Genomic DNA, 47,635 nt, shown 5'->3' with positions numbered 1-47,635 from the left:
CAGACCCACAGCCCCACCCAGCCAATCATCAGCATCCTGAATCTCTGCACTTTGCCTCCGCTTCCTCGACTTGCACAAACCGTAAGCACTTATGAAATAATTGGCCGGCGACTAAGCATTCTTACCACACGTCGGGGGGGGACAGGAGGAGTAGTGTCGAATCTTTCCCGACAAGTGCGTCTGTCCCTGCGTCGCCTGCGCAGACATCCTGGGTTCACGGTGGGCGTCCTGGCTATCGTGGCCTTGGCTACCGGAGTCTGCGCCGCCATCCTGGCCATTGCCGACGCCACCCTTTTCAGAGCCTTGCCCTATCCCGACCCTGAGCGGCTGGTTTTTCTGCACGAAAACGTCAAGGGCAGCGGATTCAACGCCGCCTCTTATCCCAACCTGCAAGACTGGCGCGATCACAGCACCGCTTTCCAGGACATCGCCTTCTTCGCCGACTGGCGTCATGTCACGGTCAGCGGCGACTTCGAGCCGCTGCGCGCCCGCGCCAATTTCGTGACCTCGAACTACTTCGAGCTGCTGGGAGCGCAACCGGCCTATGGAGAGACATTCGACTCCTCCTCAGACCGATTTCCTGGAGCGCCCAAGCTGGCTGTGGTCAGCCACGGCTTCTGGCAGACGCGCCTGGGGGGACGTCCTCAGGCGGTGGACTCGGTTATCCATCTTAACGGAGAGCCCTTCACGGTCGTGGCAATCATGTCCCCGGCCTTCAGCGACCTGGCCGAGGTCAACCATCCCACCGACGTCTGGTTGCCGCTGGCCACCCACGCCGAGCTCTTCGGCATCCACACCCTGCAAAGGCGCACCGCGCGCTGGATCTTCGGCATCGGACGCCTCAAGCCCGGTGCCTCCATGGACGAGGCGCGCCAGGACCTGGCCCGCGTAGCGCAGCGGCTGGAGCAGGAATTCCCCGACAGCAACAAGGACTTCGGCGTCACGGTGGTGCCTCTGCGCCGATATTTTTTCGGCCTCTATAACGACTTGCTCACGCCGGTGAGAGCGCTCATGGCGGCCTCGCTGCTGGTTTTGCTGGTGGCCCTTTTCAACGTGCTTCATCTGGTCATGCTGCGGATCTCCCAGCAGGAATCGGAGCTGGCCTTGCGACTGGCCCTGGGTGCGGGCTTGAAACAGCTCTTCAGCCGCTCGCTGATCGAACTGGTGCTGCTCATGCTGGCGGGAGTAGCGGCGGGATTGCTGCTGGCGGTGCTGTGCGTCCGATTGCTGGCCTCCATCAGTCCCATCGAGTTCCCGGGCTTTGTCGACCTGCAGCCTTCGATGCGGGTCTTCTCGGGGGCGGCTTTGGCCGGCCTGGGAGCTGCCTTGGTGCTGGCGCTGACCTCGGTGCTGCTCTACCGCAGCAAAGATCTGAGCACCCGCCTGCTGTCAGGAAGCCGCGGGGGAGCGCCCTCTTATCGCCAGATCCTGCAAAAAGGCCTGGTGGTCAGCGAGATCGCTCTCACCGGGGTCTTGCTGATCGGCATGGGTCTGATGGGAAGGAGCCTGCTGCTTCTCAATTCTTCGCCGCTGGGCTTCCAGCCGCAAGACGTCATGACGCTGCGGGTTGAACTGAGAGGCTCTGATTACTCGGAGCCTTCCCAGCGGGCCAACTTCGCCAGGGAGCTGCAGCGCCGGACTCAGGCGCAAGCCGACGTCCGCTCGGCTTGGATCTGGTCGGCCTCCATGCCGGGGTACGCCTATCGGACCATCGACCTCTACGACGAAGCGCAGGCCGAGGCCGAGGAGCGCGAATTGGTTCGCGGCTTTCAGCATCACGTCTGGCCATCGGCTCTTCAACAAATGGGCATCCCCCTGCTGCGGGGCCGCTATCTGACCCCGCAGGACCGCCAGGACAGCCTGACGGTGGCGCTGGTCAGCCAATCGATGGCCGAGGACGCATGGCCTGGCCAGAGTCCGCTGGGGAAGCGGTTCAAGTGGCGCACCCGCTCAGAAATCGACTGGGTTACGGTGGTGGGCGTGGTAGGCGACGCCAAGATGAGGGGACGCCTCGATTCCAGCAATACCCGCGAGGTCTATTTTCCCTACCTGCAGACGCTTCCGCCCGAGGTGATCCTGATGGCCCACAGCCAGGCCGAGGCGGGCACCCTCTTGCCCCGGCTGCGCCAGGTTGTGCGCGACCTGGACGGCGATCTGCCGGTTTTCGAGCCTGTCCTCCTGTCGGACTTCATCGACCGCGAGCAGCGTACGCTGCGGGCCGCCGTGGTGCTCTTCGGGCTCTTCGCGGCCTTGGCCGCCGTGCTGGCCGCCATCGGGGTATTCGCCATCCTCTCCTACTGGACCAGCCTGCGCAGGCGCGAGATCGGCATCCGCCTGGCTTTGGGAGCCCATCCGCGTGAGTTGGTCCTGTGGGTTACCGCCAAAGGGGTGCGCTTGAGCCTGCTGGGCGCCCTCCTGGGCCTGGCCGGGGCCATGGCCGCCGCCCGTTGGCTTGAGAACATGGTCTTCGGGATCACAGCCCGCGACCCCCTCTCCTACCTGGTCGCGCTGGGCTTTTTGTGCCTCCTGGCCGGGCTGGCCTGCTGGCTGGCCGCCCGCCGAGCCCACAGCGTGGAACCCGCCGCAACACTCAAAGTGTAGCGAGCGACCTCATACCGCCGAGGGCAACTGAGCCTTCACCGCGGTCGCTGAAACTTGACCCGTGTGTCAACTTGTTGGCCACCTAGTGGCCCTAGCCGTGGCGGATGCGGGACGATGGGGGATAGGCTAGTATGACGTCCATGAGAAATCCCCGACTGTGGACGGCGCTCTTGTGGGTCCTGCTGGCGGTTTCCTGCTCATCGCAGCGGGCGCCGGAAGCGGACTTGATCTTGCACAACGGCGACTTTTGGACGGCCGACGATTCCAAGCCGCGGGCCCGGGCCGTGGCCATGCTGGACGGGCGCATCGTGGCGGTGGGGTCGGATGATGAGGTGATGGCTCATCGGGGCGACTCGACCCAGGTCGTCGACCTGGAGGGGGCCTTCGCCCTGCCGGCCTTCAACGACAACCACGTCCACTTCGCCTCGGCGGCGCGCTTCCAGGAATTCAACATCATGCGCACCTCGACCCAGGACGAGTTCGTCGAGAGGGTCGAGGAGGTGGTCTCCACCCTCGATCCCGACGAATGGATGATGGGCGGATACTGGGGGGCTTACGATCAATGGGCCGAGGGCAGCGCCGGGGGGAGTTCTCGTGAACCCTTCGCGCCCGACATGCGGCTGGTCGATGACATCAGCGCCCGCCACCCCATCTTCATCCGCAAGTTCGACAACAGCCAGTTCGCCGCCAACCGCAAGGCGCTGGAGATGGCCGGCCTCGATCCCGACCGTCCTCGGGCCGAGGGGGTGGAGTTTCTGCGCGACGCCCAAGGCTACACGGGAGTCTTCGAAGGCGAGGGAGCGGCGCGGCTCTTCCGAGACAAGATCCCCGCCGAGTTCAGCCGCAAGCGCCGCATCGCCCAGACCAAGAACGCCTTCCGCCAAATCGTCCGCCACGGGGTCAGCAACGTTTCCGACATGAGCGACGAGATCCAGCTCGAGATCTACCGCGAGTTGCGGGAAGCCGGTCAACTCGACGTGCGCATCCACTTCCGCTATCCGCTGGACGAATGGAAGAAGCTGGCCGACCAGGGCATTGAAATCGGCTCGGGCGACGAATGGATCCGCCTCGGATCGCTGAAAGGGCACATCGACGGCATCATGGGCACTTCCACGGCCCGTTTCTTCGAGCCTTACACCCACGACCCGGACAGCCGCGGACGCTGGCGCCGCCTGATGGTGGACGACCAGGGCAACTTCGTGGAAGGCAAGTTCCTGCAATACATGCTGGACGCCGACAAGGCCAACCTTCAACTCACCGTCCATGCCATCGGCGACGAAGCCAACCACCTGCTGCTCGACTACCTGGAGGAACTGCGCCGCCAGAACGGCCAGAAGGACCGCCGCTTCCGCCTGGTCCACGCCCAGGTCATCGCGCCGGACGACTTCCCTCGGTTAGGCGAACTGGGCGTGGTGGCCGAAGTCCAGCCCTTTCATCTCAGCGACGACATGCGCTGGATGGAGGAACGCATCGGACATGAACGCAGCAAAGGCGCCTACGCCTTCAAGACGATCCAGGAAAACGGCGGGCTGCTTTGCTTCGGCACCGATTGGCCGGGCACCTCGGCGGCTGAATATCCCATCGATCCTATGCTGGGCCTCTACGCCGCCGTCACCCGCCAGACCATCACCGGGCAGCCGCCGGGCGGATGGTTCCCCGAGGAGCGGATCTCGATGGAGGAGGCTCTCAAGGCCTACACCTACAACACCGCCTACGCCAACTTCGAAGAGGACGTGAAGGGTTCGCTGACGCCCGGAAAGGTGGCCGACATCGCCGTCCTCTCTCTGGATCTGCTGGAGATCGACCCCTCCAGGATCCTCGACACTGAAGTCCTCTACACCGTCATCGGAGGAAGGTTCGCCTACCGGCGCGACTGACACCCGCTCAAGACGCCTTGGCCTGCGGGCGCCGGTCGCGGGCTGGAAAGATCTTTTTCAGTTGCGCCTGGCGATACTCGAAGATGCTCTCCACGTCCCGGCGCACCAGCAGCTTGTCGACGATCCAGCCTCCCCAGAGGGCGTAGCGCACCCGGTCGCGGCAAACAGTGCCTCCATCTTTCTCCTCGAAGGTGTGCTCGTGGATCCACTGGCGGTAGGGTCCCCTGAGCTGCTCGTCCGTGAAGCGATGAGGAGGCTCCCAGGCAGTGATCTCGCTGCGCCAGCGCATGGGGATCTTGCGCACGCGCAGCTTGTAGTCGATCACCGTTCCCTCCCCCATCTTGATGGGAGTGGGCGTAAGAATTTCAAAATTCATGGTATCGGGAGTCAAGCGATGCAGATTGGCGGCGTCGGCGAAGAAGGGGAAGATCTCCTCGGGCTGGTAGGGCAGCCAGAGCTCTTTCTCGATTTTGAATTCTCTCATGCTTTCCTTTCCACTCGAGGACCCGTAGCAGCAGACGCGCTCTCGCGGAAAGGGTTTCGAACCCGCTTACGCAGATGAAGATTTGCCAAAGCGCGGCTTGCGTTAGAATAGAGCCGTTTTGAAGACGACACTGGAAGCACATCAGCAATGGACGCTGGAAGAGGCCCGCAAAGTCTACCGCATCGAGGACTGGGGGGCCGGCTTCTTCAGCATCAACGAGGCCGGCAACGTACAGGTAGACCCCCACCAGGACGGCCGCAAGATCGACCTCAAGGAACTGGTCGACGAGATCCAGCGCAAGGGCATGGCGCTGCCTGTGATGCTGCGTTTCTCCAACATCCTGCAAAAGCGCATCGAGGACATCCATCAGGCCTTCAGCCAGTCGTCCCAAGAATACGGCTACCAGGGACGCTATTTCACCGTCTACCCCATCAAGGTCAACCAGCAGCGTCAGGTGGTGCAGGAAATCGTCCGCTTCGGACGCTCTTTCGACATGGGCCTGGAGGCCGGTTCCAAGCCCGAACTGCATGCCGTCCTGGCCATGCAGGACAATCCCGACGGGCTGATCATCTGCAACGGCTACAAAGACGAAGCCTACATCCGCATGGCCCTGATCGGGCAAAAGCTGGACCGGCGCATCTTCATCGTGGTGGAAAAGCCCAGCGAACTGGAGACCATCTTGCGCTTGTCCTCAGACCTCGACATCCACCCTCAAATCGGGCTTCGGGTCAAGCTTTCCTCCTGCGGCAGCGGAATGTGGCAGTCCTCGGGAGGCGAACTCTCCAAGTTCGGCCTGACCGTGACCGAGATCCTGGACGCAGTCGAGCTGGCCGGCTCCAGAGGCATGCTGGACAGCATCAAGCTGCTTCACTTCCACCTGGGAAGCCAGATCACAGACATTTCCTCCATTGCCGAGAGCCTCAAGGAAGTTTCACGCTTTTACTCCGAACTGCATAAGGCGGGTTGTGAGATCGAGTTCGTGGACGTGGGCGGCGGTCTGGGAGTCGACTACGACGGATCGCGCTCCAGCGCCCCTTCTTCGGTCAACTACACCATCAAAGACTACGCCGATACCATCGTCTCGGCCCTGAGCGAGATCTGCCGCGAGCAGGATCTGCCTCATCCCAACATCGTCTCCGAGTCGGGACGGGCCTTGACGGCCCATCATTCCCTGCTCGTCATGGACGTGCTGGAAGCCACCTCGCCGCCCCTCTGGAAGCAGCAACCGCAGCTTTCACAGCGCGAAGACCCGGCTCTCTTCACCCTGCGGCGCATCCTGGGGGAACTGAGCGTCCACAATGCGCTGGAAAGCTGGCGCGAGGCCGTTCGGGTCAAGGAAGAGGTGCTGGAGCACTTCAAGAGCGGGCGCACGGGACTCTCGGAAAGGGCCAAGTGCGAACAGCTATTCTGGACCATCGCCCGGCGCGTCTACAGCCTGCTTCCCGATATCGAGGGCGGCGAAGAGGTGGCCGACTTGAAGGAGCGTCTTTCCGACAAGTACTTCTGCAACTTCTCGCTCTTTCAATCGCTGCCCGATTCCTGGGCCATCAATCAGATCTTTCCCTTGATGCCTATCCATCGCCTGAATGAGTGTCCCGACCGGGAGGCGACCCTGCAGGACATCACCTGCGATTCCGACGGCAAGGTCGAGCGCTTTATCGGCGATCCCGCCTGGCTGGGCGAACAGCTCGGCACCCCGACTCTGCCCGTGCACAGCTTTCCACCCGACGACCCTTACCTGATCGGAGTTTTCCTGATCGGAGCCTACCAGGAGATCCTGGGCGACCTGCACAACCTCTTCGGCGACACCAACGCCGTCCACGTCTCCCTCAACCAGGACGGCACTTACAGCTTCGAGGAATTCATCCACGGCGAGAACGTGCAGGAAGTGCTCGATTACGTGCAGTTCGAGGCCGCCGACCTGCTGGAGCGCATTTCCAAACTGCTGGGCATCGGCCTGGGCAAGGGCCTCATCGAGCCCGCCGAGGCGGAAGAAATGATGACCCTCTACCGGAAGGGATTGAGCGGCTATACCTACCTTGTAGGTGAAGAGGTCGAGTAGACCGGGCGCTCCTACCGCCAAAAGTTGCAATCCGGGCTGTTTTTGACAGCGCTCCCTGGTAGACTTCCGTTCGGAGGCAACGTGGAGGATTCGTCGCAGATACGATTCGGCTTTCGCTTCAAGAAGTTCTTGGCCGCGCTGCAGTACGTGGCCAGCCGCCGGGAATTGAGCACGCTCGAGGTGAGCAAGGTGCTCTTTTACGCCGACAAGCACCACCTGACCCGCTACGGACGTCCTGTTACCGGCGATGCCTACGTGGCCATGCTCAACGGTCCCGTGCCTTCTTCGGCTTACGATTGGCTCAAGAACGCGGCCAAGGCCTCGCGGCAGGGCCTGCGCATGGCCGGGGACGCCAACCTGCACCGCCTCTTGCAGGCCGTCGAGGTGCGTCCGGAAAGGACCTACGCTTTCTTCTCGGCCGCCCGCTTCGAGATGGAAGACTGGCTCTCCGACTCCGACCGCGAAGCTCTGGAGCGGGGGCTCAAGGAGTGCCAAGGGCTGAGCGTGGGCCAACTCATCGACAAGAGCCACAAGGAGGAGGCCTGGAAAAAAGCCGACCAGAACGGGCGAATGGACCTTCGCCTGCTCTTCGACCTCGACGACCCCGAGCAGCGCAACTTGCTGGAATTGCTATGTGAAGACCAAGAAGCGGAGGATTATCTCGATGGGATTACGGATGCGTGACCTTCAGTCTGAACTGCTGCGTACGCCGCAGGCTCTCAGGAGCGGCTCGGTGTGGCGTCTGCCGGAAGCCGTCAAGAAAGGCGCTTCTGTTTACAAGTACTGTATCCACCTGGGAATCTTCCAAGGGTATTGCCTTTATCTCCTCACCACCTCCCGCGGCGACAAGATACCGGCGGTTCTGCGCCATGAATGCCTGTGCATCAAGGCCCGTTCCTACCCCTTCTGGCCCCGCGATACCTGGATCGACTGCCGCGAGATCCGTCATCGCCGCCAACATGTCTTCCGGCGCCTGGTCGTCAAAGACCCGCGCAGCCGCTATTGCGGCCTCCTCACCGCCAAGCACCTGGCCGCCATCCGCAGCATCCTGGCCTCTTCGCGCTTCCTGCCCCGGCTGGAGCGGCGCATCGTCTTGCACTGCCTGGATCGTTGACCGTTGCCGAAGCGAGGGCCGAGAGTCTAAGATGAGGGCATGATCTACGTCGGCACGTCAGGGTTTGCCTACAAGGAATGGAAGGGCAGCTTTTATCCCGATGATCTGCCCCAGAAGGATTTCTTGCGCTACTACAGCCAACAGCTTACCACCACCGAGATCAACGCCACTTTCTACCGCTCTCCCTCCGCAAAGACCGTGGCCCAATGGAAGGAGCAGGTTCCCGATTCCTTCCGCTTCACCCTCAAGATGAACCGCCGGGTCACCCACAACAAGCGCCTTCAGGACGTAGAAGAAAACCTGCAATGGTTCCTCAAGGGAGCCGCCCCGCTGAAGGAGCAGTTGGGCTGCGTGCTGGTGCAGCTTCCTCCCTGGTTCAAGCGCGACGTGGACAGGCTGCGAGAGTTCATCGAGGTCGCTCCCAGCCAGTGGCGGATGGCCTTCGAGTTCCGTCACGAGACCTGGTACTGCGACGAGACCTACCAGGCATTGAGAGACGCCAACCAAACCCTGGCCGTAGTGGAAACCGACGACCAGGAGGCGGTGAGAGAGCTGACGGGCCCCATGGTCTACGTCAGGCTGAGGAGCAGCCAATACGCCCCCGGCCAGATGGAAGATTGGGCCGAGTGGCTGGGCGGACTCGACCGCGACGCTTTCGTCTACTTCAAGCACGAAGGCCAAGCTCCCGTGCTGGCGCACAAGCTTCTGCAAATGGTGTGAGCGTCCCTAGTCGCCCGGCCAGGGGAAGGACTCGTCGTAGAGGACTTCTTCGCCCAGAAAAGCGGTCAGCAGGCGGGCGGCCAGGTGAGCCGTCCGTCCGTGCTCGTCGAGGGTGGGATTGACCTCGACCAGATCGAACGAGCATACCCGTATTCCCACCTGGGGCAGCCAGTCGCGCAGCAGTTTGAGCACCAGATCAGCCTCGCGGAAGCTCATGCCGCCGGGGACGCGGGTCCCGGTTCCCGGCACCAGGACCGCCTCCAGGCAATCGATGTCGAAGGAAATATGCAGCTCTTCGATGCCTTGCGCCAGCATGTGCTTGACGGCCCGGTGCACGCACTCGGTGACGCCGTGGAACTCGAGCTGGCGCGAGGAGATGCAGCAGACCTTGTCGCGGTGGAGCCATTCCCGCTCCTCCCGGTCGATGTCCCGCACCCCCAGGCAGACCACGTTCTGAGGGGAGACGAAATTCTGCTTCTCGTAGAGCTCCAGAAGCTTGGTCTCGCCGTACCCGCAGGCCACAGCCACCGACATGCCGTGGATGTGCCCGCTGAAGGTGGTGCCGTTGCGGTTGCTCTTCTCGGCGGGTCCGGGACGGTGCCAACGGTCGTATTCGTCCTCGCCGAAGCGTTCGCCCAGATAGCCGGTGTGGTAGTCGGAGTGGGAATCGATCCAGAGCAGGCCGAGTTTCTTGTCGGGACGCGCCTTGCGCACTCCGGCGATGGTGCCGATGGCTACCGAATGATCGCCTCCCAGCACCAGAGGCAGGATCGGGTCCTGGGGATTCTCGCTTAGCACCTCGGCCACTTTCTCGCGCAGGCGGCGGCAGATCTCGCGCACGGCCGGCAAGTGCTGGATGGTCTCATATTCCCCCGTATCCTGGGCATCGCCCGGCGCCGCCGGCTCGATCTCCTCCGACTTCTCGTCCAGCCAGTAGCGGAAGGGCACCCGAGTCGACTTGGAGGTGGCGTCGAGCTGGAAATCGGCGATGCGGTCGCGCGTCAGGCGCTCCACCGAATGGGGACCCAACTCCAGTCCGGGAAAGTTATTGGCGCCCCTCCCCACGGGGACTCGGATGATGCGGGCTCTTTGGGACTCTGACATAAAGCGGTCCTTTTCTTAGGGTTGCTGAGGCCTTTCGTCCTCTTCTTGAGAGGGCTCGGCCGACGGCTGAGGGACTCCATTCTCGGGATTGGCCTGACGGTAAGCCGACATCGCCTGCCGAAGCATGGCGGTCGCTTCCTCGACTCCCGCCAGCCCTTCGGAAACCATGGTGGCGGGCCCTTTGTAGTTGGCGAACCAGGTTTCTACGACCTGTCCCGTCCCGGGAAAATCTCTCTCCAGCTCCGGCAAATCACCCACCTCGCCCAGGGGTGTGCCCGGCAGCACGGCCAGCAGTTTGTCGTCGCGCTCTCCACCGTCCAGCAGCCGCAGCACTCCGATGAGGCGGACGGCCACGACCGTGCCGCGGTTGAGAGCCGGCGACAACACGACCACATCGAGCGGATCGCCGTCTCCGCCGGATTGGGCCGGAAGCAGCGTCTGCGGAACCATGCCGTAGTTGGCGGGATAGGGAAGGTAGTGGACGATGCGATAACCTTCTCCCTGGCGCTCCCAGTGGAGGTTGCCGCTGTTTTTTTCGACCTCCCACTTGGCCGAAGTCCCCGCCGGAATCTCGATCACGGCGTTGACCGTGCCGTCGGGATTGAGTGCCGGATAGCCGTGCAGAAAATGGCGCTCTCCTTCCACCACGTCGGGGCCGCCTTGCAGGCTCACCGGCTCCTGAGGCGCGCAAGCCAGCAGCGTCGCCATCAACGCCGGCAAGACCCCCCTCCAGGGACCTGTCGACTGACCGGATCTGGCTGGAGATGAAAAGTGTGACCTCATACGGCCTGGAAAAGTCTAAACGATCCGCCGCCCGCTTGGAAGAGGACAGAGAGATTACAGAGAGAGCAGCTCTGAGGCACAATGACTGCAATGAACCGTCCCGACGGGCAGAGGGCGCTGGACATTTATGGCGAGGCCGCCGCGGCCCTGGGCATCGAGCTGCGCCTGCTGGACCAGGACTCGAAGATCCTGGGTGAATTGATTCGGGGCCATCAGCGGCGCTACATCCTGGCCGGGCACATCCCTCTCAACGAATCGCTGTCGACGCGGCTGGCCGACGACAAGTTTTACAGCGGACTGCTGCTCGGGCGCCACGGGATCTCCGTGCCTAAAAACGTGCGCTGCCTGCGTCCCGGACACTTCACGAGCCATCGCTTCGGGTTGCAGGAAGGCTGGCGTCACGCAATCGGCTTCGCCCGCCATGAAGGCTATCCGGTAGTCGTCAAGCCCAACACGCTGTGCGGAGGTCAGTTGGTTTCAGTGGCGGAGGACGAAGAGCAAATCCGCCAAGCGCTGCGAGAGATCTGGCACTACGACGGCCTGGCGCTGGTCCAGCAGCGCGTGCCGGGGGTGGACATCCGGCTCGACTTCCTGGATGACGAGTTCCTCATCGGCTACAGCCGATTGCCGCTGGTCGTACAGGGTGACGGACGCTCCACCATCCGCCGCCTGGCCGAGCGGAAAGACCGCCGCTACGCCTCCGACCTCATCTGGAAGGAAGCCCCCAACTTTCCCGATTGGAAACGCCAGGTCCTGTCGCGGGGATGGGACGAGCAAACCGTTCTGCCCCGCGGGCAGAGCCTGCGATTGGGAGGCGACATCCTCAACCTGCGCCGTTTCGCCCTGGGCGGCATCATCACCGATCCCTCCCGGCCCTGGATCGAAATCGGGCGCCGCATCGCCGGCATTCTCAACCTGCGCCACCTGGGGATCGACTTCCGCGTCCCCTCTCTGCAAGCCGAACCGGAAGAGGCTGTGGTGGTCGACGTCAATCCCCGTCCCGGCCTCACCCAGATCTACCGCCTCGGCCACCGCCGGGAAGTGCTGGAGGCCGGCAAACGCGTCCTCACCGCCGTCTTCGGGTGAGAGGCCCGGAGGGCTGAAGGGTACCGCGAGGACGAAGCATGTCGGCTTTGCTAGACTTCCGCCATGAACGGACAATGCTGGGCTCGCTTTTTCTGTCGTGTGATGCTGGGCATCATCTTTCTCATGGCTGGGTGGTTCAAGTGTTTCACCATGGGCCCGATGGGGCATGCCGAGCGCCTCTTCACGGGACCCTACGCCGATAGCTGGATTCCTCATTTTCTCCTGCTGGCCACCGGAGCGGCCATTCCCGTGGTGGAACTGCTGGCCGGACTCATGCTGGTGATCGGATTCCGCACCCGCGAGGCTCTTATCGCCCTGGGAATGATCCTGCTGCTGGTCACTTACGGACACCTGCTCAAGGAACCGCTCTTTTCCATCATCGACCACATCTTTCCCAGAACGGTGCTGATGGTGGCGGTCTTCCTCATTCCGGCCGAAGCGGACCGCTGGTCGCTCGACTATTGGCTGGCAAGCCGGGTCAGCAGCACTTGAAGACCGTGCCAGACTCTCCCCGCAGGATGGCGGCCGCCTCGGTCAAGGCGCCGATTCCGGCCATCCGTCCAGGACGGCCTCCGTTCTGGACGAAGCGGCAGGCGGCTTCCACCTTGGGACCCATGGAGCCGGAGGCGAATTGGGACGGGTCGATCTGCTGGGGGGTGACGCGGCGGATGGCCTGCTGATCGTCCTGGCCCCAGTTGCGGTAGACGGCGTCCACATCGGTGAGCATGAGCAGGGCGTCGGCCTCCAGGTCGGCCGCCAACAGGGCCGAGGCCCGGTCCTTGTCCACCACCGCCTCCACACCACGAATCGCTCCGCTTTCGTCGATGGCCACGGGGATTCCTCCTCCTCCCGCGCACACCACCAGCACTCCGTGCTCCACCAGCAAGCGAATGGTGGGCAGTTCCACGATTCTGAGGGGAGCGGGCGAGGGCACGACGCGGCGGTACTTCTGACCGTCCTTCTTGAGCGTCCATCCGCGGTTCTTGCGCAGGCGCTCGGCTTCCTCTTCCTCATAGAGGGGCCCCACGAACTTGGACGGGTCCCGGAAAGCGGGGTCATGGGCGTCCACCACCGTCTGGGTCAGCAGGGTGGCGATCTGGCGGTCGGGCAGGTCGTTGTCGAGTTCCTGCTCGATGAGATAGCCGATCATGCCTTCGCTTTCCGCACCCAGTACATCCAGCGGATAGGGCTCGACCTCGCCGTAGGCGATGGACTGCAAGGCCAGCAGCCCCACCTGGGGACCGTTGCCGTGGGTCACCACCACCTCATGTCGGCGGGCGATCTCGGCCACGGCCTCGGCCGCCAGACTGACGTTCTGCTTCTGCAGGTGGGCTTCCGCCTGCTGGTCGCGGCGCAGCAGGGCATTGCCTCCCAAAGCGATTACCACTCGCATCAGCGGGCGCCTCCCCGGCCCTCGAGACGCTGCTCCACCAATCCGTAAATGATGGACATGGCCGTGTGCAGCCGGTTCTCGGCCTGATCGAATACCACCGAGCGGGGACCGTCCACCACCTCGGCGCTGACCTCCTCTCCCCGATGATCGGGCAGGCAGTGCATGAAGATGGCGTCCGGCTTGGCCCCGGAAAAGAGCTCTTCGTTGACCTGGTAGGGCCCCAGCGCCTGGAGGCGCGCCTGGCGCTCTTCTTCGGGGTCGCCCATCGACAGCCATACGTCCGTGTAGAGGGCGTCGGCTCCTCCTGCCGCCTCCTTGGGGTCTTCGGTCACCATCAGAGTGCAGCCGCTTTCTTCGGCAAGTTCCTGGATGCGCTCCACCTCCCCCTCATCGATGCCGTAGCCCGGCGGACTGGCGATGGCGATATCGCATCCGCTTATCGCGCAGGCTTCCATGAGGCTGCCGGCGACATTGTTGCCGTCGCCCAGGTAGGCCAGCTTGAGCCGGTCGAGATCTCCTTTCTTCTCGCGCAGCGTCATCAGATCGGCCACGCTCTGACAGGGGTGGTGCCTGTCGGTCAGCGCATTGACGACCGGAATGGAGGCCCATCGGGCAAAGGTGTGAACCTCCTCATCGCTGAAGGTGCGGATGATGAAGGCCCGCGAGAAACGGCTGATGACGCGGGCCGTGTCTTCGATGGTCTCCCCGCGTCCTAATTGCAGGTCGTTGGGACCCATCATGATGGGAACGCCTCCCAAGCGCACGACCGCCGTTTCCATTGAGATGCGGGTGCGCGTTGAGGGCTTGTTGAAATAGAGCGAGACCGACTCGTTCTGCAGTTCGGTTCGGTGCTGATAGGGCTGCGACTTGAAACGGTCGGCCATGTCGAGCAGCAGGCGCAGGTCTCGCCGGGTCAAATCGGCGGTTTTGAGAAAATCCTTCATAGCCGTTGATCTAGCAATCGCCGTTCCAGCCGCCGTCGCTGCCAACTCGCCTGCGACTGGGTCTAATGCCCCAGGTAGAAGTCCGGCAGCGGCTCAAAAGACCCCCTCCCCGTTTGTTTACAAAATTTTCAACCGGCATTAGAATTGCCTTCAGCCAGTGGTAGGAGATTAGGAAAATGAAGCCCAAGAAAACCATCATCATCGGCGCCGCAGGGCGCGACTTCCACAACTTCAATACCGTTTACCGCGATGACCCCAGCCACGAAGTCGTGGCCTTCACGGCCACCCAGATTCCCGATATCGACGAACGCAAGTATCCTGCTTCACTGGCCGGACCGCTCTATCCCGACGGCATCCCCATCCATCCTATGGAAGAGCTGGAGGCCCTGATCGAGCGCATGCGGATCGACGTCTGCGTCTTCTCTTACAGCGACATTCACTACGTCGATCTGATGCAGGTCTGCAACCGAGTGGCCTGTGCCGGGGCCGATTTCCAGATCCTGGCTCCACGGCGCGGATTCCTCAAGAGCAGCAAACCGGTTATCAGCGTGGTGGCTGTGCGCACCGGGTGCGGCAAGAGCCAGACCACGCGGCGGCTGGTGCAGATCCTCAAGGACGACATCGGCGTGGAGAGGGTCGTGGCCATCCGTCATCCCATGCCCTACGGAAACCTGGCAGCCCAGGCCGTGCAGCGCTACTCCACCCTGGAGGACCTGAGGAAATTCGAGTGCACCATCGAGGAGATGGAGGAATACGAACCCCACATCGCGGCCGGCAACGTCGTTTACGCCGGCGTCGATTACGAGGCCATTTTGCGCCAAGCCGAGCAGGAAGCCGACCTGATCCTGTGGGACGGAGGCAACAACGACCCCAGCTTCTATGATTCCGACCTGACGGTGACGGTAGCCGATCCGCTGCGCGCCGGACACGAGCTGCTCTACTGGGCCGGCGAGACCAACCTCACGCTGGCCGATGCCGTGGTCATCAACAAATGCGACAGCGCCCAGGCTCAAGACATCGAAACGGTCAAGCGCAATATTCGTTCCCGCAACCCGCAGGCCACCATCATTACCGCCGACAGCCGCCTGAGCCTGGAAGACCCGGAGCAGGTGGAAGGAAAACGCGTACTGGTCATCGAGGACGGTCCTACGCTGACCCATGGCGAGATGAACATCGGCGCCGGAGTGGTGGCGGCTCGCCGCCATCATGCCGCCGAGATCGTCGATCCCCGTCCTTTCGCTCAAGGCAGCATCGCCGAGGCCTTCCGCAAATATCCCAGGCTGGGCGACGTGGTGCCGGCCCTGGGTTACTATGACCGGCAACTGCGCGAATTGGAGAAGACCATCGCCTTGGCCGACTGCGACGTCGTGGTGATTGGCACGCCCATCGACTTGCGCCGGGTGATCCGCATCGACAAGCCCGCCCTCCGCGTGCGTTACGACTTGGCCGAGCACGAACCTTCCCTGCTCAGGGAGATGGTGGCCAAGGTCGCGCGGGGAGCCGAAATCAGCCTCGGCACTTAGCCCCACCCAGGCCCCTGGCAAGTCCGCGGACAAGAGAAAGCCGGAACTTTCGGTTGTGGGATGCGTATTGGACAGAGAATACAAACCCCATCTCATGGGTCGAGGGACGTTCTACCTAGATGACGGAGGAGGATCTGAGAATGCATTGGACCAAGAAACTGCTGGGCGTCGCCCTGAGTGTCACGCTGGTGGCGGGACTACTGATGGCGCATCCCCACATGAGCAAGACCGTAAGCACCAAAGTCAACGGAGTGGACGTGAAGCTGTCGTTCTTCACCGCCCCCGCCAATGATGCCCACTTGGAGGGAATCGAGGACGGCACCTTCAACAAGGCTTTTGCCTCCATCAATTTCGCAGGCGATCTGACCGTGGGCGGCCACACTTTCGCCGCCGGCGACTACCACGTGGGCGCCATCAAGGACGGCGACGACTGGGTCATGGCCCTGCACGAAGGACGCCTGGGCTTCCAGGACGCTCCTGACGCATCCAAGGTCACCAAGCTGGACTCCAACTTCCAGAAGCTCCCTATCCGCGAAGCGCACATCAACTTCGACATCGTGCCTGGAGACGGAGACATGGAAGGCCGCGCGGTTCTGACCTGGACTTTTGGAAACCTGCACTTGGCCGGAGCCATTTCCGACAAGGCCGCCGAGTAACCGCTTTCTGTTGAAAGCTGCAAGCGCCCGCCGCGGATTCCGCGGCGGGCTTTTTTTTGCCCCAGAGCGTTACTCGCGCAGGTCTTTGAAGCGTCGGGCCTTGAGGTCGAAGCGGGGGAGAGAGCCGAAAGGCACCGGAGTGACCGTGGCCCGCAAGCCCAAGGCGTTGCGCAGGTTCTTGGAGAGCTGGGAGGCGACGTCTTCTTCGTCGGCGGAGTCATCAACCTCGATGCGGACCTCCATCTCGTCAAGGCTCTCCCGGCGGGTGACTTCAACCGAGAATTCCCCGATGGCGCCAATGCGCCGCACGATGTTTTCCACCGAAGAGGGATAGATGTTGATGCCTCGTACCAGCAGCACGTCGTCGACGCGTCCGATGATGCCGCCTTCAAGCCGCTGAAAGGTGCGTCCGCAAGGGGAAGGCTGGGAGGCCAGCCGCACCCGGTCGCCGGTGCGGTAACGCAGCACGGGCATTCCGAAGCGCCCCAAATTGGTCAGCACCAACTCCCCATCACTGACGGGCTTGTCGGAATCGGGATCAAGGACCTCGGCCACGAATTCTCGCTCGTTGACGAAGAGGCCGTTCTGAAGCTTCCCCTCGTAGCCCCAGGCTCCCACTTCGGTGGCTCCGGCGTGATCATAGCAGCGGGCCCCCCAGGCCTCTTCGATGCGGGCCCTGGTGGCGGGCAGGCCGGCCCCCGGTTCTCCCGCCTGAATGGTGACACGGATCGAGGAAGAGGGCAGGTCGACCTGTTCCTCGGCGGCCACTTCGGCCAAATGGAGGGCGTAGGTGGGCGTGCACACCAGCACGGTGGCGCGATGGGTGAGCAGCGCCTGCAGCCGCTGGATGGAAGACATGCCGCCCCCCGGAATGGCCAGGGCGTTGAGGTGGCGGGCGCCCTCATGAGCGCTCCAGAACCCGATAAAGGGGCCGAAAGAGAAGGCGAAGAAAATGCGGTCCCGCCGATTCACCCCAGCCGCCTGGTAGACCCGCTGCCAGCAGCGCGCCCACCACTGCCAGCTCTCTTCGGTGTCCAGCCAGCGCAGGGGCTCGCCTTTGGTTCCTGAGGTCTGGTGAACCCGCACGTAGCGGCTCAGCGGATAGGTCAGGTTGGTGCCGTAGGGCGGGTGCTCCTCCTGGTCCGAGGACAGTTCCGACTTGCGGGTGAAGGGCAGGCGGCGATAGTCGTCCCAGGACGACAACTGGCGGGCATCCTCCACTCCGGCTTCTTTCAGTTTGGCCCGGTAGAAGGCGTTGGTGTCGAGAAGCTGAGCCACCCCGGCTTGCAGCATTCGCCACTGACGCTGGGCGATCTCCTCGCGGCTCAGGCCTTCCTCGGCAAGCGGGGCACCGGCGGGCGGCGATTCGAGTTGATCAGGCTTGTGGGGCGGGTTGCGCTTGGGCTTCATATCATTTGCGCCTTCCGTGTTCGAGGGCCGGCATGAGCTCAATGATGATCGGGGAGATCGAGAACACGTGGAAACTTCTCATTGATGGCCATGATGGGCCGTCCGCCGCAGAGTATGCGGTAGGTTCGGCTGACCAACCCGATGGAAGCCAGGGGACGTATGGCCTCGGGCAGCACGTCGGAATACTCGCGGTACTTCCAGAGGATCTCGCGATAGGTTTCCATGCGGGTTTTGCGCATGATGCGTCCCAGCCCCTCCTCGGGGTGCGACAGCTTCTCGCGGGCTTCCGGCGAGAGCCGCTCGGGCAGGATCAGCGAAGAGCCGTATCCGTAAATGCGTCGGCTCTCCCGGCCCCACAGAAGCACCTGGCGGGTGGTGACCTGGCTGCCTGCCTTGGCTTTCAGGATATCGACGTCTTCGGGCAGCTGCAGGCGTCCCTGCCCCAGCTTGAGGACTTCCACCTTTTCCTGGGTATAGGCCTCGATGAAGCGGGTCACCGTTCCGTCGATTTCCATCAGCACCCTGAGAAAGGGGCTGAGGGTGCGGGGATTGATGCGGGCGTCCTCGGGAGGAGGGCGGAACTGGGCGTAAATCTCCTCGCTGGAGGGCTCGAAGCCGTGGAACTGGGAACGCTTGAAGTTGGGCATCCTGGAGCTTGAGCCGGCCGAGGTCACGATTCTTCACACGAAAGCCGGCTCCGAAAGATCCCTTTCCTGCTGCGGTCATTGGCCCGGAGCCACGTCGGCCGAGCGTCCTGGCTGGACGATCTCGCGCCCCTCCTCATCCTTGGCTTTCCGAACAATGGCGCGGACGTCGGCCAGCAGCTCCTTGGCGTCGTATACGATGCCGTCTTTGATGGTGTACTTGACTCCTCCCACGCGCACCGGCCGGTTGTCGTCGTCGACCTTGATGGCGCCCGTGCCGTAGAGCACCTTGAGGTTGGCCAGCGGGTTCTCTTCAACCACCACCAGGTCGGCCAGCTTGCCCGCTTCGACGCTGCCCACCTGATCGTCCACCCCCAGCGCCATGGCGCCGTACAAAGTGGCCGAACGGATGACTTCCAGCGGATGAAAGCCGGCTTCCCTGAGCAACTCCAGTTCGCGGACGTAGCCGAACCCGTAGAGCTTGAAGATGAAGCCCGAGTCGGAGCCGGTGGTCACCAGTCCGCCGCGGTTCTTGTACTCGTTGATGAAGGTCATCCAGAGCTGGTAGTTCTTCTTCCAGGCCACCTCTTCCTCGGTGCCCCAATAGAACCAGTAACTGCCGTGCGATTGGCGGCTGGGCTGGTAGAAGTCCCACAGCGACGGCAGGGTGTATTCCTCGTGCCACTCGGCCCGCCGGGCCCGCATCAGGTCGCGGGAGGCCTCGTAGATGGTCATGGTGGGATCGATGACGAAGCCCAACTCGAGCAGCTCGTTCATGACGGCGTTCCACTTTTCGGAATAAGGCGCGGCGGCCTGCTGCCACAAGCGTCCCGCCTGTCCGAAGCGATGCTGCTCGTTGTTGTAGTTGTAGTCGAGGCGGAAGTCCTGCACGGTGCGGTCGTCGAAGAGGGCCTCGGGCAGGCCGTACCAGTGCTCCATGCAGTCGAGTCCCAGGCGGGCCGCCTCCAACACGTCCACCTGGGCCACCCGCATCTGGTTGAGGTGGGCCGTGGTGCGGATGCCCACCTGGCGGGCCGTCTCCACCGTGGCTTTCATGATGTCGGGACGCAGAGAGGGCAGCTTCAGTCCGTCCGCCCCCTGCTCGGCCACCATCCTGACCCAGGCTTCGGCCTGCTCAGCAGTGGTGACGGGTTCCTCCGCTCCCCTTCCGAACCAGATGTAGGACTCGATGCGGGGAGCGGTAATCTCGTTGGCGGCGCTCTTGGCCTTGTGAGCCAGGGTCCACTCCAGTCCGTTGCCGCTGCCGGGATCGCGGATGGTGGTGATTCCATGGCCCATCCACAGCTTGAAAACGTACTCGGAAGGAGTGCCCTGGGAGCTTCCGCCGATGTGGCCGTGCAGATCGATGAACCCGGGCAGGACATAGTATCCTTCCAGATCGAGTTCGCGGTCCCCTTCCTGCGCTTCGGGGCGCCGGTCGGGGTTGATGGGAAGCCCGGGATAGCCCACGCTGCGGATGCGGGCGATGCGGTTGCCCTCGATGACGATGTCCATGGGGCCGATGGGCGGCGCGCCGGTTCCGTCGATCACTGTCACGCCGCGCAGGATGAGCCGCTCGAAGGGCCCCTCGCCCTCGGCCCGCGGCGGGGCTTCCTCGACGGAACGACGGCCCTGAGCCGCCAGAGCGGACATGAGCGCCGCGATGAGAAACCACCAGACAACCAATGAAACCGTCCTACGCATATCTGCTTTCCTCCCCGGGGCGCTATTCCCCGTACTCTTCGTTGTAGTCCTCCATCGAGGCCCGAATCAGTTCCTCGGCACGAGCCCGGTCGTAGGCTTTCAGGATCTGCACCGGAGACTCTTCGCCCGGCAGCGACTTGTAGGTCAAGAAGTAGTGCTTGAGCCGCTCCACCAGGATGCCTGGAAGATCGCCGATGTCCTCCACCTCCGCCCACAGGTTGTCGCTTTGCAAAATGGCGATGATCTTGTCGTCGGCCTCTTCCTGATCGAGCATTTGCAGTCCGCCGATGACCCGCGCGTTGACGATGACTTCGGAACGGGAAAAGGGCCTTTCGCTGAAGACGCAAATATCCAGGGGATCTCCGTCGCCCCGCTGGGCGCCTTTCATCATCGAGCCTACTCGAGCCCCGCAAAACGTGCGCGGGATGAAGCCGTACAGACTGGGCGGCTGAGAAGAAGTGCGCTGGGGACGGTCAACGCGCAGGTAGCCCGTTTCCTTGTCCAACTCGTACTTGAGCAGATCGAAAGGCGTGATCTCGATGTAGGCCTGAACGACCCGCGGCGCATCGGGCCCCACCTCCAGGCCATGCCAGGGATGAGGGCGCCAGCGGAAGAACGGACGGGGAAACTTGGGCATCGCACAGGCATTCTAGCCGAAGAACGCCCGGCGTCGCCAATCTCCACTTTCTCTCCGGCCGGACGCAATCGTCTAACCAAAATCTATTCCGATTTTGGAAATGATGCCATTAAACTCATGTGATTTTGGCTTGACTCATAATCACTCGTTAATCTATACTGCCGCCGCTCCGATTTGTTCGATAACAGATTGGTGGCTTTGCCTGTGAGCGGGGGAGGTCTGCTCAACAAGGCCTCCTCCGCTCCTCCTCGAGGGGGTCGGAAGAGGCTTTCCTGAATCCGTCAGTCAGGCTGGGCTTCACAATTACACAATTGCCTTCGTACTCACCCCAGACGTTCTGGTAGGATACTTGGCTCAAGCGCGAATCTTTGGATCGCCGAGGCAAGGAGAACTGCAGCTCTTGACCGAGAACGTACTTTTCGGACTGACTCTCATCGTCTTTCTGGGCTTGCTGGCCCAATGGCTGGCTTGGCGCCTTTATCTGCCCTCCATCCTGTTGTTGCTGATTTTCGGCTTTCTGGCCGGGCCTGTAGCCAACCTGATGGACCCGGACGCACTTCTGGGCGAAGCCCTCTTCCCCATCGTCTCCATCTCGGTGGCGCTGATCTTGTTCGAGGGTGGACTGTCGCTGCATCTCTCGGAACTGAGGGACATCCATCATTCAGTGCGCAACCTGCTCACGGTGGGGGCGCTCATCACGTGGTTTCTGACCGCTATGGCGGCTCACTGGGTGGTGGGAATCAGTTGGATTCTCTCCATCTTGCTGGGGGCCGTGTTGGTCGTAACCGGCCCCACCGTGGTGGGTCCCTTGCTGCGCCACGTCCGCCCCGTTGCGCGGGTGGGCTCGATCGCCCGCTGGGAAGGCATACTCATCGACCCGGTGGGGGCCGTGCTGGCCCTGCTGGTCTTCGAGGCCATTCTGGCGGGAGGCGCTGAAGGGGCCACCGGCACGGCCGTCTTTCATTTCTTTCAGACCTTTGGGGTTGGCGTCATCCTGGGGACGGTGGGAGCGGGCTTCATCGTCCTGATGCTGAAGAATTATTGGATCCCCGACTTCCTCCACAACAGCTTCACTCTGGCCGCGGTGGTGAGCGCCTACACGGCTTCCAACCTGATCATGCACGAGTCGGGACTGGTCACCGTCACTCTGATGGGGCTGATCCTGGCCAACCAGCCCTGGACGCCGGTCGAGCACATCATCGCCTTCAAGGAGGATCTGCGCGTCCTGCTCATCTCGGGACTCTTCATCCTCTTGTCTTCGCGCCTCAAGTTGGAGACCCTGGCCGAACTCGGCGTCAGCAGCGTCATCTTCCTGGCCGTCTTGATCCTGCTGGTGCGTCCCCTTTCGGTCTTCGTCTCGCTCTGGCGAACCAAGCTCAACTGGAAGGAAAAGCTCTTTCTCTCCTGGTTGGCTCCCCGCGGAATCGTGGCGGCCGCGGTAGCCTCGATCTTCTCCATCCGCCTGGTGGACGCGGGATTCGCCGAGGCTTCGACGCTGGTTCCGCTGACCTTCATCGTCATCGTGGCCACGGCCGCCATCTACGGACTCACCGCCAAGCCCCTGGCCCGCTACCTGGGAGTGGCTCAGGAGCATCCGCGCGGATTCCTCATCGTAGGCGCCCACCCCTGGGCCCGTCAGGTGGGCAAAGCGCTGCAAGGGCAGGAGTTGCCGGTGCTGCTGGTGGACAGCAACTGGTCCAACGTCTCGGAGGCCCGCAAGATGGGCTTGCGGGCCCACTACGGCAACATCCTTTCCGAGCACATCGAGGACGAGCTTGAATTGGAAGGCGTCGGCAATCTTCTGGCCATGACCGCCAACGACGAGGCCAATTCGCTGGCTTGCCTCCACTTTCGCGAACTCTTCGGACGCTCGGCCGTCTACCAACTCCCCGCCCATCCCAAGGCCAAGTCCCACACCCTCTCCATGCCCAAGCATCTGCGGGGGCGCGTGCTCTTCGACGAGGAGATGACCTACGTCGCTTTGACCCAGCTCTTCAGCGGCCAGGACATGGTGATCAAAGCCACCCGGCTCAGCGAAGAATTCGGGTATGAGGACTACCTGCATCTTTACGGACCGCAGACCACGCCTATGTTCGCCATCCGCGAGGACGGCTCCATCCGCGTCGTCACGGTCGACAACCCCCTCGATCCCCGTCCGGGCTTGACGCTCATCAGCGCCGTTCCCCGAGAAAAGCCCCAGCCCCAAAAAAGCCGTCCCGACCTGCAAGCTCAGGCCAAAGACGAAGCCCGCCGCGAAGTGGAACGGCGCAAGCGGGAAGCCTCCGAATAGCGGCAACTCGACTGCGGGGTCCAGCCCGGAGTTCCTCTTGACCGATTCCGTCCACTTGCTTATCATGCTAAAAAACTGCATTGTTTTTTGTTTTATCAAGATTTGCCCAGATCCCCATGTCGGGGACTGAAGGGAGGCTTACGTGCTTGTAAGAACAGGGCGTTTCGTTTTGATTCTGGGACTCTGCGCCATAGTGCTGTTCGGTTTCGGCTCGGCCTGGGCCGGGCAAACCTACACCGTCAAGGTCAATTCGCTGGCCGCCTGCGTTCCCATCGCCACCGCCTTGTGCGCGCCTCAATCCTGGATCATCGAGTACAACCCGATCACCAAGATTTGCACCATCACCTGCGACGACGAGCCCGTGTGAAGACCTGCTCAGGTCAAAAGGCGGCACAGCGTGGGAGGATCGACGTTTCCCCCCGAAAGGATCACGCCCACCTTGAGTCCCTCGGGGCCCACCCGCTTCTGCAGGACGGCCGCGGGAGCCACCGCCCCAGTGGGCTCGACCAGGATCTTCATGCGCGTCAGAAGCAGGCGCAGCGCATCCATCACCTCGACTTCGCTGACCAGCAGGACCTCCTTGATGAGGTGGCGGACGGCGAAGGTCAGCTTTCCGGGCTTGGTGGTGCGCATGCCGTCGGCGATGGTGTCGGGAGGAGGGATCTCGATGCGCCGTCCGGCCCTCACCGAGCGCCACCAGTCGTTGCTGGCGGCCGTCTCCACGCCGTAGATGCCGATGTCGGGACGCAATCCCTTGGCCGCCGTGGCGCAACCGCTCAAGAGTCCGCCTCCGCCGATGGGCGTCACCAGCACGTCCAAGTCGGGGACTTCCTCCAGCAGTTCCAGGCCGGCTGTGCCCTGTCCCGCCATGATGTGAGGATGATCGTAGGGAGGGACCAGGGCTGCCCCCTTTTCTCGAGCCAGTTCCCGGGCGATGGCCGCCCTGTCGTCCTTGAGCCGGTCGTAGTAGCGGATCTCGGCGCCGTAATCCTGGGTCGCGCTCAACTTGCTCTGGGGCGCGTCGGTGGGCATGACGATCGTGGCCGGGATGTCCAGCAAGCGCGCCGAATAGGCCACCCCTTGCGCATGGTTGCCGGAGGAGTAAGCCACCGCGCCGGCCTTGCGCTCTTCCTCGCTGAGTTGGGAAAGCGTGTTGTAGGCTCCGCGGAACTTAAAGGCGCCTCCCCGCTGCAGGTTCTCGCACTTGAAGAAGACCTTGTATCCGCTCAGGCGGTCAAAAGTGCGGGAGGTGATGACGGGAGTCTTGTGTGCGACACCCGCCAGCCGGCCCGCTGCTTCACGCACGTCGTCGAAGGTGATCGGCAGCTCTTCGTAAGGTCCCAGCATGACGCGGCACATGATATCTGCATTAGGCGTCTCCTGCTTTCCGCCTCTCGAACGGGGCCTCCAGTCGCTTTGCTATACTGGAACAAGTTGACACACGCGAGGTGACTATGTCATTAGCTGATGCGACGGCAGAGCGCGAGGGAAGCGGGCCGGGCAGCGATGCGCGGCTGGTTTCCCGCCCCCCCCAACTGGCCGACTTGGTCGGCAACACCCCCCTGGTGCAGTTGGGACGCCTGTGTGGCAAGCCCGGCGTGCAGCTTTTCGGAAAGCTGGAGGGCGACAATCCAGGCGGCAGCGTCAAAGACCGGGCGGCCCTGTGGATGATCAGGGGCGCCGAAAAGCGCGGACTGCTCAAACCCGGCGTCAAGCTCATCGAGCCCACCAGCGGCAATACCGGAATCGCCTTGGCCATGATCGCCACTACCTTGGGCTATGAGATCGAGCTGGTGATGCCTGACAACTCCACCGCCGAACGCACCGACACCATGCGGGCACTGGGAGCCGAGGTGGTGCTGACCCCGGCCGACGAATCCATGATGGGATCCATCGACCTGGCCCGCCAGAAGGTGGAAGAGGGCGGCTACCTGATGCTCGATCAGTTCTCCAATCCCGACAATCCCCGCGCTCACTATGAAAGCACCGGGCCCGAGATCTGGCGTGACACCGAGCACAAGATCACTCACTTCGTCTCCTCCATGGGAACCACCGGCACCATCATGGGCACGTCGCGCTATCTGAAAGAAAAAAGCCCCGACATCCAGATCTGCGGAGTGCACCCGGCCGAAGGGGCCCAAATCCCCGGCATCCGCAAGTGGGAAGAGCCCTATGTCCCCAAGATCCACCAGCCTGAACGCGTCGACCGCATGCTCTATGTCAGCGAGGACGAGGCCAACGCGATGGCCCGGCGGCTGGCGCGCGAAGAAGGCGTCTTTGCGGGAATGAGTTCCGGAGGAGCGGTCCACGCCGCGCTGGAGGTGTGCGAGGAACTGGAGCATGGCGTGGTGGTCGTGATTATCTGCGACCGGGGCGACCGCTATCTCTCTTCGCCCCTCTTCAAAGACTGAGAAGGCCTACCCCGTCTTTGCAGGCCCCCCGTCGATCTCCCTATAATGGTGATTCTGAAGGATTTTCGAATCTAGACCTTTCACGAGGAGAAGCCTAAAGTGTTAAAGAAACTATCGATTCTCAGCATTCTGGTGCTCTTGTTGGCCGCTTGCGGCGGCGAGGCGCCAGCCGACGAACCTGAACCTGCCGCCGAAGAGCAGGCCGAGGAAATGCCTCCGGCGACCGCCGTGGCCCAACTCGCGCCCACCGAGGGCAACCAGGTTTCCGGCACCGTCAACTTCGAGCAAACCGACGGCGGGGTCCACGTCACCGGTCAAATCACCGGACTGAAGCCCGAAACCGCGCACGGATTCCACGTCCACGAGACCGGCGATTGCAGCGCCCCCGACGGGACCAGCGCCGGCGGACACTTCAATCCCTTCGACACCCCCCACGGCGGACCTGACAGCGCCGAGCATCATGTGGGCGATCTGGGCAACATCACCTCCGACGCCGAAGGCAACGTCAATCTCGACCTGACCTTCGATTTCTTGTCGCTGGAGGAAGGCGCCCAGAACTCCATCCTGGGCCGCGGGCTGATTGTCCATGCCGGTGAGGACGACCTGACCAGCCAGCCCACCGGAGACGCCGGCGCCCGCCTGGCCTGCGCCGTCATCACGGCCCAATAGCCCGGGGGGCAACGCCCAACTCCCAATAACCAACTCCCAACAACTCCCAAACGGAGGGAATTGGGAGTTGGGAATGGGTTGTTGAGAGTTCGACCGCAGGTCGCTGATCGTGGAGAACCACTGGCACACGGCGATAGGCCGACAGTTCGCTGGAGATCCAGATGATCCGGCCAGCCAAAGACTAATCGCTGCAGCGACTGTCCCTTGGTTCTCGGGGGCTTAGTGGCAGCGTAGAGCTGGCGGTCATAAGTTCTGAGCCAGGGGCCTCCCTTCTTGTCCCTGACAGGGACAGATTCGCCAGCCCAGGGTCAGCCGCGGCGAGCGCCGGCGAGACGGCGGCGCCACCCTGGGTTTCAGACTGCAAAAGTCTGAACGCTGAAAGCGTGGGATAACGCGGCAGGGTGGCTCAAAACTTCTGACGCACCGCACTAGCCTGCCACCTGGAAGGCCCGGTTGCGGAAGAGGAAATCGACCAGGTTGCCCTCGTGGGGCTGCAGCCAGTTAAGCTTGATGGTGGGGATGGGACCCAGGTTGAGGCGGTCGATATGGGTGCAGTCGAGCAGTTGGCGGCGCCATTGCTCGTCTTGGCTGATGGCGGTGCAGACCAGGGTTTCGCTGATCTGATCGAGCATCTTCTCCTGAGGACACTCCACCACGCTGACGAAGGGGAACATGAACTCGGTGTTGGCCAGCGAGGGCTCAGGCGAGGTGCAGTGCAGCACCGTGGGACGCAGATAGGCGCAGCGCTCTTGCTTGACCAGGCGATCTCCCTCCCGGTAGCGGGCCGTGACTTCCTCTACGCCCTCTTCTCCCAACTGATCTTCGATCATCTGGTTCACGGCTTCGGCTTGTTCCACCACGGTAAAAGCGGCCAGCTTGGCCTCTGGATCGGTGGGGTCCGCCGGAGCCACGGGAGCCAGGCGCTCAGCCAGAGCCCGGGCGATTTCGCGTCCATGGCGGGGCACCCAGATTCCCGAGCAGGAGATGCAACTGCGGCCTGAATTGACCAGGACGCTGTCGGCCATCAGGTCGAGGTGATCGCGCCACTGGTCGACCTGATCCTCACCTATCAGGATCTTGCTGAAGCCGGGGCCGTGCACCTGCACGCCGGGATTGCCGCGGTACTGGTCGACGGTGGGCTTGCCTCCGAAGATGAGGGTGCGGGGGCTGTTCTGCAGCACGGCCGCCCCCACCTCGGCGCCGCCCGGATAAAGCGAGATGGCCTCGCGTGGAACCCCGGCTTGAAAGAAAGCCTCGCTCATGCGGTAGGGAGTCCAGGGCTCTTGCGGGCCGGGCTTGAAGACCAGTCCGATCTGCAAGGGAATGACGGGCAGCCACAAGCCGTGCACGCCGGGCGAGTTGGAGGGCAGAACCATGCTCAAAACCGGCGTGGTGGCCTGGTAGGAGCGCATCACTCCGTCTTCCTCCCCGTAGCCGCGGCTGAAGATTTCAGGGTCGAGCCCGCGGGTCAGCGAGCGCAGGATCTCTTCCAGGCGGGTGAGAACGAAGTGGAGTTTCTCCATGTTGGCGCGGCACATGGCTTCGGGGAGCCCCGTGGTGGCCGACTGATACTTGACGAAGTCGTCGGGAGTCTGAGTGCCGTCCCCAGCCGGAAGTTCGGCTTCCATGAAGGCCTCGGCCGCCTGGCCGACCATCTTCAGCAGCTCTTTGTGGGGGATGCGCCGCAGGGCCTCACGGGCCCGGGCGGCCTGACGCATGTCGCGCTTGATGAGTCCGGGGTTGGCCTGGGAGACTTCGGCCAGCGGCTCTCCAGTAGCGAAGTGGACCACCTTGTCCACCTCCAGACTCTTGTACGGTTTTCCCCAACGCAATATCGGAAAGTGAATCACGGTCTGGCTCCTTTCGGCCGTCTGCAGTCAATACGCAGCGAGGAGGCTGCGGTTCCCGGAGCAGGCCCGGTCAATAGACACCCTCAATAGACGCCCACGGTGGTGCTGGAGGCGAATCCGCGGAAAGGACGCACGCCGCTGACCCCGTCCCAGGGATAGGCCTCGCAGGGCGGCTCTCTCTCTCCTTCGTCGCGTTCCAGAAAGCGCGGCATGAAGAACTCCTTGGTCAAGGTGGTCAAGGCCACGCGGCCGGTCTCGCCGTAACCGACGTCCTTGTCGTGATCGTCCAGATCGACCACCCGCAGGACGGCCCTGGGCTGGGGGGCGTGATAGGTGATCTTGTACTCATCGGCGGGATCGAAGGGCTTGGACGCCGCCAGTCCCATCAAGGTGTTGCCGTAGGTCGGCGTCATGTAAACGCCGTCCAGCAATTCTTCGCTGGCGAAACGGTACCATTGGGGCGTGAACTCCGTGCCGCCTGAGAAGATGCCGGTGATGCCCGCCTCGCGGATGCTCGATCCTTCGTCCTCCAGCCGCATGGCCAGAGCCTCCAGCAACTTGGGCGTGGTGAACATGCAGCGGATGTCGTGATTGGCCGAAAGGATGGTGACGGCCTGGTCGATGACGTGCTCCTGGTAGGCCTGCAAGTGCTCGTGCCATCCTTTTTTGATGAGCTTGATGACCCAGCGGGGATCGAGATCGACGCAAAAGCAGATGCCGCCGCGGTGCTGGCACAGGTGCTCCACCGCCAGACGCAGCCGGCGAGGACCCGAGGGGCCCAGCATGAGCCAGTTGGCGCCCTTGGGAAAATGCTCCTCGGGCAGCGACTCGGAGAAGAGTTCGTAATCGATGCGGAAGTCTTCGATGTTGACGCGCGTCTTAGGAATACCGGTGGTGCCGCCGGTTTCGAAAACGAAGGTGGGCCGTCCGCGGTAGGCCTTGGGAATCCAGCGTTCCACCGGCCCGCCGCGCAGCCACTCGTCCTGGAAGTCGCCGAAACGGCCCAGATCCTGGAAGGAGGCGATCTCCTTGCGGGGATCCCAGCCGGCCTTCCCGGCCCACTCGAGCCAGAAGGGACATCCGGTCTCGGGAGTAAAATGCCACTCCACCATTTCGCGCACATGCTGGTCGAGTCGCCGGCGGGCAGCTTGGGCCTTGGATTCCAGTTCTTTGCTCATGGTATCGGTCGACATGCTCGTTTCCAGTCCTCCAGAGGTGGGTGGATTGTAGAACGCCCTTCGGAGAATGGTCAACCGACTGAGAGCGGAGCCAAAGAGTTCTGCCTCGCTGGGAAACTTAGGCGCGAAATCTGCGTATATAGTGACTGAGCTGGATTGGAAGAGTCGCGGGATTCCTATGCGAGAATTCGACTATGATCCGACGACCCGGGTGGTCTTCGGAGAGAACTCACTGGATCGTCTCGGGCAGCTTGCCTCTGATTTGGGAGGCCATCGGGTGCTGCTGGTGACCGATCCCGGCATCGTTCGCGCCGGCCATGTGGAGCGGGCCCGCCAGGCGCTGCGCGAAGCCGGCTTGGAGTGCATCGTCTTCGACGCCGTCGTGGAGAATCCTACCACCACGGTTGTGGAGCGGGGACGCGACTTCGCTCTGGACGAGGGCGGCATTGACTTCATCGTCGGATTGGGCGGCGGAAGCTCGATGGACGCTGCCAAGGGCGTCAACTTTCTGCTCACCAACGGCGGACGGATGGAGGACTACTGGGGCATCAACAAGGCCAAGAGGCCCATGCTGCCTTCCATCGGCGTTCCCACCACCGCCGGAACCGGCAGCGAGGCTCAATCCTTTGCCTTGATCTCCCAGCCCGACACCCATGAGAAGATGGCCTGCGGCGACCGCAAGGCCCGTTTCCGGGCCGTCATTCTCGATCCGGTGCTGACCGCCTCCATGCCCGCCGACGTGGCCTCGGTGACGGCCATGGACGCCATCTCCCATGCCGTCGAAAGCTACGTCAGCTCCAAGAGCAACCACGTCTCGCGCATGTTCGCGCGGGAGGCCTGGAGGCTGCTGGAGAGCAACTTCTCGCTTTCGCTGCACGTTCCTCAGGACATGGAAGCCCGGGGACGCATGCTGCTGGGCGCCCACTGGGCGGGAGCCGCCATCGAAAATTCCATGCTGGGGGCCGCTCACGCCTGCGCCAATCCGCTGACGGCCCACTTCGACGTCACCCACGGGGTCGCGGTCTCGCTGATGCTGCCTCACGTGGTGCGCTACAACGCCTCGGTGGCCGGAAACGAATACCACGAGCTGGTCACCGCCGCCGGAACCCCCAACGGCGGACCCGAGTCCAGCGCCGACACGCTCAGCGAGCGGCTGGCAGCCCTGCGTTCGCTGGCCCGCTTGCCCTCGAGGTTGCGCGAGGTCAACGTGGGTCGGGATGCCTTCCCGGCCTTGGCCGAGGACGCAGCCCGCCAATGGACGGGCACCTTCAACCCGCGGCGGCTGGGCGTTCAGGACGCCATGGAACTCTACGAACGCGCCTTTTGAGACGAGCGCCAGATCCCCCAAAAGAGAAACTATGACATTCGACTCGCATCGATAAATGTTTGAGGAGCGAGGGAAAAGATGGAAAAAGTCAAGACCGTGTTGGGCCGGTCCCTGGGGCTGGTCTGGATGGCGCTCCTGGCGGCTGCAGTCGCCGCGCCCCTCGACTCGGCCCAGGACTGGAACCAGTGGCGCGGGGGAGCCCAGCAGCGCGGACTGGCCGCCGACACGCTTCCCGCAAACCTTCAGCCTCAGTGGAAATTCGAGATCCCCGTGGGCATCGAGTCCAGCGCCGCCATCGTCGACGGCACCGTCTACGTGGGCGGATTGGACGGGCACCTCTACGCCCTCAACCTCTCCGACGGCAAGCTGAAGTGGAAGTACGACGCCGGCGAAGAGATCAAGTCCTCTCCCGCCGTCCGCCACGGGACCGTTTACATAGGCGACGAGTTGGGCAACTTCCACGCCGTCGACGCCCGCAGCGGCCAAGCCCGCTGGGTCTACGAGACCAACGGGCCCGTCACCTCCTCGGCCAACTTTTTTGGCGAGTGGGTGCTCTTCGGCTCCTACGACAACAACCTCTACTGCCTCAAGACTTCGGACGGCAGCCTGGTTTGGAAGCTTGAAACGGCCGGCTACGTGCACGCCACGCCCGCCATCGTGGGCGATTACGTGACCGTGGCCGGATGCGACGCCACCTTCAGGCTGGTTCGAATCTCAGACGGCCGGCAAGTCGCTCTCTTCGAGCTTGCGGGCTATGTGGCTTCCTCCCCGGCCATCGTCGGCCGGCACGCCTACTTCGGGAACTTCGAGTCTCAGGTCACGTCATTGGACCTGAGCGATCCGGCCCACCCCAAAGAGGAGTGGACCTACAAGCATCCACGCCGAGAATTCCCCTACTTCTCTTCGCCGGCGGTGACCGATGAACTGGTGCTGATCGGGGGACGCGACAAGATGCTGCACGCTATCGACCGCAAGAGCGGAGAAGGGCGCTGGACCTTCACTACTCGGGCCCGGGTGGAATCCTCGCCCGTGGTTTCGGGACAGCGGGTTTTCTTCGGGGCGGGCAGCGGCGAGGTCTTCGGCCTCAACCTGGCGGACGGCTCGGTGGCCTGGCAATTCGACAGCGGATCGGGCTTCACTGCCGCACCCGCCATCGCTCAGGGACACCTGGTGATCGGCACGTTGGACGGCGAACTCCTCTGCTTCGGAGGGCCGAAATAGGAGCATCGGGGCCTTGAAAGGAATACATGAGCAGTTCCGCACGACCTGAACCGGCAACCGCCAATCTGGAGCCCGAGAAGACCGACGTGGGCAGCGTCTTCGTGTCCAACTACCCGCCTTACTCGGCCTGGACCGAAGACGACCTGGAAGCCGCCCGCCAGGCGCTGGACGCGCCTGCTCGGGCCGGCGCCGACCTGGGGCTCTACATGCACATTCCCTTCTGCCGGCGCCGCTGCAAGTTCTGCTATTTCAGGGTCTACACCGACAAGAATGCCCGCGACATTCAAGGCTACCTGGAAAACCTGGTGCGCGAGATCGAGATCTACAGCCAAAAGCCCGCCGTACGCGGACGCCCCCTCAGGTTCATCTACTTCGGAGGCGGCACTCCCTCTTACATCAGCGCCAAGCATCTGCGCGCGACCGTCGACAAGATCAAGCGGCACCTTCCCTGGGAGAGCGCCCAGGAGGTGGCCTTCGAGTGCGAGCCGGGAACCCTGACCCAGAGCAAAGTGGAGGCCATCCGCGACATCGGGGTCACCCGCGTCAGCCTGGGAGTGGAACACTTCAACGACGACATCCTCAAGGAAAACGGACGCGCCCACCAGTCGCAAGAGATCTACCGCTGCTGGCCCTGGATCCAGGAAAAAGGCTTCGACCAGGTCAACATCGACCTTATCGCCGGAATGGTCGGCGAGAGCTGGGACACCTGGAAGGAAGCCGTAGAGAAGGCCATTGAATTGAGTCCCGACAGCGTCACCATCTACCAGATGGAACTGCCCTTCAACACCACCTATTCGTCGCACATCCTCAAGGGCCAGGAGATCGAGGTGGCCGACTGGGAAACCAAGCGGGACTGGCATCAGTACGCCGTCGAGCAACTGACCTCCAACGGCTACCGCATCTCCAGCGCCTACACCCTGCTCAAAGAAGACCAGCAGGCTTCTTTCGTCTATCGTGACTCGGTCTGGCAGGGGGCCGACATGATGGGTACCGGAGTCTCAGCCTTCGGGCACATGTCGGGCGTCCACATCCAGAACGAGGCGGGATGGGAACAGTACCAGCAGGCCTTGGAAGAAGGCCAATTGCCCTGGAAGCGGGCCTTCAAGACGGCCCCCGGCCAGCGCCTGATCCGGGAGATGATCTTGCAGCTCAAGCTGGGGCGCCTGGCCACCGATTACTTTAAGCAGAAATTCGATACCGATATCATCGACCGGTTTCGGCCCGCCTTCGAGAGCCTGCGTCAAGCCGACATGCTCGATTTCGACGACGAGGTCATCCAACTCACCACCAAGGGCCTGCTGCGCGTCGATCAACTGCTTCCCAAGTTTTACGAGGAGAAATACCAGGGAGCGCGCTACACCTGAGTTTGGGAGGCCAGCCGAGCCTTCCCGCATGGCCGGCTTAGACCTGAATGGAGAATAGATCCGTGAATAGAGTTATCTCTACGCTGTTTTTCTGCCTGCTCGGTTTTCCTCTCGCCGCGGCCCAGGAGCCGGCGGCTCAATCAGCCGCCCCCGCATCCTCGCAACAGCAGGGAGCCGGCAGCGAAAGTGAAACCGACGGGTCCGGCGAGCAAGACCTGAGGGGACCCGAGACTTCGGTCACGGTACAGGGCCGGGTGGAAGCCATTCCCTCCCAGAGTACGACCGCGGGCAAGATGGCCATCGACCTTCACAAGACCCCGCTTTCGGTCAGCGTGGTGAACAATGGCGTGCTGCAGGCCCAGAACGCCGTCGTCCTCAGCGACGCTCTGCGCAACGCCGCCGGCGTCAACGTGCAGAGCGGCTTCGGCATTTTCGACTTTTTCACCGTGCGGGGCTTCGACAACCTCAGCACCGGACTCGTCCTCATCGACGGCACCTCCGAGCCGGAATCGACCTTTTATCAGCTCTACAACGTGGAGCGAGTGGAAGTCCTGCGCGGCCCGGCCGCCTTTCTCTACGGGGCCAACGCCCTCTCGGGAACCGTCAACCTGGTGCGCAAACAACCGCTCTTCAACCGCAGTTTCGCCGACTTCGAGATCACAGGCGGCAGCTTTCAGACCTACCGCGGACGCTTCGACGTCAACGTGGTCGATCCCTCGGAGACGATCGCCTTCCGCTTCAACGGCACCCACCAGGACGCCTCCAACTACCGCGACGGCAAAGACAGCTACCTGACGGCCTTCAACCCGTCCTTCACCTGGAAGATCAGCGAGGACAGCCGGCTCAGCCTCAACTTCGAGTACGTCCGCAACAAGTTCACGCCCGATGCCGGCATCCCCCTCTTCAACGGAGCCATTCCCGACATCGACCGCCAGACCTCCTTCGAGTCGCCGTTCGATACGTCGCAACAGAACATTCACCGCCTGCGGGCCGAGTGGACGCATCGCCTTTCCGACCGCGTCACCTTCCGCAACAAGTTCTATGTCAGCGACCTGGATTGGGAGTCGGACGGAACCCTCTACGGGGGCGTCTTTCCCAACCAGCAGGGAGGAACCGATATCTTCCGCTTTTTCTCCTCCCTCGACGACAAGCAGCGCTTCACCGGCAATCAGGCCGAGTTCCTGGTGCAGGCCCGCACCGGGGATCTGCGCCACGAGTTCATCTTCGGATTCGAGACCGCCAAGCTCGACGACCGCTTCACGCTCGACAATTTCTTCCTGCCCACCATCGATCTCTTTAACCCGGTCGAGTTCGCCCGGCCCGAATTTTTGATTCCCATCCCCTTTCAATCCCAGCAGGGCGACGCCCGCAGCCTTGTCTTTGCACCTTACTTTCTCGACCGGCTGGTCTTCTCCGATGCCGTGCAGATTTTCCTGGGAGCCCGTTTCGACCACATCGACTTCGAGGACCCGCTCAACAACCTGCAGCGCAGCGACAACGAGTTCTCGCCCATGGCGGGAATCGTGGTGGAGCCGGTGGGCGGACTGACCCTCTACGCTTCGGCCGGACGCTCCTTCGCGCCTCCCTCCACCCTCACCACCCAGCCCCGCGAACCCGAGACCGGACGCAACTACGAGGGAGGCATCAAGCACCGCTTCCTGGACGGACGGCTGCTGGCCACCCTGGCCGTCTACCATACCGAGCGCGAGAACATCGCCATCTTCGACGACAACGGCGCCACCACTCAGGCCGGCGACCAGCGTTCGCGCGGCGTCGAGTTGGAGCTGTCGGCGGAATTCCTGCCCAACTGGTTCACTTACGCGTCCTACGCCTACAACGACGCCGAGCTGACCCGCTTCAACGAGCGCCTGCAGATCTCCCAGATCCCTCCACAGTTCCTTACCGTCGACCGCTCGGGCAACGATCCGGCCTTCGCTCCCGACCACCTCTTCAACCTGTGGACTCACAAGGAGTTCCTGAGCGGATTCGGATTGGGTGCGGGATTGCGCTACGTCAGCGAGCAGTTCATCGCCGAAGACAACGCCTTCGCCATCGACGATTACGTCTTGATCAACGCCATGGCCTCATACCGGCTCAACAACTGGCGCTTCGCGGTCAATTTCGAGAACATCGGCGACACCGACTACGAGACCCGCGGCTTCACCAGCCAGTCGGTCATCCCCGGCGACCCCTTCGCCGTCTACGCCTCGCTGCGCTACGCCTTCGAGTTTTGAGGCAGGTGTCCGACATGACTCGGAAACAGGTCACGCTCGATACCAGGACCATCTCGCTTTCCCGCCAGGACAAGGTCTACTTTCCTGATGAGGGGATAACCAAGGGAGAGGTGGTCGAATATTACCGCAGGGTGGCAGAGGTGATGCTGCCGCACTTGCGGGATCGTCCGGTGACCATGCATCGGTTTCCCGACGGCATCAAAGGAGAGAGCTGGTATCACAAGGACGCTCCTGACTACTTTCCCGACTGGATCGAGACGGTGGAGGTGCCCAAGGAGGGCGGCACGGTGCGTCATGTTGTCTGCAACGACGCCGCCACCCTGGTCTACCTGGCCAACCAGGGTTGTCTGACGCCCCACATCTGGCTGGGACGCAGGGACGATTTGCATCGCCCCGACCGCCTGATCTTCGATCTCGACCCTTCAGCCGACGATCTCCCGCTGACCCGCTTCGCCACCCGCAAGGTGGGTGAACGCCTGCGCCGGGACGGACTACGGCCCTTCCTCATGACAACCGGATCGCGCGGGTTCCACGTAGTCGTCCCGCTGCGCCGCCGGCATGACTTCGACCAGGTGCGCGCTTATGCCTACCGCGTGGCCGAAGAGCTGGTATCCCAACACCCGGAGAAGCTCACCGCGGCCAGCCGCAAGGCCAAGCGCGGCAAAAGGGTCTTCATCGACTTCTTCCGCAACTCCTACGCCCAGACCTCGGTAGCGCCCTACAGCCTGCGCGCCCGCCCCGGCGCCCCGGTGGCCACGCCCGTCGAGTGGGACGAACTGGCAGGCCTCGACCCCCAAGCCTATACCCTCAAGAACCTCTTCCGCCGCCTGGCCCAAAAACCCGACCCCTGGGAGGGAATTGACTCTGATCCCTGCCGGTTGCCTGTTTAGATTGAGAGTCAGCCATTCCGATAACGACAGACAAGGAGGGCCGCAAGGGCGCCTTCCTGCGGTTGCTGCGGGTCTTTGTTGGAGGCCGGTGGATTTCGTTGGTCCGGGGCCTTGCCTCCATCGCCGCAAGGATGCGCCTCCCACCATCCGGGGGGCAGGCAGCACAACCGGCGCCCTTCGGCGGCTGGAAGGCTTGCCCGCTCCATTCTTGCGGGAGCGGTGCTGGAAGGGCCGGGATGCGTCTCCCACAAGACTCCCCTGGGCCTTGGTGCATCCCTCCCACAATAAAGATGAGGTAACCTCTCCAGCCGGTGAAGGGGACGCTTGTGCTGCCCTGCCCCACGGATGGTGGGAGGCGCATCCTTGCGGCGATGGAGGCAAGGCCCCGGAAGCGCCTGCTCTTACCCAGCCTCCACGGCGGCGCAAGCCCGAGTCAGGCGCTGCAGACCTTCAGCCAGCTCATGCTCTTCAATGAGCAGCGACGGACCGATGCGAACGACATTGTTGTGGAGTCCTCCCAGCCCCAGCAAAAGCCGTTCCCTGCGGGCCGCTTCCAGCAACGCCAAGGCACGCTGGGGATGGGGAGATTTATCCTGGGGATGAACCAGTTCAAGGGCCTGCATCAATCCCCGTCCGCGAGCATCGCCGATCCAGGGATATTGCTGCTTCAGCGCCTCCAGGCCCTGGCTGAGCTGGCGTCCGCGGGCGGCACAGCGGGAGGGCGTGTCCTCTCGGCGCATGACCTCGAGCGTGGCATCGGCGGCAGCCATGGCGATGGGGTTGCCGCCGAAGGTAGAGATGGATTTGACGTTCCAGGCGGCCGCCACTTCTTCGCGGGCCATGGTGGCGGCGGCGGGGAACCCGGCGGCCAACCCCTTGGCCATCACCATGAGGTCAGGCGCTACCCCGGCGTGGTCGATGCCCCACCAATGAGAGCCGGTGCGTCCGAATCCGGTCTGGACTTCGTCGACGATCAGCAGTCCGCCGTAGGAGCGGATGACTTCAGCGGCCCGGCGCATGTACTGGTCGGGAAGCACGATGTAGCCTCCCACGCCCTGTATGGGCTCGAACATCAGTGCCGCCGGACGCCCCGTGGTGGTGGTTTCGATGACCTCCACCAGGTCGTCGATGAAACGGTCGATGCAGCTCTCGTCGCAGGGGCGCTTGAAGGGGCAGCGGTAAGCGTAAGGCGAGCGGGCATGCACCACCCCGGCCGCGATTCCGCCCGCCGGACGCCAGGAGGCGTGAGCGGTGATGGAGGTGGCCAGCAAACTGCGTCCCGAGTAAGCGTGGCGCAGGGCCACGATTTCGCTGCGTCCGGTGTAGAGGCGGGCCGTCAGGATGGCGGTTTCGACAGCCTCGGTTCCGCTGTTGGTGAAGAAAGTGCGGGTCAACCCCTCCGGCGCCATCTCGGACAGCTTCCGCGCCACTGAAATCTGCGGCTCGGTCAGGTAAAGTGTAGAGGTGTGTCCCAGCCGTCCCGCCTGCTCGCGTATCCGCTCCACCACTTCAGGATGGGCATGACCCAGCGAGGTGGTGAGGATGCCGGCGAAGAGGTCGAGATATTTCTCGCCTTCCACGTCCCACAGCCAAACGCCCTGGCCGCGGTCCAGCACCAGCGGCTCACGGTAAAAGGACTTGACCACGGGGAACAAATGGGTCAACTGCTCCCGCCGCAGCGAGTCCGCGTCAACGGCCGCAACCGGATTTGAGGTCTTCTCCATGATTTCGCTACCCTTGCGCCTCCCACAGTGCCGGGAATGAGCCCTATCTTCTCGGCAGCCATCGCCCCACTTGGCGGCAGTAGCTCCGGTAGGACGGACCGAACTGTCTTCGCAACACGGGCTCCTCGTAGAAGACGATCACCAAATGAACCAACCCGAACCAAGCACCAGCATAACCGAGCAAGACCAGAGATTGGAAGAGCAAAGCCTCGCCCAGCAGCACCGTCAGCACGCTTACGTACATCGGATTCCTGGTGTATCGGTAGAGCCCATTGACCACCAGGCGGCGCGGCGCGTCCAGCGGTGAAAGCGTTCCCCGTCCGATGGCGGCGAAGTTCCAAATGCAGTGAACCAAGAGGCCGGCGCCCGTGAGGACAAGCGCCAGCCCCAAGAACTGCGTGACACCCCAATGCGATACCGTGGCCGGACCCCAACGGGTAACGATCAGATAAGGGATGAGCAGAGTAACCGTGCCTGGGGCGAGGGCTGCCCAAAACAAGCTGCGCAGCCAAAGCGTGGTGCTCGTAAAGCCCATAGATCACCTGCGCTTAGTTTAAAGCCCGCTTAGCCGGCCGTCACGGGGGCGCCATCTGGGTGCCAAATGGCGCGGCGATGGGGGATTGTGCTCAGGCCAAGGCCAAAAGGGATGGAAAACGACCGTCCCGAGGTGGCATGGGCGTTGCACCTACGCGGGCATCACCGGAGAACAGCGTGGAGAGAACGGGCATGTCACACCAATGGGCTCCCTTTTTGGATAAGCTTCACCGGCGCCAGGATCAAGCCGGGCACCTGAGCCGTCAGGCGGTGGAAGAGGTGGCCTCAGGATGCGGGATTGCGGTGGCCGAAGCCTGGGGGGCGGTCCGCTTCTACCACTATTTCAAGACGCAACCAGGCGACGATCGCACGGAGAGGTGCCAAGGGCCCGTCTGCGGACTCTTGAAAGGCCACGAGGCGGGAGATGGGATGACCGCCTGCCCCGGTCTCTGTGATCAGGGACCGGCGCGGCGCAGGGGAAGCGTCTTTCAGGCCCGCGCCGGGAGGGCCGTTTTTTCGCCCCCGCTGGTGCCTATCAGGGGCGCCGTCTTTCCCCCGGCCTTGAGTTCCGACGGCGAATCATTGCAAGCTTACCTGAGCGCCGGGGGGTATCTGTCGTTGCAGCGCTTGAACCAGGGACGGCTGAGCGGCTACGAGGCCCTGCAAACGCTGCAAGAAAGCGGACTGCGGGGAATGGGCGGAGCCGGATTCCCGGCGGCCGTCAAGTGGAAGGCGGTGCGGGAAGAGTCTTCCATACCCAAGTACGTGGTGTGCAACGCTGACGAAGGCGAGCCGGGGACTTTCAAAGACCGGGCCATCCTGCATCTGACGCCCCATCGCCTGATCGAGGGCATGGCCCTGTGCGGGCACCTGGTGGAATCGACGCGCGGCATCATCTACCTGCGCTACGAATACCCTGAAGCCGCCGCCATTCTGACCCGCGCCATCGAAGAAGCCGACCAGGCCGGCTTCCTGGACGGATTCCAGATCGAGATACGCCGCGGAGCCGGCTCCTATGTGTGCGGCGAAGAGACAGCCATGCTCAATTCGCTGGAAGGACGCATGCCCTGGCCCCGCGAAAAGCCTCCCTTCCCCACCCAATCAGGGCTCTTCGGATGTCCCACCGTGATCAACAACGTGGAGACGCTGGCCGCCGTCCCCGCCATTCTGCGGGAGGGCGCGCAGTGGTTCCGGGACCTGGGCCGGGGCGCGGCCTGCGGAAGCAAGCTCTACTCGGTGAGCGGATGCGTCAAGCGTCCGGGCAACTTCGAGCTGCCCTTGGGAATCAGCGCCCGCCGACTGATCGACGAGTACGCCGGCGGAGCCCTCTCGGGACCGGTCAAGGCCTTCACCCTGGGCGGAATCTCAGGCGGATTGCTGGGTCCGCAGCACCTCGACATGCCTCTCGACTTCGAACATCCGCAGAAAGAGGGCTTTTTCCTGGGCTCGGGAGGAGTGGTGGTGCTCGATCAATCAGCCTGTCCCGTCGATTTCGTGCACCGCTGCCTGCTCTTCTACCAGCAGGAAAGCTGCGGACGCTGCGTCCCCTGCCGCATCGGAACCGTCCGCCTGCGCGAAACGGTCGAGACCCTGACCCGCGGCGGCGGCGCCTCCCCGGCGGACTTGAGCCAGGCGCTGGCTCCCCTGCTCGACACCATGAAGGTGACCTCAGCCTGCGGAATGGGCCGCAGCGTCCCCCTGGTCATGCGCGGACTGACCGAGTACTGCGCCCAGGAAGTGGAGGAACATCAAAACGGCCATTGCCGCAACCAGGTTTGCTTCAGGACCGGTCCCGGAGTGGAGGCCGCCCATGACTGATTCACCTAAGCCTGCTCAAGCCTACATGGACGGTCAGGCCGTCGACATCCAGCCCGGCCACAGCATCTTGCAGGCGGCCGAGCGGGCGGGGATCTGGATTCCCAGGCTGTGCGCCGACGAACGCGTGTCCGCCGTAGCCAGTTGCCGGCTCTGCCTGGTCAAGGTCGAGGGGGTGCCGGCGCCTGTGGCCTCCTGCGCCCACCCCATCAGCCAGGGAATGAAGGTCACCGTGGCCGACCAGGAACTGGAGGACTACCGGCGTACCATCCTGGGCTTGATGCTCTCCGAAAACCCGCCCGGTGAATGCCCGCGCTGCCGCGACTACGGCACCTGCGAACTGCACCGCCTGGCTCGGCTCTACGAACTCCAGGACGCGGCTCCCTGGCCGGCGGGACGCACCAGCGGAACGGCCCCCGACGACGACAACCCCTTCATCCACCGCGACTACAGCCACTGCATCTACTGCTACCGCTGCACCCGGGTGTGCAACGAAATCGAACAGGCCCACGCCATCGCACCCGCCGGACGCGGATTCGAAACCGGCATCGCGGCCCCCTTCGAGAGCCCCCTGCTGCAAAGCCCCTGCACCTTCTGCGGACAGTGCGTCCAGGTCTGCCCCACCGGAGCCCTGATGGACCGCAAGGCCGAGAACGTCCAGCGCCAGCCCGATCTCCCAGCCCGGGAGATCCGAGAGGTGCGCACCACCTGCCCCTTCTGCGGCACCGGATGCGGCATCCGCCTGCGCACTGCCGGAGATCGGCTGGTGGGCGTGCTGCCCGACTGGGAGGCCCCCGCCAACCGGGGGTCGCTGTGCGTCAAGGGACAGTTCGGCACCGACTTCATCCACAGCCGCGACCGCCTCACCCGGCCCCTTATCCGCCGCAACGGAGAGCTGCGCGAGTCCTCCTGGGAGGAGGCGATCGAGGTGGTCTCAGGCAACTTCAAGCGCATCCGCCGGGAATCCGGTCCCGAGGCCTTCGTCTTCTGGTCTTCGTCCCGCTCCACCAACGAGAGCAACTACCTGATGCAAAAGTTCGCACGCGCAGTGATCGGCACCCATTCGGTCGACAACTGCGCGCGTACCTGACACGCCCCCACGGTCGCCGGTCTGGCGGCCATGATGGGACGCGGGGCGATGACCAATTCCATCGCCGAACTTGAGGACGCGCCGCTGATCCTGGCGGCTGGAACCAATACCACCGAGAGCCACCCGGTCCTGGCCCTGCGCGTCAAGAAAGCCGTGGCCAAAGGCGCCAAGCTGATCGTGGCCGATCCGCGCGGCATCGAACTGACCCGCTTGGCCCACCGCTGGCTTCGCCTGCACATCGGCAGCGACATCGCCCTCTTCAACGCCATGGCCCGGGTCATCATCAAAGAGGGCCTCTACGACAAGGCCTTCGTCGAGGAGCGGACCGAGGGGCTGGAGGAGTTGGCCGCCATGGTCGAGTCCTACACGCCGGGACGGGCCCAACGCATCACAGGCGTCCCGCGAGAGCAGATCGTGGAGGCGGCCCGCGACTACGGCCGCGCCGAACGCGCCGCCATCATCTACACGCTGGGACTGACCGAGCACACTTGCGGCGTCCACAACGTGCAGGCGCTGGCCAACCTGGCCCTGCTGTGCGGCAACCTGGGCATCCCCTCGGCCGGCATCAACCCGCTGCGGGGACAGAACAACGTGCAGGGCGCGGGCGACATGGGATGCCTCCCCGCCATGCTGCCCGGCTACGGCAAGGTCATCGATCCCCAAGCCCGCCGCCACTGGGAAGAGGCCTGGGACTGCACGCTTCCCGGCCAGCCCGGACTCACCAAGCTGGGAGCCCTCGACGCCATCCTGGAAGGGCGCGTGAAAGCCGCCTTCATCATGGGCGAGAACACCCTCATCTCAGACGCCAACATGAGCAAGACCCGCCAGGCCCTGGAGTCGCTCGACTTCATGGTGGTGCAGGACCTCTTCCTCACCGAAACGGCCCGCATGGCCGACGTGGTGCTGCCCGCCGCCGCCTTCGCCGAAGTGGACGGGACCTACACCAACACCGAGCGGCGCGTCCAGCGGGTGCGGCGGGCCGTGCCGCCTCCAGGAGAAGCCAAAGCCGACTGGGAGATCCTGCGCGATCTGGCCCGCGCCATGGGACACCCCTGGGACTACCGCCTTCCCCGCCAGATCTGGGACGAGGCAGCCGACCTGACCCCCATCATCTCCGGCATCCGCTACGACCGCATCGAAGAAGGAGGACTGCAGTGGCCCTGCCCCGACCGCGACCATCCCGGCACCCGCTTCCTGCATGAGGGCACCTTCCCCTCAGGCAAAGGACGCTTCATGGCCGTGCCCCATACGCCGGTAGCCGAGCCTCCCGACCAGGAATACCCCTTCATCCTCACCACCGGACGCCGCCGCGCCACCTACCACACCGGCACCCAAACCGGGCGCGCGCTGGGATTCGACAGGATCGCACCCCACGAATGGCTGGAAGTCAGCCCCCAGGACGCCGCCGACCTGGGCATCCGCGACGAAGAGGAAGTCGACATCGTCTCCCGCCGCGGACGCCTGCGCCTGCAAGTCCGCGTCACCGACCGCTCGCCCTCGGGCGTGGTCTTCTCCAGCTTCGCCTTCCCCGACAAAGCCCCCATCAACCTGCTCACCACCGACGCCCACGACCCCGCCACCGACACCGCCGAATACAAAGCCTGCGCGGTGCGCCTGGAACGCCTGAGCGTTTGAATAAAACTCTTGCCCCGGAGAGTCGCCTGCCTATATAATCTGGATTTTAGAAATAAGAGCCATTGGAGTTTTGGGACAGGCGCATGGTCAAGAAAGTGACGCTGGGCGAGACGGAACAGAGGCTTTTGTTGGCTCTGTGGAGGCTGGGCGAGGGCGCCGGGGGAGCCGAGGTGCAGGCCGAGTTGGAGGAATGCATCGGGCTGCGCCTCTCGTTGAGCGCCATCCACTACACGCTGCTGCGCCTGGAAGAGAAGGGTTTTGTTGCCTCGCGTTTGGGGGATCCCCAGCCGGTAAGGGGAGGCAAGGCACGCCGGCTCTTTCGTCTGCGGCCGGCGGGAAAGGCGGCGCTGCGCCAGGAAAAGCAGGCCCTCAACGCACTCTGGGAGGGACTGGAGGAGTCGTCATGAGCGAACCGGCACCGCCTTACCTGGCCCGCCGCCTCGTCCGCCTGCTGCTGCCCGCGCAGGGCCGGCATTTCCTGGCCGACCTGGAAACGTCCTTCAAGCGCGACGCGGCTCAGCGGGGAGCCGCAAGAGCCCGGCTGCTCTATTGGAAGGAAGCCCTTTCACCCTCACTCCTTCGCCTGGCCTGGGAGCTTCGCCGCCGGCGTCGAGAGAGGGCCCCGCGCGGCCCCAAGGAATGGATCATGAGCCTTTTCAACGACTTTTCCCTCTCCCTGCGCGGTCTGCGGCGCGAGCCCCTGCTGACGGCTTTCGCCTTGCTCTCCCTGACCTTGGCCATCGGCGCCAACACGGCCGTGTTCAGCATCATTCATCCCTTGTTGCTGAGTCCGCTCAACCTGCCCGAAGCCGATCGGCTGGTGCGCCTGTGGGAGATCGCCGGACCTCATCAGGGCTGGGCCGTCTCCCCTCCAAACCTGCGCGATTGGAGAGAGCAGAACGAGGCTTTCGAGGTGCTGGGCGCCTACACCTTTCCTGAGAACTACAACCTCAGCCGCGACGGCCGTCCCGAGGTCTTGCGGGGCATCCGCTTCGAGCCCGAGATGGCCCGGGTGTTGAAGGTCGAGCCGATGCTGGGGCGCCTCTTCCGTCCCGACGAAGACCAGCCGGGCAAGTCTCAGGTGGCGGTGCTGAGCCATCGCCTCTGGCAGCGGCTTTACGCCGGGCGCGAGACGGCCGTCGGGGACACCCTCGAACTGGACGGCCAACCCCACCAGATCATCGGAGTGCTGCCTCCGGGCCTCCAATGGCCGCCCCGCTCGGGCATGGAGATCTACCGTCCGCTGACGGTGCCTCCCGACTTGGCCGGGAGCCGCAACAGCCATTGGATCAACGTGGCCGGACGCCTCAAGCCGGGCGTCAAGATCGATCAGGCCCGCCAGCAGATGCAGGCCATCGCCGAGCGCATCGAGCGACAGGAAACGCATCCCTTCGGGAAGCGGGGCGTGCGCATCTGGCCGCTCTACGACTCGTTGGTCTCGCAGTCCAAGGACGGACTGCACATGCTCTGGGGAGCGGTGAGCCTGATCCTCCTGATCGGCTGCGCCAACGTGGCCAACCTGCTGCTGGCCCGGGGCGTCCGCAGGCGTCCTGAGATGGCCGTCCGCTCGGCCCTGGGCGCCAGCCGTACGCGCCTCTTGCGCCTCCTGTTGGGCGAAGGTCTGATCTTGGCCCTGGCGGGGGGAACGCTGGGGGTGCTCCTCTGTCTTTGGATGATTCCCTACCTGACGGCCCTGCCGGGAAGCGGCATGCCCCTGGGCGAGACGGGTAGCGTCAGCCTTCCCGTGCTGGGCTTTTCCTTCTTGCTTTCGCTGCTGACCGCGCTGGCTGCAGGCATTCTGCCCGCACTGAGGGCTTCCCGCAGCCAACCCGATGCGGCTCTTAAGGAGCGCAGAAGCGGAGGCGGAGGCGAGACCCGGGATTGGCTGCGGGGCGGACTGGTGACCTGCGAGGTGGCCCTGGCCGTGGTGGTGCTGACGGCCGGCGGACTGCTGCTGAAAAGCTACTTCCGCCTGACGGCGGTCGACCCCGGGCTGGACACCCGCTCCGTCCTCACCGCTTCCCTGCCCCTCAACGGCCCCGACTACGACGAGGAATCCGAGCAGCAGGCCTTTTACCGCCGCCTGCTGGAAGAAGCGGCTTCCATGCCGGGAGTCCGCCACGCCGGACTTATCAGCCTTTTGCCGCTGCGCGAGTGGGGCGTCAGCACCCGCATCTACGTCACCGGCAGCGACGGAAGCCTGCAAGAGAGCAACGTTCCCTCCGAACTGCGCATCGTGGGCGGGGACTACTTTCAGGCCGCCGGGGTGGAGTTGCTGGCGGGGCGCCTCTTCCGTCCAGACGAGGAGCGGATGGGGGTCATCGTCAACCAGGCCTTCGCCCAGCGCTTCCTTAACGGCGAGAATCCGGTAGGACGCCGCATCGCCTCCAGCAGCGAGACGTCCCCCGAGGACTGGATCCCCATCGTGGGAATGGTGGCCGACGTCCACAACATAGGCCTGCACACCCAGCCGCGGCCCGAATTCTACATGCCCCTTTCCATCCAAAGCCGTCCTGACATGACGCTGGTGCTGTCGGCTTCGGTGGAGCCCATGAGCCTGGCCGAGACCTTGCGGGAACGGGTGCGGGGCATCGATCCGCGCCAACCGCTCAGCGATCTCAGCGTCATGTCCGAAGTGGTCCACCGCTCGCTGGCCGACCGGCGCTTCAGGACGCTGATGATGGGCCTCTTCGCCTTCATCGCCCTGGTGCTGGCCCTGACCGGCGTCTACAGCGTGCTCTCCTTCACCATCGGACGGCGCGTCTACGAGATCGCCGTCCGCTCGGCGCTGGGCGCTCGACGCCGCCACATCTATTCGCTGGTGCTGAAAGCGGGGCTGACTCCCGCCGCCGTTGGAATCGGCCTGGGCTTGGGGGCTTCGCTCTGGATCGCCCAGTGGCTGAGAAGCCAGCTCTTCGCCGTCCAGCCTATCGACCCGCTGGTCTTGATGAGCGTTGCGCTGCTCATGCTGGCGGTGGCATCGGCAGCCTCTCTGCTGCCCGCCCGCCGGGCCGCCCGCGTCGACCCCGCCGTCTCGCTAAGGGCCAACTGAAAAAGGGTACTTGCGAATCTCGGTAGTTGATCTTTGGGGGGTGGCACTTGGGCAGCCGCTTCCCCTTTCCCGATGGAGTCCTTAAGATCGTTAGTAGGAGAGCAGGCCGGCCCGGTTCGTCCAACCCATCGCCGGAGTCGCTCACCGCAAGGAAGGGCCCTCGATGGAGCTGACAGACTTCGTCCCATATGCCGTGGCTTTGGCGCTGGGACTGCTGGTGGGGATGCAGCGCGAACGGTCCAAGAACGAAGTGGCCGGGGTGCGCACTTTCGCCCTGATCACCGTGCTGGGGACGCTGGCCGCCCACCTTTCCCAGACCTTCGGCGGATGGGTGCTGGCCTCGGCCTGGATCGCCCTGGCCGCCATGATCGGTGTGGGCAACGTGGCCCGCATCGCCCAGGACGACACCGATCCCGGCATCACCACCGAGCTGGCGGCGCTGGTCATGTTCGGCGTGGGGGCGGCCCTCAAGGTCGAACTCACCCCGCTGGCGCTGGCCGTCGGCGGACTGGTCACCGTGCTCCTCTACTGGAAGCGTCCGCTGCATGACGTGGTCAAGCGAATCGGCGACCGCGAGTTCCGCGCCGTGATGAACTTCACGCTGCTGGCGCTGGTCATCCTGCCGGTGCTGCCCAACCGCGACTACGGCCCCTTCCAGGTGCTCAATCCCTTTCAGATCTGGCTCATGGTGGTGCTCATCGTGGGCATTTCAGTGGCGGCCTACATGGTCTACCGCCTGCTGGGCGCGCGCAGCGGAACCCTCGTCACCGGCATCCTCGGCGGACTCATTTCTTCAACCGCCACCACCGTCTCCTACGCCCGCCGAAGCCGCGACCTGGAAGGAAGCGCCAAAGTGGCAGCCGCCGTCATCATGATCGCCTCCACGGTGGTTTTCGGACGCGTCCTCTTCGAGGTGGCCGTGGTGGCTCCTTCAGTCTTTCCCCGCATCGCGGGTCCGCTGGCGGCGATGATCGTCATCATGGCCCTGATCACGCTTCCCTCGCTGTTCGGCCTGCGCAAGCAAGAGGCCGGACTGGCCGAGCAGGAAGGCGACCCGGCTCAAATCGGGACCGCGATCGTCTTCGGCGCCCTCTACGCCTTGGTGCTGCTGGCGGTTGCCGCCTCCAAAGCCTATTTCGGCGAAGGAGCCCTCTACCTGGTCGCCGGAATCTCCGGCCTCACCGACATGGACGCCATTACCCTGTCCACCGCCCAGTTGGTGAGGGCCGAGCAACTCGACGCCTCCACCGGATGGCGCGTCATCCTGGTGGCCTCGATGGCCAACCTGGTCTTCAAGTTCGGCGCCGTGGCCGCTCTCTCCAAAGCCCGTCTGCGCCGCCGCATCGCCGTCCTCTTCGGCCTGGCCTTGGCGGGCGGCGCTCTGCTGCTGCTCTTGTGGCCGGGCTGAGCCTTTGCTGGCGGATTTCTTTCCCCCAGTGCAGAAACTTCACCCTAAACACACCTCCTGGAAGCTTGTCAGAAGTCCTCTCAGGGTGTATCGTCAAAGATCACTCATATCGCTTTTCAGACGTACCTTGACAGATAAACCCCCTCAGGAGAGAGAACCATGAAGAGATTGGCTTTGTTGATCATGTCTTTGACGGTATTG

Annotated in this window: 38 protein-coding genes; 24 read left to right on the top strand and 14 right to left on the bottom strand. The window is 63.5% G+C overall.

The annotated features are described in order from the left end of the window. Positions 1-153: 153 nt before the first annotated feature. Together VLU25_15910 and VLU25_15905 are read left to right on the top strand one after the other, a co-directional pair. Positions 154-2,601 carry an ADOP family duplicated permease gene (locus tag VLU25_15910; protein ID HSR69422.1) on the top strand — a complete coding sequence of 816 codons (2,448 nt, stop codon included), beginning with the start codon at positions 154-156 and terminating at the stop codon, positions 2,599-2,601. Between the two features lie 140 nt (positions 2,602-2,741). Further along, positions 2,742-4,478: an amidohydrolase gene (locus VLU25_15905; GenBank protein ID HSR69421.1), complete on the top strand. Its 1,737-nt coding sequence runs from the start codon at positions 2,742-2,744 to the stop codon at positions 4,476-4,478. A 7-nt stretch (positions 4,479-4,485) separates the two neighbouring features. Here VLU25_15905 and VLU25_15900 read toward each other — a convergent pair whose 3' ends face one another. Continuing rightward, the gene (locus VLU25_15900; GenBank protein HSR69420.1) at positions 4,486-4,962 is read right to left on the bottom strand and encodes an SRPBCC family protein; all 477 of its coding nucleotides are present in this window, start codon (positions 4,960-4,962) and stop codon (positions 4,486-4,488) included. A gap of 130 nt (positions 4,963-5,092) precedes the next feature. Between VLU25_15900 and speA the strand changes: the two genes are divergently transcribed. The 4 genes from speA to VLU25_15880 all read left to right on the top strand — a co-directional run bounded on the left by speA (position 5,093) and on the right by VLU25_15880 (position 8,858). Then, the gene (gene speA / locus VLU25_15895; protein HSR69419.1) at positions 5,093-7,024 is read left to right on the top strand and encodes a biosynthetic arginine decarboxylase; all 1,932 of its coding nucleotides are present in this window, start codon (positions 5,093-5,095) and stop codon (positions 7,022-7,024) included. An 81-nt stretch (positions 7,025-7,105) separates the two neighbouring features. After that, positions 7,106-7,708 carry a Panacea domain-containing protein gene (locus VLU25_15890; protein ID HSR69418.1) on the top strand — a complete coding sequence of 201 codons (603 nt, stop codon included), beginning with the start codon at positions 7,106-7,108 and terminating at the stop codon, positions 7,706-7,708. Next, complete coding sequence (locus tag VLU25_15885; GenBank protein ID HSR69417.1) at positions 7,689-8,138, top strand: hypothetical protein; 450 nt, start codon at positions 7,689-7,691, stop codon at positions 8,136-8,138. The genes VLU25_15890 and VLU25_15885 overlap by 20 nt, the downstream gene beginning before the upstream one ends. Positions 8,139-8,177: 39 nt before the next feature. Further along, positions 8,178-8,858 (top strand): DUF72 domain-containing protein, encoded by a 681-nt coding sequence (locus VLU25_15880; GenBank protein HSR69416.1) that lies wholly within the window; start codon positions 8,178-8,180, stop codon positions 8,856-8,858. Positions 8,859-8,864: 6 nt separating this feature from the next. On the opposite strand, the gene VLU25_15875 is transcribed toward VLU25_15880, so the two are convergent. Together VLU25_15875 and VLU25_15870 are read right to left on the bottom strand one after the other, a co-directional pair. Beyond that, positions 8,865-9,962, bottom strand: a complete 1,098-nt coding sequence (locus VLU25_15875) for an arginase (protein HSR69415.1) — start codon at positions 9,960-9,962, stop codon at positions 8,865-8,867. Between the two features lie 15 nt (positions 9,963-9,977). Then, complete coding sequence (locus VLU25_15870; protein ID HSR69414.1) at positions 9,978-10,670, bottom strand: inorganic diphosphatase; 693 nt, start codon at positions 10,668-10,670, stop codon at positions 9,978-9,980. 156 nt (positions 10,671-10,826) lie between these two features. On the opposite strand from VLU25_15870, the gene VLU25_15865 reads away from it, so the two are divergent. After that, positions 10,827-11,831: a hypothetical protein gene (locus VLU25_15865; GenBank protein ID HSR69413.1), complete on the top strand. Its 1,005-nt coding sequence runs from the start codon at positions 10,827-10,829 to the stop codon at positions 11,829-11,831. A gap of 63 nt (positions 11,832-11,894) precedes the next feature. Further along, positions 11,895-12,323: a DoxX family protein gene (locus VLU25_15860; protein HSR69412.1), complete on the top strand. Its 429-nt coding sequence runs from the start codon at positions 11,895-11,897 to the stop codon at positions 12,321-12,323. Here VLU25_15860 and arcC read toward each other — a convergent pair. Together arcC and argF are read right to left on the bottom strand one after the other, a co-directional pair. After that, positions 12,310-13,224 (bottom strand): carbamate kinase, encoded by a 915-nt coding sequence (gene arcC / locus VLU25_15855; GenBank protein ID HSR69411.1) that lies wholly within the window; start codon positions 13,222-13,224, stop codon positions 12,310-12,312. The two genes, VLU25_15860 and arcC, sit on opposite strands and share 14 nt — an antisense overlap. After that, positions 13,224-14,168 (bottom strand): ornithine carbamoyltransferase, encoded by a 945-nt coding sequence (argF, locus tag VLU25_15850; protein HSR69410.1) that lies wholly within the window; start codon positions 14,166-14,168, stop codon positions 13,224-13,226. The genes arcC and argF overlap by 1 nt, the downstream gene beginning before the upstream one ends. Before the next feature lie 176 nt (positions 14,169-14,344). On the opposite strand from argF, the gene VLU25_15845 reads away from it, so the two are divergent. Further along, positions 14,345-15,691, top strand: coding sequence for a cyclic 2,3-diphosphoglycerate synthase (locus VLU25_15845; protein ID HSR69409.1), 1,347 nt, complete (start codon positions 14,345-14,347; stop codon positions 15,689-15,691). A 140-nt stretch (positions 15,692-15,831) separates the two neighbouring features. Beyond that, the gene (locus VLU25_15840) at positions 15,832-16,347 is read left to right on the top strand and encodes a hypothetical protein (GenBank protein ID HSR69408.1); all 516 of its coding nucleotides are present in this window, start codon (positions 15,832-15,834) and stop codon (positions 16,345-16,347) included. A 69-nt stretch (positions 16,348-16,416) separates the two neighbouring features. On the opposite strand, the gene VLU25_15835 is transcribed toward VLU25_15840, so the two are convergent. From VLU25_15835 to VLU25_15820, 4 genes are all read right to left on the bottom strand, one after another. Next, positions 16,417-17,757, bottom strand: a complete 1,341-nt coding sequence (locus VLU25_15835; GenBank protein ID HSR69407.1) for a phenylacetate--CoA ligase family protein — start codon at positions 17,755-17,757, stop codon at positions 16,417-16,419. A 38-nt stretch (positions 17,758-17,795) separates the two neighbouring features. Continuing rightward, positions 17,796-18,404, bottom strand: a complete 609-nt coding sequence (locus VLU25_15830) for a chorismate pyruvate-lyase family protein (protein ID HSR69406.1) — start codon at positions 18,402-18,404, stop codon at positions 17,796-17,798. A 75-nt stretch (positions 18,405-18,479) separates the two neighbouring features. Beyond that, positions 18,480-20,054: an amidohydrolase family protein gene (locus tag VLU25_15825; protein HSR69405.1), complete on the bottom strand. Its 1,575-nt coding sequence runs from the start codon at positions 20,052-20,054 to the stop codon at positions 18,480-18,482. A gap of 73 nt (positions 20,055-20,127) precedes the next feature. Further along, positions 20,128-20,742 (bottom strand): inorganic pyrophosphatase, encoded by a 615-nt coding sequence (locus tag VLU25_15820; GenBank protein ID HSR69404.1) that lies wholly within the window; start codon positions 20,740-20,742, stop codon positions 20,128-20,130. A 400-nt stretch (positions 20,743-21,142) separates the two neighbouring features. Between VLU25_15820 and VLU25_15815 the strand changes: the two genes are divergently transcribed. Then, positions 21,143-23,032 carry a sodium:proton antiporter gene (locus VLU25_15815; GenBank protein ID HSR69403.1) on the top strand — a complete coding sequence of 630 codons (1,890 nt, stop codon included), beginning with the start codon at positions 21,143-21,145 and terminating at the stop codon, positions 23,030-23,032. A gap of 142 nt (positions 23,033-23,174) precedes the next feature. Then, complete coding sequence (locus VLU25_15810; protein HSR69402.1) at positions 23,175-23,399, top strand: hypothetical protein; 225 nt, start codon at positions 23,175-23,177, stop codon at positions 23,397-23,399. Positions 23,400-23,407: 8 nt separating this feature from the next. Here the strand turns inward: VLU25_15810 and VLU25_15805 are convergent, their stop codons facing one another. Then, positions 23,408-24,391: a pyridoxal-phosphate dependent enzyme gene (locus tag VLU25_15805; protein ID HSR69401.1), complete on the bottom strand. Its 984-nt coding sequence runs from the start codon at positions 24,389-24,391 to the stop codon at positions 23,408-23,410. Between the two features lie 95 nt (positions 24,392-24,486). Between VLU25_15805 and cysM the strand changes: the two genes are divergently transcribed. Both cysM and VLU25_15795 read left to right on the top strand, forming a co-directional pair. Then, a complete protein-coding gene (gene cysM / locus VLU25_15800) occupies positions 24,487-25,443 on the top strand; it encodes a cysteine synthase CysM (GenBank protein HSR69400.1) in 957 nt (318 codons plus the stop codon). Positions 25,444-25,542: 99 nt separating this feature from the next. Then, positions 25,543-26,112, top strand: coding sequence for a superoxide dismutase family protein (locus VLU25_15795; protein HSR69399.1), 570 nt, complete (start codon positions 25,543-25,545; stop codon positions 26,110-26,112). 428 nt (positions 26,113-26,540) lie between these two features. Here VLU25_15795 and VLU25_15790 read toward each other — a convergent pair whose 3' ends face one another. Further along, a complete protein-coding gene (locus VLU25_15790; protein HSR69398.1) occupies positions 26,541-27,962 on the bottom strand; it encodes an aldehyde dehydrogenase family protein in 1,422 nt (473 codons plus the stop codon). A gap of 83 nt (positions 27,963-28,045) precedes the next feature. After that, on the bottom strand, positions 28,046-29,155 hold the full coding sequence (locus VLU25_15785; protein ID HSR69397.1) for a hypothetical protein: 1,110 nt from the start codon (positions 29,153-29,155) through the stop codon (positions 28,046-28,048). A gap of 163 nt (positions 29,156-29,318) precedes the next feature. On the opposite strand from VLU25_15785, the gene VLU25_15780 reads away from it, so the two are divergent. The 5 genes from VLU25_15780 to ligD all read left to right on the top strand — a co-directional run bounded on the left by VLU25_15780 (position 29,319) and on the right by ligD (position 36,176). Beyond that, positions 29,319-30,467, top strand: coding sequence for an iron-containing alcohol dehydrogenase (locus VLU25_15780; GenBank protein HSR69396.1), 1,149 nt, complete (start codon positions 29,319-29,321; stop codon positions 30,465-30,467). A 78-nt stretch (positions 30,468-30,545) separates the two neighbouring features. After that, complete coding sequence (locus VLU25_15775) at positions 30,546-31,688, top strand: PQQ-binding-like beta-propeller repeat protein (GenBank protein HSR69395.1); 1,143 nt, start codon at positions 30,546-30,548, stop codon at positions 31,686-31,688. Between the two features lie 26 nt (positions 31,689-31,714). After that, a complete protein-coding gene (locus VLU25_15770; protein HSR69394.1) occupies positions 31,715-33,052 on the top strand; it encodes a coproporphyrinogen-III oxidase family protein in 1,338 nt (445 codons plus the stop codon). 62 nt (positions 33,053-33,114) lie between these two features. Next, positions 33,115-35,286, top strand: coding sequence for a TonB-dependent siderophore receptor (locus tag VLU25_15765; GenBank protein HSR69393.1), 2,172 nt, complete (start codon positions 33,115-33,117; stop codon positions 35,284-35,286). 14 nt (positions 35,287-35,300) lie between these two features. After that, a complete protein-coding gene (ligD, locus tag VLU25_15760; protein ID HSR69392.1) occupies positions 35,301-36,176 on the top strand; it encodes a non-homologous end-joining DNA ligase in 876 nt (291 codons plus the stop codon). A gap of 401 nt (positions 36,177-36,577) precedes the next feature. Here the strand turns inward: ligD and VLU25_15755 are convergent, their stop codons facing one another. Together VLU25_15755 and VLU25_15750 are read right to left on the bottom strand one after the other, a co-directional pair. Continuing rightward, entirely contained in the window at positions 36,578-37,900 is a 1,323-nt protein-coding gene (locus tag VLU25_15755) for an aspartate aminotransferase family protein (protein HSR69391.1), read from the bottom strand. Positions 37,901-37,943: 43 nt separating this feature from the next. After that, on the bottom strand, positions 37,944-38,435 hold the full coding sequence (locus VLU25_15750; protein HSR69390.1) for an isoprenylcysteine carboxylmethyltransferase family protein: 492 nt from the start codon (positions 38,433-38,435) through the stop codon (positions 37,944-37,946). A 191-nt stretch (positions 38,436-38,626) separates the two neighbouring features. On the opposite strand from VLU25_15750, the gene VLU25_15745 reads away from it, so the two are divergent. The 5 genes from VLU25_15745 to VLU25_15725 all read left to right on the top strand — a co-directional run bounded on the left by VLU25_15745 (position 38,627) and on the right by VLU25_15725 (position 47,434). Then, on the top strand, positions 38,627-40,252 hold the full coding sequence (locus VLU25_15745; GenBank protein HSR69389.1) for an NADH-ubiquinone oxidoreductase-F iron-sulfur binding region domain-containing protein: 1,626 nt from the start codon (positions 38,627-38,629) through the stop codon (positions 40,250-40,252). Next, positions 40,245-42,974 carry a formate dehydrogenase subunit alpha gene (gene fdhF / locus VLU25_15740; protein HSR69388.1) on the top strand — a complete coding sequence of 910 codons (2,730 nt, stop codon included), beginning with the start codon at positions 40,245-40,247 and terminating at the stop codon, positions 42,972-42,974. Before VLU25_15745 ends, fdhF begins: the two co-directional genes overlap by 8 nt. A 62-nt stretch (positions 42,975-43,036) precedes the next feature. Further along, positions 43,037-43,381 (top strand): helix-turn-helix transcriptional regulator, encoded by a 345-nt coding sequence (locus tag VLU25_15735; protein HSR69387.1) that lies wholly within the window; start codon positions 43,037-43,039, stop codon positions 43,379-43,381. Continuing rightward, the gene (locus VLU25_15730; protein HSR69386.1) at positions 43,378-46,026 is read left to right on the top strand and encodes an ABC transporter permease; all 2,649 of its coding nucleotides are present in this window, start codon (positions 43,378-43,380) and stop codon (positions 46,024-46,026) included. Before VLU25_15735 ends, VLU25_15730 begins: the two co-directional genes overlap by 4 nt. Before the next feature lie 163 nt (positions 46,027-46,189). Beyond that, a complete protein-coding gene (locus tag VLU25_15725) occupies positions 46,190-47,434 on the top strand; it encodes an MgtC/SapB family protein (GenBank protein HSR69385.1) in 1,245 nt (414 codons plus the stop codon). The last annotated feature ends 201 nt before the right edge of the window (positions 47,435-47,635 follow it).

This window comes from Acidobacteriota bacterium (assembly GCA_035471785.1).
Classification (GTDB): domain Bacteria; phylum Acidobacteriota; class UBA6911; order RPQK01; family DATIPO01; genus JANQFM01.
This window is presented reverse-complemented; position numbering and strand designations above follow the sequence as displayed.

What these genes read in the sequence shown, in the direction of transcription:
- VLU25_15745 (HSR69389.1), top strand. Translation starts at nt 38,627, where the DNA reads ATGTCACACCAATGGGCTCCCTTTTTGGATAAGCTTCACCGGCGCCAG.
- VLU25_15905 (HSR69421.1), top strand. Translation starts at nt 2,742, where the DNA reads ATGAGAAATCCCCGACTGTGGACGGCGCTCTTGTGGGTCCTGCTGGCG.
- VLU25_15885 (HSR69417.1), top strand. Translation starts at nt 7,689, where the DNA reads ATGGGATTACGGATGCGTGACCTTCAGTCTGAACTGCTGCGTACGCCG.
- VLU25_15785 (HSR69397.1), bottom strand. Translation starts at nt 29,155, where the DNA reads ATGTCGACCGATACCATGAGCAAAGAACTGGAATCCAAGGCCCAAGCT.
- VLU25_15825 (HSR69405.1), bottom strand. Translation starts at nt 20,054, where the DNA reads ATGTCCGCTCTGGCGGCTCAGGGCCGTCGTTCCGTCGAGGAAGCCCCG.
- VLU25_15845 (HSR69409.1), top strand. Translation starts at nt 14,345, where the DNA reads ATGAAGCCCAAGAAAACCATCATCATCGGCGCCGCAGGGCGCGACTTC.
- arcC (HSR69411.1), bottom strand. Translation starts at nt 13,224, where the DNA reads ATGCGAGTGGTAATCGCTTTGGGAGGCAATGCCCTGCTGCGCCGCGAC.
- VLU25_15755 (HSR69391.1), bottom strand. Translation starts at nt 37,900, where the DNA reads ATGGAGAAGACCTCAAATCCGGTTGCGGCCGTTGACGCGGACTCGCTG.
- VLU25_15900 (HSR69420.1), bottom strand. Translation starts at nt 4,962, where the DNA reads ATGAGAGAATTCAAAATCGAGAAAGAGCTCTGGCTGCCCTACCAGCCC.
- argF (HSR69410.1), bottom strand. Translation starts at nt 14,168, where the DNA reads ATGAAGGATTTTCTCAAAACCGCCGATTTGACCCGGCGAGACCTGCGC.
- cysM (HSR69400.1), top strand. Translation starts at nt 24,487, where the DNA reads ATGTCATTAGCTGATGCGACGGCAGAGCGCGAGGGAAGCGGGCCGGGC.
- VLU25_15860 (HSR69412.1), top strand. Translation starts at nt 11,895, where the DNA reads ATGAACGGACAATGCTGGGCTCGCTTTTTCTGTCGTGTGATGCTGGGC.
- VLU25_15835 (HSR69407.1), bottom strand. Translation starts at nt 17,757, where the DNA reads ATGAAGCCCAAGCGCAACCCGCCCCACAAGCCTGATCAACTCGAATCG.
- VLU25_15725 (HSR69385.1), top strand. Translation starts at nt 46,190, where the DNA reads ATGGAGCTGACAGACTTCGTCCCATATGCCGTGGCTTTGGCGCTGGGA.
- VLU25_15830 (HSR69406.1), bottom strand. Translation starts at nt 18,404, where the DNA reads ATGCCCAACTTCAAGCGTTCCCAGTTCCACGGCTTCGAGCCCTCCAGC.
- VLU25_15750 (HSR69390.1), bottom strand. Translation starts at nt 38,435, where the DNA reads ATGGGCTTTACGAGCACCACGCTTTGGCTGCGCAGCTTGTTTTGGGCA.
- VLU25_15870 (HSR69414.1), bottom strand. Translation starts at nt 10,670, where the DNA reads ATGGCGACGCTGCTGGCTTGCGCGCCTCAGGAGCCGGTGAGCCTGCAA.
- VLU25_15875 (HSR69415.1), bottom strand. Translation starts at nt 9,962, where the DNA reads ATGTCAGAGTCCCAAAGAGCCCGCATCATCCGAGTCCCCGTGGGGAGG.
- VLU25_15880 (HSR69416.1), top strand. Translation starts at nt 8,178, where the DNA reads ATGATCTACGTCGGCACGTCAGGGTTTGCCTACAAGGAATGGAAGGGC.
- VLU25_15865 (HSR69413.1), top strand. Translation starts at nt 10,827, where the DNA reads ATGACTGCAATGAACCGTCCCGACGGGCAGAGGGCGCTGGACATTTAT.
- VLU25_15730 (HSR69386.1), top strand. Translation starts at nt 43,378, where the DNA reads ATGAGCGAACCGGCACCGCCTTACCTGGCCCGCCGCCTCGTCCGCCTG.
- ligD (HSR69392.1), top strand. Translation starts at nt 35,301, where the DNA reads ATGACTCGGAAACAGGTCACGCTCGATACCAGGACCATCTCGCTTTCC.
- VLU25_15840 (HSR69408.1), top strand. Translation starts at nt 15,832, where the DNA reads ATGCATTGGACCAAGAAACTGCTGGGCGTCGCCCTGAGTGTCACGCTG.
- VLU25_15770 (HSR69394.1), top strand. Translation starts at nt 31,715, where the DNA reads ATGAGCAGTTCCGCACGACCTGAACCGGCAACCGCCAATCTGGAGCCC.
- VLU25_15820 (HSR69404.1), bottom strand. Translation starts at nt 20,742, where the DNA reads ATGCCCAAGTTTCCCCGTCCGTTCTTCCGCTGGCGCCCTCATCCCTGG.
- VLU25_15775 (HSR69395.1), top strand. Translation starts at nt 30,546, where the DNA reads ATGGAAAAAGTCAAGACCGTGTTGGGCCGGTCCCTGGGGCTGGTCTGG.
- VLU25_15805 (HSR69401.1), bottom strand. Translation starts at nt 24,391, where the DNA reads ATGTGCCGCGTCATGCTGGGACCTTACGAAGAGCTGCCGATCACCTTC.
- VLU25_15780 (HSR69396.1), top strand. Translation starts at nt 29,319, where the DNA reads ATGCGAGAATTCGACTATGATCCGACGACCCGGGTGGTCTTCGGAGAG.